58 protein-coding genes (2 of these 58 cut by a window edge) are annotated in these 57,671 nt (G+C 35.9%); 35 read left to right on the top strand and 23 right to left on the bottom strand.

All coding sequences use genetic code 11. The features are described from left to right. Positions 1–979 carry the 5' portion of a M42 family metallopeptidase gene (locus G6R40_RS14420; RefSeq protein ID WP_165137123.1) on the bottom strand. The gene continues 95 nt to the left of window position 1, outside the view, so the window shows 979 of its 1,074 coding nt (coding positions 1–979); it begins with the start codon at positions 977–979; the stop codon falls past the left edge of the window. A gap of 51 nt (positions 980–1,030) precedes the next feature. Here G6R40_RS14420 and G6R40_RS14425 point away from each other — a divergent pair, with 51 nt between their 5' ends. Further along, positions 1,031–1,744, top strand: coding sequence for a DUF4294 domain-containing protein (locus G6R40_RS14425; RefSeq protein WP_165137126.1), 714 nt, complete (start codon positions 1,031–1,033; stop codon positions 1,742–1,744). Positions 1,745–1,746: 2 nt separating this feature from the next. Here the strand turns inward: G6R40_RS14425 and G6R40_RS14430 are convergent, their stop codons facing one another. Beyond that, positions 1,747–2,160 carry an NUDIX domain-containing protein gene (locus G6R40_RS14430; protein WP_165137129.1) on the bottom strand — a complete coding sequence of 138 codons (414 nt, stop codon included), beginning with the start codon at positions 2,158–2,160 and terminating at the stop codon, positions 1,747–1,749. 49 nt (positions 2,161–2,209) lie between these two features. Then, on the bottom strand, positions 2,210–2,890 hold the full coding sequence (gene mnmD, locus G6R40_RS14435) for a tRNA (5-methylaminomethyl-2-thiouridine)(34)-methyltransferase MnmD (RefSeq protein WP_185670493.1): 681 nt from the start codon (positions 2,888–2,890) through the stop codon (positions 2,210–2,212). 81 nt (positions 2,891–2,971) lie between these two features. Between mnmD and G6R40_RS14440 the strand changes: the two genes are divergently transcribed. From G6R40_RS14440 to G6R40_RS14450, 3 genes are all read left to right on the top strand, one after another. Then, positions 2,972–4,033 carry a branched-chain amino acid aminotransferase gene (locus tag G6R40_RS14440; protein WP_165137132.1) on the top strand — a complete coding sequence of 354 codons (1,062 nt, stop codon included), beginning with the start codon at positions 2,972–2,974 and terminating at the stop codon, positions 4,031–4,033. 100 nt (positions 4,034–4,133) lie between these two features. Further along, on the top strand, positions 4,134–4,643 hold the full coding sequence (locus tag G6R40_RS14445) for an FKBP-type peptidyl-prolyl cis-trans isomerase (protein ID WP_165137135.1): 510 nt from the start codon (positions 4,134–4,136) through the stop codon (positions 4,641–4,643). 12 nt (positions 4,644–4,655) lie between these two features. Further along, positions 4,656–5,753, top strand: a complete 1,098-nt coding sequence (locus G6R40_RS14450) for a peptidylprolyl isomerase (protein WP_165137138.1) — start codon at positions 4,656–4,658, stop codon at positions 5,751–5,753. 298 nt (positions 5,754–6,051) lie between these two features. On the opposite strand, the gene G6R40_RS14455 is transcribed toward G6R40_RS14450, so the two are convergent. The 4 genes from G6R40_RS14455 to G6R40_RS14470 all read right to left on the bottom strand — a co-directional run bounded on the left by G6R40_RS14455 (position 6,052) and on the right by G6R40_RS14470 (position 9,879). After that, entirely contained in the window at positions 6,052–7,296 is a 1,245-nt protein-coding gene (locus G6R40_RS14455) for a DUF1015 domain-containing protein (RefSeq protein WP_165137141.1), read from the bottom strand. Continuing rightward, positions 7,296–8,255 carry a D-2-hydroxyacid dehydrogenase gene (locus tag G6R40_RS14460; RefSeq protein ID WP_165137144.1) on the bottom strand — a complete coding sequence of 320 codons (960 nt, stop codon included), beginning with the start codon at positions 8,253–8,255 and terminating at the stop codon, positions 7,296–7,298. Before G6R40_RS14460 ends, G6R40_RS14455 begins: the two co-directional genes overlap by 1 nt. Before the next feature lie 179 nt (positions 8,256–8,434). Then, on the bottom strand, positions 8,435–9,493 hold the full coding sequence (gene serC / locus G6R40_RS14465; protein WP_165137146.1) for a 3-phosphoserine/phosphohydroxythreonine transaminase: 1,059 nt from the start codon (positions 9,491–9,493) through the stop codon (positions 8,435–8,437). A gap of 35 nt (positions 9,494–9,528) precedes the next feature. Further along, entirely contained in the window at positions 9,529–9,879 is a 351-nt protein-coding gene (locus tag G6R40_RS14470) for a 4Fe-4S dicluster domain-containing protein (RefSeq protein ID WP_165137149.1), read from the bottom strand. 54 nt (positions 9,880–9,933) lie between these two features. On the opposite strand from G6R40_RS14470, the gene G6R40_RS14475 reads away from it, so the two are divergent. The 3 genes from G6R40_RS14475 to G6R40_RS14485 all read left to right on the top strand — a co-directional run bounded on the left by G6R40_RS14475 (position 9,934) and on the right by G6R40_RS14485 (position 12,563). After that, positions 9,934–10,965 (top strand): acyl-CoA reductase, encoded by a 1,032-nt coding sequence (locus G6R40_RS14475; protein WP_410497367.1) that lies wholly within the window; start codon positions 9,934–9,936, stop codon positions 10,963–10,965. Positions 10,966–11,109: 144 nt separating this feature from the next. After that, complete coding sequence (locus tag G6R40_RS15355; RefSeq protein ID WP_165137156.1) at positions 11,110–12,153, top strand: bifunctional transcriptional activator/DNA repair enzyme AdaA; 1,044 nt, start codon at positions 11,110–11,112, stop codon at positions 12,151–12,153. 47 nt (positions 12,154–12,200) lie between these two features. Next, complete coding sequence (locus G6R40_RS14485; protein ID WP_165137159.1) at positions 12,201–12,563, top strand: cupin domain-containing protein; 363 nt, start codon at positions 12,201–12,203, stop codon at positions 12,561–12,563. Positions 12,564–12,652: 89 nt separating this feature from the next. Here G6R40_RS14485 and G6R40_RS14490 read toward each other — a convergent pair whose 3' ends face one another. Next, entirely contained in the window at positions 12,653–13,036 is a 384-nt protein-coding gene (locus G6R40_RS14490) for a DUF3037 domain-containing protein (protein WP_165137162.1), read from the bottom strand. Next, positions 13,014–13,802 (bottom strand): HipA family kinase, encoded by a 789-nt coding sequence (locus G6R40_RS14495; RefSeq protein WP_165137165.1) that lies wholly within the window; start codon positions 13,800–13,802, stop codon positions 13,014–13,016. Before G6R40_RS14495 ends, G6R40_RS14490 begins: the two co-directional genes overlap by 23 nt. 252 nt (positions 13,803–14,054) lie before the next feature. Between G6R40_RS14495 and G6R40_RS14500 the strand changes: the two genes are divergently transcribed. The 3 genes from G6R40_RS14500 (at position 14,055) to G6R40_RS14510 (ending at position 15,802) form a co-directional block, all read left to right on the top strand. Beyond that, the gene (locus G6R40_RS14500) at positions 14,055–14,990 is read left to right on the top strand and encodes an NAD(P)H-dependent flavin oxidoreductase (RefSeq protein ID WP_165137766.1); all 936 of its coding nucleotides are present in this window, start codon (positions 14,055–14,057) and stop codon (positions 14,988–14,990) included. Positions 14,991–15,081: 91 nt separating this feature from the next. Beyond that, positions 15,082–15,510, top strand: coding sequence for a DUF4268 domain-containing protein (locus tag G6R40_RS14505; RefSeq protein ID WP_165137168.1), 429 nt, complete (start codon positions 15,082–15,084; stop codon positions 15,508–15,510). A 55-nt stretch (positions 15,511–15,565) separates the two neighbouring features. Continuing rightward, a complete protein-coding gene (locus G6R40_RS14510) occupies positions 15,566–15,802 on the top strand; it encodes a hypothetical protein (RefSeq protein ID WP_165137171.1) in 237 nt (78 codons plus the stop codon). A 134-nt stretch (positions 15,803–15,936) separates the two neighbouring features. Here the strand turns inward: G6R40_RS14510 and pnuC are convergent, their stop codons facing one another. Then, positions 15,937–16,611, bottom strand: a complete 675-nt coding sequence (pnuC, locus tag G6R40_RS14515; RefSeq protein WP_165137174.1) for a nicotinamide riboside transporter PnuC — start codon at positions 16,609–16,611, stop codon at positions 15,937–15,939. 175 nt (positions 16,612–16,786) lie between these two features. Here pnuC and G6R40_RS14520 point away from each other — a divergent pair, with 175 nt between their 5' ends. From G6R40_RS14520 to G6R40_RS14550, 7 genes are all read left to right on the top strand, one after another. Beyond that, positions 16,787–18,301, top strand: a complete 1,515-nt coding sequence (locus G6R40_RS14520; RefSeq protein WP_165137177.1) for an APC family permease — start codon at positions 16,787–16,789, stop codon at positions 18,299–18,301. 194 nt (positions 18,302–18,495) lie between these two features. Continuing rightward, positions 18,496–19,527: a WD40/YVTN/BNR-like repeat-containing protein gene (locus G6R40_RS14525; RefSeq protein ID WP_165137180.1), complete on the top strand. Its 1,032-nt coding sequence runs from the start codon at positions 18,496–18,498 to the stop codon at positions 19,525–19,527. A gap of 110 nt (positions 19,528–19,637) precedes the next feature. Beyond that, positions 19,638–20,996, top strand: a complete 1,359-nt coding sequence (gene hemN, locus G6R40_RS14530; RefSeq protein ID WP_165137769.1) for an oxygen-independent coproporphyrinogen III oxidase — start codon at positions 19,638–19,640, stop codon at positions 20,994–20,996. Positions 20,997–21,596: 600 nt separating this feature from the next. Beyond that, on the top strand, positions 21,597–24,506 hold the full coding sequence (gene secD, locus G6R40_RS14535) for a protein translocase subunit SecD (RefSeq protein ID WP_165137183.1): 2,910 nt from the start codon (positions 21,597–21,599) through the stop codon (positions 24,504–24,506). 437 nt (positions 24,507–24,943) lie between these two features. Further along, complete coding sequence (locus G6R40_RS14540; protein ID WP_165137186.1) at positions 24,944–26,188, top strand: TCR/Tet family MFS transporter; 1,245 nt, start codon at positions 24,944–24,946, stop codon at positions 26,186–26,188. Positions 26,189–26,274: 86 nt separating this feature from the next. Beyond that, positions 26,275–26,595 carry a twin-arginine translocase TatA/TatE family subunit gene (locus tag G6R40_RS14545; protein ID WP_165137189.1) on the top strand — a complete coding sequence of 107 codons (321 nt, stop codon included), beginning with the start codon at positions 26,275–26,277 and terminating at the stop codon, positions 26,593–26,595. A 1-nt stretch (position 26,596) separates the two neighbouring features. Continuing rightward, positions 26,597–27,160 (top strand): phosphatase PAP2 family protein, encoded by a 564-nt coding sequence (locus tag G6R40_RS14550; protein ID WP_165137192.1) that lies wholly within the window; start codon positions 26,597–26,599, stop codon positions 27,158–27,160. A 277-nt stretch (positions 27,161–27,437) separates the two neighbouring features. Here G6R40_RS14550 and G6R40_RS14555 read toward each other — a convergent pair whose 3' ends face one another. After that, on the bottom strand, positions 27,438–27,911 hold the full coding sequence (locus tag G6R40_RS14555; protein WP_165137195.1) for a 23S rRNA (pseudouridine(1915)-N(3))-methyltransferase RlmH: 474 nt from the start codon (positions 27,909–27,911) through the stop codon (positions 27,438–27,440). 30 nt (positions 27,912–27,941) lie between these two features. Between G6R40_RS14555 and G6R40_RS14560 the strand changes: the two genes are divergently transcribed. Together G6R40_RS14560 and G6R40_RS14565 are read left to right on the top strand one after the other, a co-directional pair. Beyond that, complete coding sequence (locus tag G6R40_RS14560) at positions 27,942–28,904, top strand: YihY/virulence factor BrkB family protein (protein ID WP_165137198.1); 963 nt, start codon at positions 27,942–27,944, stop codon at positions 28,902–28,904. Between the two features lie 114 nt (positions 28,905–29,018). Next, positions 29,019–29,303 (top strand): hypothetical protein, encoded by a 285-nt coding sequence (locus G6R40_RS14565; RefSeq protein ID WP_165137201.1) that lies wholly within the window; start codon positions 29,019–29,021, stop codon positions 29,301–29,303. Between the two features lie 47 nt (positions 29,304–29,350). Here G6R40_RS14565 and nhaA read toward each other — a convergent pair whose 3' ends face one another. The 6 genes from nhaA to G6R40_RS14595 form a co-directional block, all read right to left on the bottom strand. Next, positions 29,351–30,517: a Na+/H+ antiporter NhaA gene (gene nhaA / locus G6R40_RS14570; RefSeq protein ID WP_165137772.1), complete on the bottom strand. Its 1,167-nt coding sequence runs from the start codon at positions 30,515–30,517 to the stop codon at positions 29,351–29,353. Further along, positions 30,514–32,724 (bottom strand): RelA/SpoT family protein, encoded by a 2,211-nt coding sequence (locus G6R40_RS14575; RefSeq protein WP_165137204.1) that lies wholly within the window; start codon positions 32,722–32,724, stop codon positions 30,514–30,516. Before G6R40_RS14575 ends, nhaA begins: the two co-directional genes overlap by 4 nt. Before the next feature lie 169 nt (positions 32,725–32,893). Next, positions 32,894–33,424, bottom strand: a complete 531-nt coding sequence (locus G6R40_RS14580; protein ID WP_165137207.1) for a GNAT family N-acetyltransferase — start codon at positions 33,422–33,424, stop codon at positions 32,894–32,896. A gap of 58 nt (positions 33,425–33,482) precedes the next feature. Further along, the gene (gene gldG, locus G6R40_RS14585) at positions 33,483–35,138 is read right to left on the bottom strand and encodes a gliding motility-associated ABC transporter substrate-binding protein GldG (RefSeq protein WP_165137210.1); all 1,656 of its coding nucleotides are present in this window, start codon (positions 35,136–35,138) and stop codon (positions 33,483–33,485) included. Positions 35,139–35,160: 22 nt separating this feature from the next. After that, positions 35,161–35,889, bottom strand: coding sequence for an ABC transporter permease (locus tag G6R40_RS14590; RefSeq protein WP_165137213.1), 729 nt, complete (start codon positions 35,887–35,889; stop codon positions 35,161–35,163). A 55-nt stretch (positions 35,890–35,944) separates the two neighbouring features. Next, positions 35,945–36,490 (bottom strand): CopD family protein, encoded by a 546-nt coding sequence (locus G6R40_RS14595; RefSeq protein WP_165137216.1) that lies wholly within the window; start codon positions 36,488–36,490, stop codon positions 35,945–35,947. Between the two features lie 127 nt (positions 36,491–36,617). Here G6R40_RS14595 and G6R40_RS14600 point away from each other — a divergent pair, with 127 nt between their 5' ends. After that, positions 36,618–38,789: a M12 family metallo-peptidase gene (locus tag G6R40_RS14600; protein ID WP_165137219.1), complete on the top strand. Its 2,172-nt coding sequence runs from the start codon at positions 36,618–36,620 to the stop codon at positions 38,787–38,789. Positions 38,790–38,863: 74 nt separating this feature from the next. Here the strand turns inward: G6R40_RS14600 and G6R40_RS14605 are convergent, their stop codons facing one another. Beyond that, positions 38,864–39,694 carry an S-adenosyl-l-methionine hydroxide adenosyltransferase family protein gene (locus tag G6R40_RS14605; protein ID WP_165137222.1) on the bottom strand — a complete coding sequence of 277 codons (831 nt, stop codon included), beginning with the start codon at positions 39,692–39,694 and terminating at the stop codon, positions 38,864–38,866. Between the two features lie 99 nt (positions 39,695–39,793). Here G6R40_RS14605 and G6R40_RS14610 point away from each other — a divergent pair, with 99 nt between their 5' ends. The 5 genes from G6R40_RS14610 to G6R40_RS14630 all read left to right on the top strand — a co-directional run bounded on the left by G6R40_RS14610 (position 39,794) and on the right by G6R40_RS14630 (position 45,326). Then, positions 39,794–40,756, top strand: coding sequence for a PhoH family protein (locus G6R40_RS14610; protein ID WP_165137225.1), 963 nt, complete (start codon positions 39,794–39,796; stop codon positions 40,754–40,756). A 135-nt stretch (positions 40,757–40,891) separates the two neighbouring features. Then, on the top strand, positions 40,892–41,263 hold the full coding sequence (locus tag G6R40_RS14615; RefSeq protein WP_165137228.1) for a hypothetical protein: 372 nt from the start codon (positions 40,892–40,894) through the stop codon (positions 41,261–41,263). A 5-nt stretch (positions 41,264–41,268) separates the two neighbouring features. Further along, positions 41,269–43,506, top strand: a complete 2,238-nt coding sequence (locus tag G6R40_RS14620; RefSeq protein ID WP_165137231.1) for a reprolysin-like metallopeptidase — start codon at positions 41,269–41,271, stop codon at positions 43,504–43,506. 297 nt (positions 43,507–43,803) lie between these two features. After that, the gene (locus G6R40_RS14625) at positions 43,804–44,361 is read left to right on the top strand and encodes a porin family protein (protein WP_165137234.1); all 558 of its coding nucleotides are present in this window, start codon (positions 43,804–43,806) and stop codon (positions 44,359–44,361) included. Positions 44,362–44,729: 368 nt separating this feature from the next. Continuing rightward, complete coding sequence (locus G6R40_RS14630) at positions 44,730–45,326, top strand: outer membrane protein (RefSeq protein ID WP_165137237.1); 597 nt, start codon at positions 44,730–44,732, stop codon at positions 45,324–45,326. A 122-nt stretch (positions 45,327–45,448) separates the two neighbouring features. On the opposite strand, the gene ffh is transcribed toward G6R40_RS14630, so the two are convergent. Further along, positions 45,449–46,816, bottom strand: a complete 1,368-nt coding sequence (gene ffh / locus G6R40_RS14635; protein ID WP_165137240.1) for a signal recognition particle protein — start codon at positions 46,814–46,816, stop codon at positions 45,449–45,451. 82 nt (positions 46,817–46,898) lie between these two features. Between ffh and G6R40_RS14640 the strand changes: the two genes are divergently transcribed. From G6R40_RS14640 to G6R40_RS14680, 9 genes are all read left to right on the top strand, one after another. Next, complete coding sequence (locus G6R40_RS14640; protein WP_165137243.1) at positions 46,899–47,285, top strand: hypothetical protein; 387 nt, start codon at positions 46,899–46,901, stop codon at positions 47,283–47,285. Between the two features lie 69 nt (positions 47,286–47,354). Continuing rightward, positions 47,355–48,446 carry a F0F1 ATP synthase subunit A gene (gene atpB, locus G6R40_RS14645; RefSeq protein WP_165137246.1) on the top strand — a complete coding sequence of 364 codons (1,092 nt, stop codon included), beginning with the start codon at positions 47,355–47,357 and terminating at the stop codon, positions 48,444–48,446. 45 nt (positions 48,447–48,491) lie between these two features. Beyond that, entirely contained in the window at positions 48,492–48,701 is a 210-nt protein-coding gene (atpE, locus tag G6R40_RS14650; RefSeq protein WP_034675836.1) for an ATP synthase F0 subunit C, read from the top strand. An 87-nt stretch (positions 48,702–48,788) separates the two neighbouring features. Continuing rightward, positions 48,789–49,283 (top strand): F0F1 ATP synthase subunit B, encoded by a 495-nt coding sequence (locus G6R40_RS14655; RefSeq protein WP_165137249.1) that lies wholly within the window; start codon positions 48,789–48,791, stop codon positions 49,281–49,283. Positions 49,284–49,288: 5 nt separating this feature from the next. Then, positions 49,289–49,828: an ATP synthase F1 subunit delta gene (gene atpH, locus G6R40_RS14660; protein ID WP_165137252.1), complete on the top strand. Its 540-nt coding sequence runs from the start codon at positions 49,289–49,291 to the stop codon at positions 49,826–49,828. 17 nt (positions 49,829–49,845) lie between these two features. After that, a complete protein-coding gene (atpA, locus tag G6R40_RS14665; RefSeq protein WP_165137255.1) occupies positions 49,846–51,423 on the top strand; it encodes a F0F1 ATP synthase subunit alpha in 1,578 nt (525 codons plus the stop codon). Positions 51,424–51,509: 86 nt separating this feature from the next. After that, positions 51,510–52,370, top strand: a complete 861-nt coding sequence (gene atpG / locus G6R40_RS14670) for an ATP synthase F1 subunit gamma (protein ID WP_165137258.1) — start codon at positions 51,510–51,512, stop codon at positions 52,368–52,370. A gap of 238 nt (positions 52,371–52,608) precedes the next feature. Then, positions 52,609–53,955, top strand: coding sequence for a hemolysin family protein (locus G6R40_RS14675; protein ID WP_165137261.1), 1,347 nt, complete (start codon positions 52,609–52,611; stop codon positions 53,953–53,955). A gap of 34 nt (positions 53,956–53,989) precedes the next feature. Then, a complete protein-coding gene (locus tag G6R40_RS14680) occupies positions 53,990–54,292 on the top strand; it encodes an ATP-dependent Clp protease adaptor ClpS (RefSeq protein WP_165137264.1) in 303 nt (100 codons plus the stop codon). Positions 54,293–54,356: 64 nt separating this feature from the next. Here the strand turns inward: G6R40_RS14680 and G6R40_RS14685 are convergent, their stop codons facing one another. The 4 genes from G6R40_RS14685 to G6R40_RS14700 form a co-directional block, all read right to left on the bottom strand. Beyond that, positions 54,357–54,965 carry a DUF4230 domain-containing protein gene (locus G6R40_RS14685; RefSeq protein WP_165137267.1) on the bottom strand — a complete coding sequence of 203 codons (609 nt, stop codon included), beginning with the start codon at positions 54,963–54,965 and terminating at the stop codon, positions 54,357–54,359. Beyond that, the gene (locus G6R40_RS14690) at positions 54,952–55,524 is read right to left on the bottom strand and encodes a TlpA family protein disulfide reductase (protein ID WP_165137269.1); all 573 of its coding nucleotides are present in this window, start codon (positions 55,522–55,524) and stop codon (positions 54,952–54,954) included. The genes G6R40_RS14685 and G6R40_RS14690 overlap by 14 nt, the downstream gene beginning before the upstream one ends. Positions 55,525–55,536: 12 nt before the next feature. After that, entirely contained in the window at positions 55,537–56,001 is a 465-nt protein-coding gene (locus G6R40_RS14695) for a nucleoside triphosphate pyrophosphohydrolase family protein (protein ID WP_165137271.1), read from the bottom strand. A 114-nt stretch (positions 56,002–56,115) separates the two neighbouring features. After that, positions 56,116–57,240 carry an acyl-CoA dehydrogenase family protein gene (locus tag G6R40_RS14700; RefSeq protein WP_165137273.1) on the bottom strand — a complete coding sequence of 375 codons (1,125 nt, stop codon included), beginning with the start codon at positions 57,238–57,240 and terminating at the stop codon, positions 56,116–56,118. 187 nt (positions 57,241–57,427) lie between these two features. Here G6R40_RS14700 and G6R40_RS14705 point away from each other — a divergent pair, with 187 nt between their 5' ends. Then, positions 57,428–57,671, top strand: partial view of an endonuclease gene (locus G6R40_RS14705; protein WP_165137275.1) — the beginning only. It continues 1,583 nt past the right edge of the window; the window shows 244 of its 1,827 coding nt (coding positions 1–244); its start codon is at positions 57,428–57,430; its stop codon lies off the right edge, out of view.

Here is a 57,671-nt window from a genome sequence, read left to right on the forward strand (position 1 = left end):
CAACCGTCGTGTGCATATAGCGTAAAGGCAAGGATATTAAAGCACTTGGCACGCCGCCATTGGAATGTGCAAAAGCGTCCGTGTCGGTTCCTGTCGCACGACTTGCTGCGGCTCGTTGGAAAGGTATTTTTTTATTTTTTGCAGTATCGATAATTAGTTCACGAATGTTGTGATGAACGCTTGGTGCAAAGAAAACAACAGGGCCGTCACCGCATTTCTGCTCGCCTTCTTTTTTCTTTTCAATCATGGGTGTGGTGGTGTCGTGGGTAACATCGGTAACAATAGCGATATTTGGTTTGATGGTGTCTGCAATCATTTTTGCGCCATAAAGACCAACTTCTTCTTGCACAGAGTTTGTAATGTACAACCCGAAAGGAAGTGTTTTTTTATTCTCTTTTAAAAGTCGTGCAACTTCTGCAATCATAAAACCTCCAATGCGGTTATCCAACGCTCGACAAACAAAATAACGGTCGTTTAATTCAAAAAATTCGTCGGGATAAGTTATCATGCAGCCTACAAAAATGCCTAAGTCTTCAACTTCTTGTTTGGTTGTTGCACCGCAATCGATAAAGATGTTTTCAATTTTGGGAGTGGGTTCATTTTGATTGGTTCTTGTATGAATTGCTGGCCAACCGAAAACACCTTTAATAATACCTTTTTCTCCATGGATATTAACCACTTTTGAAGGAGCTATTGTTTGGTCTGATCCTCCATTTCTAATGACGTAGATTAACCCATCATCGGTAATGTAATTAACATACCAACTGATTTCATCCGCATGGGCTTCTATAACGACTTTGAATTCTGCTTCTGGATTAATAATACCATAGGCGGTACCATAATGATCGAATTCTATTTTGTCAACGTAATTCTTAATATAATTAGTCCAGAGCTTTTGTCCAGCATGTTCGTAACCTGTTGGTGAAGCAGTATTAAGGTATTCTTCTAAAAATTTCAAGGATTTTTTTTCAAACTTCATAATAGGAATGATTTTTGATAATAGTCAAGTTTCAAATGTGAGGTAAAAGTAATGAAATTTTATAAGTTATTTTTGGTTTTAAGCATCTTTGTAGGGTCTTATGTGGTAGCGCAAAATGAAACGGAAGTTATGCAAGTTCCTAAAGCGCTGAGCGAAATGCCAAGAGATAAACTAAAAAAAGATGAATTCGGAAATTGGTATTATTATGACGAAGTTCAAAAAGCGAAAATCTATGATATCAATGGAGAACAAGTGGTGGTAATGGATGAGCTTTTGATTCGAGCAAATCCCAAATTTAATAATCAACTGGATCGTAATTTTTATTTCTTTTTAAATAAGAAGTTAAATCGTGTATATCCGCTTTTTTTACATGCGCTAGAGCAATACAGAGGTCTGGACGATGAAACCAAATCTATGGATGACAGAGCGAAAACGAAATACATAAAAAAACGGCAAGAAGAATTAGCGAATGAATACGAAAAACAATTGCGCGATTTGACGACAACAGAAGGGCAAGTTTTTGCAAAATTGATGAACCGTGCCACTGGGAAAACCGTGTACGAAATAATTAAAGAACTGCGCGGTGGATGGAGTGCTTTTTGGTGGAATGTAAAAGGTAATATGGCAGATGTAAGTCTTAAAACGCCTTATAATCCGCACAAATCAAGAGAAGATTTTTTTGTAGAAAGCCTTCTTATTAGTAATTGGAATTATGGTTATCTGAAACCTTATCCAGGTTATCAAGATTTTAAAGTACAAAAATAAATTTATAGATACTCTTGTTTTAATTTTTCAAAAACAATATTGTCGATTGGTAGTGGGAATGGGTTTTCTTTCGTTAAGGGAATCCATTCTGCTGTTTCGATACAAGGGTCGATGATGAGCATATCTTCTTCGTTTTTGATTTCACAAAGATAATAAATGGTCAAAAGCTGCTCGTTCTCACGAAACCTCGATACTAAAAACTCTTCTTGGGTATAAAAATGTTTTACAACGTCTATCTCAACATTTAGTTCTTCGGAAAACTCACGCTTTAGACATGCGATAACGCTTTCTCCATATTCTAATCCTCCGCCGGGAAGTTTGGTTAAAAATTCGCCAGCGTATTCTTCATGGAGGCTTAGTACAGCCTGATTTTTTATACAGATCCCGTAAACTCTAATGTTTATTTTGTCAATCATAGTTTGCTTTTGGTTCAATAAATATAAGCTTTTAATTTGAAAAAAAAATCTAGGAAAGCTTTATCGCGTTGAGCATTTCTCGTTTTCCAGGAGGACCAGCTAATTTTTGAACCTCAAAATTAAGTTCTTGCAAACATCGTCTGACACTGCCTTTGGAAGAATATGTTGTGAGTAAGCCATTAATTCTCATTTTGTCAGCAACGATTTCGAATAAATCTTTTTCCCACAAGTCGGGTTGGACTTTAGCGCCGAAACAATCAAAATATACCAAATCTATTGGAGGTAATTCCAGGTTTTTAATATCAAAAAAATCAGCTTTTATTTTTGTTAAATAGAAATTTGGTGTGATTTCAATCATTTCATTCCAAGCGGCAGCATGTATTTTCTTTTCTAATAATGCTATTTCTGGATTTTTAAAATGCTTAGCATAACTTAGGACTTCAATTTCGGATTCATTAACAGGATATTTCTCAATTCCAAAATAGTGAATTATATGATTTTTGTCATTTTTCAATAATTCATTAATTGTTACTAAAAGATTAAGACCTGTCCCTAAACCTAGTTCTAAAATATTAATTTGATAATTATTTATTTTTATGAATCCATTATTAATAAATACATGTTCGGCTTCTTGTAAGGCACCGTATTGAGAATGGTAGCTTTCATTTAAGTTATTGATATATAGTGTTTTGCTTCCGTCTTTAGTCGTAATTATTTCTCTATTTATCATCTTTTTTTTCAAATATAAACTTATTTTTTGAGATTAAAAAAATTATTATATATTTGTAAGACTACATAAAAAAATTCAAAAATGATAATTCAAAAGACAGAAAATTCTAAGCTAGCTACTTTTGATCCTAATAACTTTTCGTTCGGAGATACTTTCATAGATCACATGATTATTTGTGAATACGAAGACGGAAAATGGGGTGATGTTAAATTGGTTCCTTACGGACCACTTCCTTTTACACCAGCCATGATGGGGGTTAATTATGGACAAGCTTGTTTCGAAGGAATGAAAGCCTACAAAGATGAAAATGATGACGTATTTTTATTCCGTCCCGAGAAAAATTTTGAAAGAATTAATAAATCAGCTAAACGTTTAGCAATTCCAGAAATTCCAAGAGAGGCTTTTATAGATGGGCTTAATGCGTTGGTTGATGTTGACAGAGCATGGATACCAAAAGGAGAAGGAACTTCTTTGTATCTTCGTCCAGTCGTTTTCGCTACAGAAGAAGTTTTGAAAGCGAGAGTATCTAACAAATATATGTTTGCGATTGTTGCAACACCTGCAAAAAGTTATTATTCTGCACCAGTTTCTGTAAAAATATCGGATTACTATTCTCGTTCTGCTAACGGAGGAGTAGGATTTGCAAAAGCAGCAGGTAATTATGCTGCATCATTCTATCCAACACAATTGGCTATCGATGAAGGTTATGACCAAGTTATTTGGACAGATGACGCAACCCACGAATATTTTGAAGAAAGTGGTACCATGAATGTTTTTGTACGCATTAATGATACCATCTATACACCTAGTACATCAGAAAAGATTCTGGACGGTGTGACCAGAGATAGCTTTATTCAATTGGCTAAAAATAAAGGAATTAATTTAGTTGTCGGCGATGTTAAAGTGGCAGATGTGGTTGCAGCGGCTAAAGATGGTAGCTTGAAAGAAGCTTGGGGCGTAGGTACTGCGGTAGTTACAACAAGATTTGAAGCTATCGGTTATGGTGATGAGAAATTTGTTTTGCCAACTTTGTCAGATGACGAAAGCTTTGCTTACATTTTGAAAAAAGCTTTGGTAGACATTCAAACGAATAATGCGGAGGATATCTTCGGATGGAGAGTTAAGGTTGATAAAAAATACTAGAACTTATCTTAAAATATCATAAAGTCGACTTTTGTCGGCTTTTTTTATATCTGGAAATGGAAAGAAATGACTAATAATTTCTTATTTTCGCAAGATATTTATGAAAAAAATAATTCTTTTAAGCATCGGCATGCTTAGCTCTTGTATCAAACAAAGTCCTATCTACGAAGCGACTTCCAACGAAGTATCGCACGAAGAGATGGAAGCTTCCAAAACCAGAAACAAGAATCTAAATATTTTGGAACGACAGCAGATCCAACAATGGATTGATGCGCAAGATAAAAAATTCTATTCCATGGGAATGAATTATTGGGTAGATATCGAAAATCTAGCTTCAAACCATAAAAAAAATGATGGCGAAAAACTAAGTTACGAATATGACATCTACGATTTTGATATGGTGAAATTGTATGATAATGCCAAACAAATCAAAGATCAAGAGTTAGGGAAATTTGATGATCTTCGCCCAGTAGAGGATGCGGTACGCTATATGAAAAAAGGACAGGAAGCTACCTTGTTGGTGCCTTCTGCCTTAGGATTTGGATCTTACGGTGACAATGATAAGATTGCTAGCGACATGCCAATTATCATTAAAATAAGGACACTATAATTAAAAATATATATGAAAAAACTACTATTTGTACCGATATTATTAACATTATTAAACTGTAAAACATTGGAAATAGACAAAGAAACTTACAACAGCCTTACAGATGGTTTATATGCTAAGATGCAAACTTCAAAAGGCGAAATGCTTGTTAAACTCGAAGACGAAAAAGCACCTGTAACAGTAGCTAACTTCGTAGGATTAGCAGAAGGCAAAATCCCTAACAAAGCGAAAGCAGACAAAGTACCTTTCTATGATGGGACAATATTCCACAGAGTCATCAAGGATTTTATGATCCAAGGTGGCGACCCGAAAGGAACAGGAATGGGCGATCCAGGATACAAATTTGCTGATGAAAAAAATGACCTACAACATACAGGAAAAGGAATACTTTCTATGGCGAACTCTGGTCCTAATACCAATGGCTCTCAGTTCTTCATTACAGAAGTGGCTACACCTTGGTTAGACGGCAGACACACGATTTTTGGAAAAGTGGTAAAAGGCAACGAGGTTATCGACGCTATTGCAACGGTAGAAAAAGCTGCGAATGACAAACCAAAAGAAGATGTAGTTCTTCAGAAAGTTACAATTTTTAGCAAAGGCGATCAGTACAAAAAATATGACGCGCTTAAAACTTTCGAAGAAGGTAAAGCGAAAATCGAAGAAAACAACAAAGCTTTCGAAGCCAAAGCAGAAGCAGAACGTCTTAAAAAACTTCAGGAATTTCAAGCTAACCAAGACAAATTGGTGAATGCTTTAAAGGCCGAAATGCAGTCAACAGCTTCTGGACTTTATTACAAAATCACAAAGAAAAACGAAGCTGGTAGCACACCAAAATCTGGAGATATCGTATCCGTACATTATGCTGGAAAGTTGGTGGACGGTGAGGAATTCGACAACTCTTTCAAAAGAGGCGAGCCTATCCAGATCCCGATTGGCGTAGGACAAGTTATCAAAGGTTGGGACGAAGGCATCCTACTTCTTAAAGAAGGCGAAACGGCAACACTGCTTATTCCGTCAAGCTTAGGATATGGCGAAAGAGGTGCTGGAGGCGTTATCCCGGCTAATGCCTGGTTGATTTTTGATGTAGAATTGGTAAAAGTAGGAAGCTAAAACTTCTCACAATCAATTAATATACAAAAGCTGTTTCTTCGGAGGCAGCTTTTTTATTTGGGCGCCATTTCCGGCTGTCACTAGTCGCTGCGCCGCGCCTTGGCTATTGCCCGCGCCTGCGGCGCGAGCTCCGACAGGCCGTTCCATCCGGGGCGCACCAGCTTTGCACATAATACTAACGATACAAAATCGTACTTAAAAAAGCAAGTTTGGCATTTAGAAAGAACAATGGAAATGCATTAAAAAAGGGACAATAACCGAAGTTATTGTCCCTTATTTATTTTGTATAAAGTAAAATTTATTTCATATCATACATCATTAAGGCAGTGATTAGTTTTGGCTCGATGTAAGTACACTTTGGAGGCATTTTTATTTTTTTATCAGATATTTTAATGAGATCTTGGAAGCTTACAGGATAAATGCCAAAGCCTACTTTATAAACCCCAGAATCTACCTTTTCTTTAATTTTTATAATACTTTCTTTACAAGAATTTCCTTTGATATAGTCTGTTTTTTCGGCACGTTTTTCTTCAGTATCTAGCTTCAAAATTTTATCAAAAACATATTTTTCCAATAGATAATGGTCCATATCGTTGTGTCCTTTTTCTTCCACGCGAATATCATGTTTCACATGGAGGCTGTAGAATTTGCCATCGAGATACATGCTAATATGGAATTTTTGCGAAGGATAGTAGATCTCGTCACCTTTTTCGTGTATTTGGAAATCTTTTGCTAAAGCTTCCAAGAGTTGCTCGGGGTTTAGCCCGTTTAAATCTTTTAAAAGACGGTTGTAATCGTGGATTTTTATGGATTGGTTAGAAACAATAAAGCTGTATACAAAGTTAAAATGTTCTAATCCAGAATATTTTTTATTCTTATCACGAAGGCGTTTGGCATGCTCGCCAACACTTCCGATTCTGTGGTGTCCATCTGCAATGTAGAAAGAATCAATAGGATCCAATACCTCTTTGAACTGTTGAAGCTTCAGTCGGTTGTCTATTTTCCAGATTTTGTGTCTTACACCTTGATTGTCCAAATAGTTGATAATCGGCACATTTTTCTGTTCGTGCGACATGAGCAATTCTACTTTAGCATTGGCATTGTAAGTTAGCAATACGGGTTCTGCCTGTAGATGGACTTTGTCAAGATAATGCGCCATTTTCATTTTGCGCTCGGTGATGGTGGATTCGTGCTTTTTAATTTTTCCATTGAAAAAATCATCAACACTTACCAATCCCAAAAGACCTCTGAAGCTTGATTTATTTGGTAATATTTGCTCGTAAAGATAATAGGAAGAATCGTCTTGTGTTAACTTTTTAGCTTCTAACATTTCCTCAAAATTGGTACGCACTTTTCTTAAGTTGCGATCAACATCTTTGGATTTGCTAACCACGGCAGGTTTTATCATTTGGATATAAGAATCCTCGATATTGGCCTTGTCGTTGATTTCTTCCTGAGAAAAATTGTCTAAAGAAGGCGTTGGGAAAACATCCATAAGTTCAGGATGAGGTCTTACACCTTTGAAAGCTTTGAAAGTCGGCATTATTCTAATTCCTTTTTGATGTTTATGATTTGCTCGGCAAGTTCTAGTCCTATTCTTTCTTGCGCATCTATTGTATTTCCTCCGATATGTGGGGATAATGACAATGCAGGATTCATTAATAGTGGTAACTCTGGCTGCGGTTCGTTTTCGAAAACATCCAAAGCAGCACCTGCTATTTTTCCATTTTCTATATAGTCTATAAGCGCTACTTCGTTGATAACACCACCACGAGCTGTATTGGCAATGAAAACACCATCTTTCATCATTTCCATTTCTGGCGCGTCGAGGATGTAAGCATTAAGTTTGCTCGTATTAATGCTTATAAAGTCGGCTTTTTGTAAGACATCTTCTAAAGTTACAGATTTTATTTGGAAAGTCAGACTTTGTCCATCGAAAAAGTGAAGTTCTATCTGTTCTGTTTTAGGTGTTCTGTTATAGGCGATAACCTTCATGCCTAGGCTGATTCCTATCTTGGCAACTTCAATTCCTATTTTTCCTAATCCTACTATGCCTAATGTTTTTCCTGATAGCTCAAAAGCTTTAGCAAATGATTTTTTGAGACTATCAAACTTGGTGTCACCTTCTAGTGGCATCAATCTATTAGACTCGTGCAGGTTGCGGGCTAAACCAAAGAAATGTGCAAAGACCAATTCTGCAACGGACTTGCAAGACGCCGTTGGTGTGTTGATGACGTAAAGACCCTTGTCTATTGCGTAGTCAACATCGATATTGTCCATCCCAATACCGCCACGTCCAAGGATTTTCAGGCTAGGGCATTCGTCGATAAGTTCTGCACGAATTTGTGTAGCACTTCTTACCAAAAGAACATCTACTTGGTTGTCATTGATGAATTTTGCAAGATGTTCACGCGCTACTCTGTTTTCGAGTACGGTGATGCCAGCTTCGGTAAGTTTGTCAATTGCGGATTGGGAAATCCCGTCGTTTGCAAGAACTTTCATTGTTTAGGGTTTTATTAACGCTATCATGTTGATGCTAGCTGTTATTTAATTTTAAAATTGAACAAAAATACAAAAGTTTAAAAAACTGTCAAAAATATTTTTGCAAATTCATTATTATCTACAAAAACACCTTCTAATATTGAAAATAGAAGGCGTTTAATTATTATTTCTTCAAAGTATTACGCGAAGTTTTTCATGACATCAACCAAAACTTGTACGCTTTCTATCGGCATCGCGTTATAGATGCTTGCGCGGTAACCTCCTAGACTTCTGTGTCCGTTTAGTCCACTGATTCCTGCTGCTTTCCAAGCTTCATCAAAAGCTTCTTTTTTACTTTCATCTGTTAATTTGAACGAAACATTCATTAACGAGCGATCTTCTTTTGCTGCATATCCTTCGAATAAAGGATTGCTGTCAATCTCGTCATACAGAAGTTTTGCTTTGGCTTCATTTTTTGTTTCAGCAGCAGCGATGCCTCCGTTTTCTTCCAAATGTTTCAGCGTTAAATAGGAAACATATACTGCAAAAACTGGCGGCGTATTTAACATGGACTCTTTAGCAATGTGCAATCCTAAATCCATATAAGAAGGGAGATTACGTCCAGTTTTTCCTAAGATATCTTTCTTAACAACGACCAAGACAGCACCAGCTGGCCCCATGTTTTTTTGAGCGCCTGCGTAAATCAAATCAAATTTTGAAAAGTCTAACTGACGGCTAAAAATGTCAGACGACATGTCGCAAACCATCAATGTATCTACTTTCGGGAATTCTTTCATTTGTGTTCCGTAGATGGTATTGTTGGATGTGCAATGGAAATAATCGTAATCTGCGCCTACTTTATAGTCTTTCGGGATATAGCTGTAGTTGTCCTCTTTTGAAGAGGCTACAACATCAATATTGCCAATTTTTTTAGCTTCTTTTATCGCTCCTGCAGCCCAAGTTCCGGTATCGGTATAAGCTGCTTTTCCGTTTTCTGTAAGAAGGTTAAGTGGTGTCATCAAAAATTGGAGACTTGCGCCACCTTGCAGATAAAGCACTTCGTAATCGTCACCTAGATTCATCAAGCGTTTTACGATGGCTCTGGCCTCGTCCATTACAGCAACAAATTCTTTACTTCGGTGAGAGATTTCTAGTATAGAAAGTCCCATGCCATTAAAGTCCAAAACCGCTTCCGAAGCTTTTTGAAAGACTTCTTGAGGAAGGATACTTGGTCCAGCACTGAAATTGTGTTTTTTCATTTTATTTTATTAGATTTTGGTGTTTTCTAACAATGTTATTCGTTGTGTAAAAAAGCTTTTTTAGCCAATAAAGATTCTTCTGATTCTACATGATCATCATCTGGTACACAACAATCTACAGGACATACTGCCGCACATTGTGGCTCTTCATGGAAGCCTTTACATTCTGTACACTTATCCGAAACGATGAAATATATATCATCACTCACCGGTTCTTGTGGTGCATCTGCATCTACTGTTAATCCAGAGGTTAAAGTAACTCTACCCTGGAGTGCTGTTCCTTCGGATGCTTTCCAGTCTACTGCGCCTTCATAGATTGCGTTGTTTGGACATTCTGGTTCACAAGCTCCGCAATTAATACATTCATCTGTTATTTTAATAGCCATTGCTATATTATTTTATAATTTTGTGCAAAATTACGAAAAATAAGATAAGTAATGATGAACAATGACAAAATTTATGGTCTGGCTAAAGTAGGCGAATTTTTATTTGATTTTTTAGCACAAGCACCTGATAATTATAATGCTACGCAACAAAGTTTCGCAAACGTTCTTAAACAATCTAAGGTCGAAAATCCTTGGTTCGATGAGCCTAATATGCGCTTTGCGCTTAATACTTGGGCACAGTTGCTGAATGTGGAAGCTATCAAAGCTTGGTTAGCAAAATACAGTTTTCAGAATTCTGGTAAAAAAGTCGGACTAATTTTGGCAGGAAATATCCCAATGGTTGGTTGGCATGATGTGATGTCGGTGATATTGTCAGACAATATTCCAATGATTAAATTGTCATCAAAAGATAGACTTGTCATTCCGTTTTTACTTAATTTATGGAAAGAATTTAGTAATGATTCTGTACAATACGAACTGGTAGAACGCCTAGAAAATTTTGATGCCGTTATTGCGACGGGAAGCAACAATACGGCACGTTACCTCGAATATTATTTTAAAGACAAATCTGCAATTATCCGAAAAAATAGAACAAGTCTTGCGGTTTTATCAGGTGATGAGACAGATGAAGAATTACAAAAATTAGCTGACGATATTTTTATTTATTATGGTTTGGGATGTCGCAATGTGACACGACTTTTAATTCCTGAAAATTTTAAATTGGATAGATTGTTTGAGAATTTTTTAAACTATCAAAACATCATCAATCATAACAAATACGCGAATAACTATGATTACAATCGCGCAGTTTATTTATTGAATCAAGATCAATTTTGGGATAACAATTTTGTAATGTTGAAGCAAGACGACAAACTATTTAGTCCACTTTCGGTTTTGCATTTTAGCCGTTACAAGACTTTGGAGGATATTAGCGATTTTATTAAAGAAAATGAAAACGAAATTCAGACGATTGTAACAAACATGGATTTGGAATTTGAAAGCATAAAACTAGGAATGGCACAACAACCAGCCCTTGATACCTACGCAGATAATGTCGATACAATGGCATTTTTGTGCGCATTATAAATTCTTGTTTTAATAAATTTTTAAATTTCAGAATTAAATAAAACCCCTAATAATCGCGTTTAAATTGTGAGAATTTAATAGAAAAATACTTGTCCATTTTTCGGTTGTCAGCCTTTTCGTTCTTTTTTAATTTTGAAATAAAAAATGAAACTTTCCAAAGATATAATGTATCAAGCTTCTTGCAACAAAAATCCAGATTTTGAAGGCGTTTTTTGGATGGCTGTGAAAACAACGGGTATTTTTTGTCGTCCAACTTGTACCGCAAGAAAGCCGAAAATAGAAAATGTTGAGTTTTTTGATAATACCAAAGATCCAATCCTGAAAGGTTATCGCCCATGTAAAATTTGTAAACCTTTGGAAAGTCCCGACCAAACACCCGAAGCAATCCAAAAATTGTTAGACGATTTATCACAAGATCCATCGATGAAATTTAAGGATTATGATTTGGTACAACGGGGCCTGGAGCCCGCCAATGTTAGACGTTGGTTTCTCAAACATCATGGTATGACATTTCATGCATTTCAAAGAATGTTTAAAATTAATTCCGCGTTTAAAAAACTTCAAGACGGCGAAAATATTATAGATGCCGCACTAGATATTGGTTATGAAAGTTTGAGTGGTTTTAATGAAAGTTTTAAAAATATATTTGGCGTTTCTCCAGCACAATCCAAAATGGAAAAAGTAATTGATCTAAAACGTATCGAAACTCCTATTGGGACAATGATCGCTTGTGCCGACAAACATGGAATTTGCCTTTTCGAATTTTCCGATAGAAAAGCTTTACCCACGGAATTGAAACAAATTTCCAAACATTTCGATGCTAATATTATTCAGGGAGAAAATCCACATTTCACAACTTTACAAAAAGAACTGAAAGAATATTTCGAAGGCAAAAGAAAAGAATTTACAGTGCCACTTTCGCCAGTAGGAACAGATTTTCAAAAACGAGTTTGGGAAATTCTTCGTACAATTCCTTACGGGACCACGCGAAGTTATCAAGAACAAGCCCATATTTTGGGAAATCCAAAAGCGGTGCGCGCGGTAGCCAATGCCAACGGTCTTAACAAAATATCGATTCTTATACCTTGTCATCGTGTGATTGGCAGCGACGGAAAACTCACGGGTTACGGCGGTGGCATCTGGCGAAAACAGAAACTTCTGGAACTCGAAAAAGCAATTTTGTTTTAAAAGTAAAAACCTATCATTTTAATTCTTAAATTCATACAAAAATTAAAATGAGAAAATATAAAATCCAAACCAAACCTTTTGTTGTCCCAACCACCGATGGGAAGCTCATCGAAGAACATTGGGGAAATACAACTTCTCATAAGAATATTTCTATCGCGTATATGTCTGCGCCACCAGGATGGAGCGAGCCTCACCAGACGCCAGATTTTGACGAGTTTACACTAATAATTTCTGGAAAAAAACAAATTGAGATAGATGGCGAAATTGTCATTGTAGAGAAAGGACAAAGTATTTTGATTGAAAAAGGTGCGCGCATTCGTTATTCGAATCCATTTTCGGAGGTTTGCGATTATGTGGCGATTTGTATGCCTGCATTTTCGATGGATCTTGTTAATCGCGAAGCCTATTAACATTTAAGATTTAAAAATTTTAAACGTAAAAAGAAAAACAGAATCAAAAAAATAATTGATTCTGTTTTTTATTAAATCGATTATATTTTTTATAAAATTAAATCTCTGAACAAGCGCTCAAAAGTTTTATCCAAATCGACAGCTTGTCCAGGATGAGGTCGCGAAGTCTGGATGATAGAACTCCGCACTGCGGTTAGCCAACGGAAACGTTCGGGGATTTCCAATTGCGCAATCGGACCAAAATCTTTACCTCCTTTTGCAACATTTTCGAAAGACATCAAATGTTTTTCAATAACTTCAAATTCTGTTTCGCAAAAAAAACATTGCATTTTGTCGGGACAAAGATGGGTTTTCACTTTGATGTATTTTTCACGTTTGCTAAAGATGACCAAACCAACGTTTATAAATTCTTCACGCTCAGGTTTTGGCACCAATCGGATTACCGCGTACTCATATAATTTTACTTCTTGCATCTTTCGCTTCGTTTACAAAGTTATCAGAATTCGCTAGTCGTCTGGTCAAAAACTGGAAATAGACTTTTTTTATTTCCTCTGGAGAAAGTTCTGTATCGCGCCATTGCAGCCAATCTTCGGGAATAAGTTCTACAATGTTACGCAGAATGTCATCGGTCAAAATTGTTTTAAATTTTAGATTCACTTCATCCAGTTGATCCGCTTGCGGTAGCAGAACATGATCTTTTATCATCGGGAAATTGCTGATTGCATTCTTCTCCCAATTGTCCCAAGAATGATGGAAGTACAAAGATGCACCATGATCGATGAGCCACAATTCTTTATGCCAATACAGCATATTGGTATTCCGGAAAGTACGGTCGATATTGGTTAGATAAGCATCTAGCCATACGATTTCAGACGAAAGCTGAGTGTCAATTTTTACCGCTGCAGGATCGTAGTTAATCGCACCAGAAAGATAATGCAAAGCCAAATTTCGTCCCACACTAGCTTTCAACAAATCCTGAATTTCCTCATCAGCTTCAGTTCTTCCAAAATCTTCATGCAGATATGCGAACACCAATTCAGGCGTTCGGAAGCCCAAAGCTTGCGCAATCTTTCCTCCGATAAGTTCAGAAATTAAGGCCTTTACACCGTGTCCCGCACCACGAAATTTTAATACATATTTAAAGTCGTCATCCGCCTCCGCCAAAGCAGGCAAAGAGCCGCCTTCGCGCAATGGCAAAATATAACGTAAGACCGTTACCGTTCGTAATGATAAATCCATTTTGTTAATTAAAGTGTAAAAATAGCATTTTTTTGGCGCCTATTTCCGTCCTCCGTTCCCGCTTTTTGTTTTTTCAAAAAACAAAAGAGCTCCACTCAGGCCGGGGCGCGCTGCGCACGTTGACAAAGAAGGATTTTTGTATTTAGTTTTTGATTCCATGAGACTTTTCTTATTTTTGAGAAAATTTAAAAACCTATGTCGTCTTTCATCGACTTTGGGATTGCCAAAAAATCCTATGAACATCAACAACAAATGAATAAAATAACCGAACTTTTTAATATTAAATATCCAATCATCCAAGGCGGGATGATTTGGCATAGTGGCTGGAGGCTTGCTTCGGCGGTTTCTAACAATGGCGGATTGGGACTTATTGGTTCTGCAAGCATGTATCCCGACATTCTTCGCGAAAATATCAAAAAATGCAAAGCGGCAACAGATAAGCCTTTCGGGGTTAATATCGCGCTGTTGTATCCCAATTTAGAAGAAATCATCAATATCATTTTGGAGGAAAAAGTAAAAATTGTTTTCACTTCAGCGGGAAATCCAAAAACTTATACTGATGTTTTAAAGAAAGAAGGCATCAAAGTGGCACACGTGGTATCATCTACCAAGTTTGCTATCAAATGTCAAGATGCTGGTGTGGATGCTATTGTTGCAGAAGGTTTTGAAGCAGGTGGTCACAATGGTCGCGATGAAACAACAACTTTAGCTCTAATCCCGAATGTTAAAAGACATATCACAACACCACTAATTGCTGCAGGCGGTATTGCAACAGGAGCGCAGATGAAAGCAGCGATGATTCTTGGTGCAGACGCTGTACAGGTAGGATCACGTTTTGCCGCGACAACTGAGGCGAGTTCTCATGAAAATTTTAAAAATAAAATTGTTGAAATCGGAGAAGGTGACACACAGTTAACTTTGAAAGAATTGGCGCCAGTACGTTTGATAAAAAATAAATTCTATCAAGATCTGGAGGCGCTTTACGAACAAGGCAGAAATGTTGAAGCGCTTAAAGAAACGCTGGGCCGTGCACGTGCAAAACGCGGCATGTTCGAAGGCGATTTGGTGGAAGGCGAGTTGGAGATTGGACAATCTTCGGCTTTGATCGATGAGGTGCTTCCTGTTGAAAAAGTTTTTGAAAAGCTGATTGCAGAGTTCAATGCAGCAAAAGTTGATTTGATTCTTTAAGAAATTGGGAACTAGGAACTAGGAACTAGGAACTAGGAACTGGGAACTGGGAACTGGGAACTAGAAATTAATCATTAATAATTTAAAAAACGTGTTTTCAAAACAAGAAGCGGCGCAGTTAAAGAAAGAATTTTGGACAGCTTTTGGGAAAGCTTTTCCGAGAAAATGGCTATTGTATGATACCAAAATAAAAGATTTTTCTTTTAAATTTTATGCGGATAACAAAAAAGTAGAAGTTTCGCTGGATATCGAAATGAAAGATGAGCTTTTCCGAAATGCATATTTCGAGAAGATTTGGTCCTTAGAATCTATTTTGGAAGAATACGTAGGCGACTTTACGAAAGATGAATTTTATGTTTTGGACAATGGGAAAGTTATCAGCCGAATTTGGGTTACAAAAACGAATGTTAGTATTTTTAATAAAAATTCGTGGCCCGATATTTTTGATTTTTTTGTTGAGAAAATGTCGGCTTTCGAAATGTTTTATTACGAATATGAAGATTTTATAAAAGATGTGTGATCCAATGTGCTGCTTAAAATTAATGATTAAAGGCTTTTAAAATAAAAGTATAAGAATGAAGAAAATAACAATAAAAGCTAAAGATTTTTTCGAATTGTTAAAATTGAAAGGCGAGTCGATGTGGGACGTTTTTGCATCGCTTATTGATGGGGAAGAAAAGGAACTGATTTTTGTGGACGAGGACAACAAGTTTTTGTTCGCGTATATTTTGCCCAAAAATCTTGAAAAACTGAAAGAAGATAAAGCGCTTTTTTCTAAAGAATATGCCGAAAAATTGAACGACCTCAATTAGTCCAGCAAAAGAAAAAATCTACATCTAGCCCCGATTGCAGCGAATAGCCTGAGCAGTCGGGGTTTTGTTTTGGCGCGAAGCCTAGCAGCGGAAAGCGGGCTGGGATTGTCGAAGAATGTACGCTTGTCCTGCTCCTAAGATTTAGGCTGTAGTTTTAAACTTTTCTGCCATTCGATATAACCAACAATGGCCATGAAACTGAATACGAAATATTGTAAAGATGTGATAGCGAGGCCTTTGTAAACCATCATCGGGATGCAGATGATATCGGCGACAATCCAAAAAATCCAGTTTTCGACGCAGCGTTTTGCCATGAGCAGCATGCCGACCAAGAATAAAGAGGTTGTTAAAATATCGAGATAATTGGCCCAATCCAAATGGTAAAGTCCGAGGTTGACATTTTCTAAACTGAATTTGTTGTCGATAAAAGGTTTGAAGTAATAAACCAGTCCGACAAAAATTATACTCAATACAAATAAAATACTGGCATTGAACCAATCTTTTTTTGAGGCTTTTTGTACTTGGACATGGATATGGTCATCCGAATGTTTTGCCCACAAAATCCAGCCGTAGATGCTCATCACCGTGTAATAAACGTTGATAAGCATGTCGCCTAAAAGCCCGAAAACAAACATAATGTATATGAACAAAATCGTGGAAACCAAGCCAGTGGGATACACCCAAATGTTTTTTTTGATGGAAAAATAAACACTGAGGATACCAAAAACGGTCGCAATGATTTCTAAAATAACCAAATATCTGGGATAGTCTTTGTATTGGGACGCAAGATCTACGAAAAATTCTAACATGTTGTAAAGATATATAATTATTAAAAAATAAGGAATATTATTATGATATCTTTAAAGCTGATTTGTCGCTAGAGTGTTAAAGAATTTTAATAAAATTTTAGAAATTAGTTTTGTAATCGCCTTTTTTTTATATTTTCGTAAGCTTAAAATAAAAACGAAGTAAAGAGTATTTTTTATGTCAAATATTTGGATTAAAAAGCCGCTAAGTGCCTACGAAGCGGATATGAAAAAAAGCCAGCTAAAGCGCGTTCTTGGTAAATGGAGCCTTACAGCTATTGGTGTTGGAGCTATTATTGGAGGAGGAATTTTTGTGTTGACGGGGACGGGTGCTTATTATCATGCAGGTCCAGCTTTGGCAATTTCGTTTATTGTGGCTGGAATTGCTTGCGTTTTTGCAGCCTTATGTTACGCGGAGTTTGCTTCTATTATCCCAGTAGAAGGTTCGGCTTATGCTTATGCATACGGCACAGTAGGTGAGATTTTCGCTTGGGCCATGGGCTGGTGTCTTATTTTGGAGTATGCCATGGCGAGTATGGCGGTCTCGGTGAGTTGGTCCGGGTATTTTAATAAATTTCTGAAGATATTTGGTATTGATTTACCCGCTTACTTAACGACAGATCCTGCAAGTTTTACAGGGGAAGGTTTCTCTATGAATTTGCCTGCTTTTATTATTGTGTTATTAATCACTGCTTTGTTGGTTAAAGGAACCAAAGAAGCTGCTGGTGCTAATAATCTTATAGTTATAATGAAAACTTCTGCAGTTATTTTTGTAGTCATTGCAGGTGCTTATATCGTTTTTACCAATACAGACCTTTATAATGCTGTAGATGGTGTTAAAAACTGGAAACCCTTTATTCCTGCCGAAACTTTAATAAAAAATCCAGATGGTGAAATGGTTTCCGCCTATGGTGTTAAAGGAATTATTTCTGGAGCAGCTGCAATTTTCTTCGCTTATATAGGTTTTGATGCCGTTTCGACGCAAGCAGGAGAAGCTATTAATCCGAAAAAAGATGTGCCTTTTGCGATTATCACGTCTTTATTAATTTGTACCGCTCTTTATATCTGTGTGTCTTTGGTATTAACAGGGATGATGCATTATACAGACTTTAATCCAGAAGGGAAATTCCCAGAGGCAATAAAAGCACCAGTAGCTTATGCATTTGAGATTGCAGGCTATCATTGGGCGAGTAATATTATAACTATTGCCGCGACAGTAGGGCTTATCTCTGTAATTATGGTGATGATGATGGGGCAATCCAGAATTTTTATCGGAATGTCAAAAGATGGTTTGATCCCAAAATTCTTAGGAGAGATTAATCCAAAAACCAAAACTCCTGCTAAAGGAATTATTCTTTTAGGGATTGTAGTTGCTTGCGTAGCAGCGTTCACGCCAATTTCGACATTAGCGGATATGACGAGTTTCGGGACATTGTTTGCCTTTACTTTAGTGTGTATCGCCGTTTGGATTATGCGTAAAAAAGAACCGAACTTAGAAAGAAACTTCAAAGTTCCTGCTTATAAAATCGTGGTAGCATTAGGCGTGTTTATCAATATTTATTTAATACTCAATCTTAGTGCGCACGCTCTAGAATTGTCAGCGGGCTGGCTTTTGTTGGGCGTTTTGGTCTATATTTTCTATGGACGTCGCAACAGCCATCTTAACAATCCACACAAAGACACCAACAACTAACTATACTATTTTAGCCCGCTTTTATGCGGGTTTTTTATTTGGGCGTCTTTGCGGTCTACGGGCAGTCGCTGCTATCCGCGATGGCTTCCGCTCCGCTCAGCCACCGCGGATAACGAGCTCCGACAATGCCCTTCGCCCGGACGCGAGATTTGTCATAAAAATTGTAATTTGTCCTTCGAATATTAATTGTACCTATGAAATCAATTTTCCTATTTATCAGCTTAGCTATTTTTGGCTTCTCAAAATCGCAAAACATCAAAATCGATACATTATTAACCGATAAAATTAGCATTAGAGCCATTCAGTTGCACGATGGGAAAGTGTGGTATGCCGGTTCGCAATCCAAATTTGGTTATGTTAACTTTCGAAATCCTAAAGATAAAAGCCAAATAAAATTAAATGCAAAAAATCAAGAATTCAGAGTGATTGCCAGGTTTCAGGAAAACTTTTTTGAAACCGTTAATGTGGGTTCTCCTGCTCAGTTTTATAGTATTTCCGCTGCTAACCTTAAAGTTTCGGAACTTAATAAAATGTCCGATTCCAGTGTTTTTTATGATTGCTTCAAAGTCAATTCGATTAATAACAATGGTATTGCCATTAGCGATCCATATCCCAACGGAAAACCTAATTTTTTTATCACCTCAAAAAATAGAAAATTGGTGGATGATCCGCTGCGAAAGCTCCCAACTTATGAGAAAGGTGAAGCGCATTTTGCAGCGAGCAATTCCAATGTTGCCATGCATCGTAACAAAGTATGGATTGCTACAGGTGGCACAAAAGCTAGAATTTTCAAATTCGATTGGAAGTCGCCTTACGTTTGGGAGGTTTATGAAACACCTTTTGTGCAAGGTTCATCCTCCCAAGGGATTTATGCGATAGATTTTGCAGATGAAAATTTCGGAATCGCTGTGGGAGGCGATTATACCAAACAATCCGAAAATATTAACAACATCGCCACCACAAAAGATGGTGGGAAAACATGGCAAATACAAGCTTCAGGACAAAATGCCGGTTACTCCACTTGTGTGAAAATAAAACCAAAATCCAAAGGGAAAGAGATTGTAGCATTGGGCGACCAACACATCAGCTACTCTAACGATTACGGGAAAACTTGGACAAAAATCTCCGATGAAAAGGGATTTTATACGTTTGAGTGGCTAGATTCTAAAAGCTTAATATTAGCAGGTAAAGATAGAATCGTTAAATTGACTTTTCTAGATTATTAAAATGTAATAGTCTTTTTCAATATTTGCCGATCGAAAATCATATTTTATAATTAAGGCATCAAGATTCTATTTCGTACCTTTGCTATTCATAATTAATGTCAAAGTACGAGATGATTTCTTTAGTTGATAAATACAATATTCCAGGACCACGTTACACTTCTTATCCAACCGTTCCATATTGGGACGAAAGCACTTTTTCCACAGAAAAATGGAAGCAAAGCGTGATAAGAACTTTTAAAGATACGAATGCCAAAGAAGGTATTTCCATTTATATCCATTTACCATTTTGTGAGGCTTTATGTACATTTTGTGCGTGTCACAAACGCATTACCAAACAACATTCTGTTGAAGTTCCGTATTTAGAATCTGTGATTAAAGAATGGAAACTTTATTTAGAATTATTTGATGAAAAACCGATTCTTAAAGAATTACATCTTGGTGGAGGTACACCGACTTTTTTCTCTCCAGAAAATCTGAAACGACTTTTAGAAAGTATTTTTGAAACGGTAGAAATTGCAGAACATCAAGAATTTTCTTTTGAAGGTCATCCTAATAATACTACAAAAGAACATTTGCAAACGCTGTATGATTTAGGTTTTAGACGTGTAAGTTTTGGCGTTCAGGATTACGATATCAAAGTTCAGAAAGCCATTCATCGTGTTCAACCTTTTGAAAATGTTGAAAATGTAACCCAATGGGCGCGTGAGATTGGTTATAAAAGTATTTCGCACGATTTGGTATTCGGATTGCCACATTCCAATTGGGAAACAACCGAATATACAATCCGCAAAACTTTAGAATTAAAACCTGACCGGTTGGCATTTTATTCTTATGCACATGTGCCTTGGATAAAAGGTGTTGGGCAGCGTGGTTTCGATGAGAAAGATTTGCCTTCTGGCGAAGAAAAACGTAAACAATACGAAAACGGAAAAAAATTATTAGAAGAACTTGGCTACATCGAAGTAGGAATGGACCATTTTTCTTTGGAAGCAGACGACTTGTACCAGTCCTTGGTTCAGAAGAAATTGCACCGTAATTTTATGGGTTACACTTCTAGCAAAACACAATTGATGGTTGGACTTGGTGCTTCTTCGATTTCGGATTCTTGGTATGCTTTTGGACAAAACGAAAAGTCGGTTGAAGCTTATCAAGATTTGGTGGAAAAAGGAGAAATACCAGTTGTTAAAGGTCATATTTTGGATCATGAAGATTTGGTGATTCGTCGTCATATTCTCAATTTGATGTGTCAGTTGGAAACAACTTGGGATGCCCAAACCCGTTTCCCTGAACTCGAAAATGCTTTGGAAATTTTGAAAGAAATGGAAAGTGATGGTTTGGTAGAGTTTGACGAAAATCAAATCAAGATTACTGAGAAGGGAAGGGCTTTCACGCGAAATGTTGCTATGGTTTTTGATCTTCGTATGATGCGCAACAAACCGGAAACCCGAATTTTTTCGATGACGATATAAATAAAACTCCGACTTAATTTTAAGTCGGGGTTTTATTTTTGGAATTTAATTATTCAATACTAATTTTCTGGGAATATATTTTGTTGTTGTTATTCTTTAAAGTCCCAAAATAAATAGCTTTTGGTAAAGTAGAAATATCAATTGCATCATTTTCTTTGACATTGTTTCTGGTCAATACGAGTTTTTTTGCCTCATTATAAGGATCAAAACTTACGATATTGGTGCGTTTTGGCTTTTGTTGGATTTGGATAGCGTTTTGTCGAGTCTTAACAGAATGATTTGTTCTTAAATTTGTTGTTTTTAAGTTGTGGATTTTTTCAATTGAATGTTTGAGGATTGATAAGAATGAAAGATATAAGCCTTGAAATGAAAAATTAGGTTTTGTAATACTTTGATATTTAATATTTTGTGGATTTGGTGAAATCTGAAAAATGTATTATTCCTAAGTTTTTAATAAAAATATTTAATAATTCTCATTAATAAATTACAAGTAAATCTTCCGATGTAATTGGAAATAAATAGATTCGGGTGTTAAAAATTCATAAAATATCAAAAAATCATTATATTTGCCGACTAAATTAATTAATATATATTAAGAAAATGCAAGGAAAAGGACTCGTTACATTGGTTGCTATCGTGCTGGGACTTATTTGTCTTAATGAGCTTTTGCCATCTTTCTATGCTAACAAAATAGAAAAAGAGGCATTGGCTGTTGCTGGCGATAACCAACAAAAATACCAGGAGGAAATTGCAAGATTATCTAAAGATACGTTGAATTTAGGCTTTACTAAACTTAACTATACAGATGCTAAAGCTAAAGAAATGAAGCTTGGTCTTGACCTTAAAGGTGGTATTAACGTGCTTTTGGAAATTAACCAAAGAGACTTGGTGAATGACTTAACAAACTATTCAACAAATCCTGTGTTAATCGAAGCACTTAACAGAACTGAAAAAGTACAAAGAAGCTCAACCAAGAACTTTATTGATGACTTCTTTACTCAGTTTGATTTAGTGAACAAAGAAAAAGCTACAAACTTAAAACTTGCAGATCCTGAAATCTTTGGGAATACCAATCTTACAGAGATTAAGTATAATACGCCAGACGATCAGGTAAAAGATATTGTAAGAAAGAAAATTGACCAATCTGTAGGATTCGCGTACGAAGTTATCCGTACACGTATTGACAAGATGGGCGTTACACAACCCAACGTACAACGTGTCGCTGGTACAGGTCGTATCCTAGTAGAGATGCCAGGTATCAAAGACATCGATAGAGTTAAAAAGATGTTGGCGACTTCGGCTAAACTACAATTCTGGGAAGTACAACAAGTTCCGGAAGTGTATCCATATTTTGAACAATTGGGACAATTGGTTCGTGCAAAAGGTGATTCTATGGGTGTTAAAAATAACACGGACTTAGTGAAACTTATGCAGATTAATACACTAAGATCGAATGGTGTTGCTAATGTTAAATTGTCGGATACTGCGATTGTTAATAAAATTATTAACAGCGAAGTCGCTATTGCTGCAAGACCAACCAATATTAAGTACACCCAATTCATGTGGGGTTACAAACCAGAAAAAGAAGATCCTAACAATCTTGTACTCTATGCCATAAGAGGTAATATCAACCAAAAAGCGCCGGTAGATGGTGCGGTAGAAAGCTCTAATGTAAACTATGACCAGATCGGACGTATCGTTGTAGATATGCAAATGGATTCTAAAGGTGCTAAAGAGTGGAAAACCATGACTGGGAAAAACATCAACAAGCCTGTTGCTGTTACTCTAGATGGTAGAGTATATACTGCTCCTAACGTACAAAGTGTAATCCCGGATGGTAGAACACAAATTTCTGGTAATTTCTCTCAACAAGAAGCTAAAGATCTCACAGACGTTCTAGGTGCAGGTAAATTACCAGCAGGTGCTAAAATCGTTCAGGCTGATGTTGTAGGACCTTCGTTGGGTGCTGAGTCTATTCAGGCGGGTGTTATATCATTCCTTATCGCATTTGCGGTTATCATTATTTATATCATTTTCTATTATGGAGGTGCAGGTATTTATGCCGTTATCGCGATGGTGATTAACCTGTTCTATATCTTCGGAATTATGGACTCTCTAGATGCGACACTTACGCTTCCTGGTATTGCAGGTATCGTATTGTCTATGGCAATGGCAGTAGATGCTAACGTCATTATTTATGAAAGAACCAAAGAAGAACTTTTCCGTGGCAAGTCTATTTTAGAAGCTTATAAAGATGGTTTCAAACATGCATTATCGGCGATTATTGATGGTCACCTTACGACTTTGATTACGGCAATTATCCTTTACATCTTTGGTACAGGACCTATCCAAGGTTTTGCGGTAACGCTTATCATTGGTTTGATTATGACTTTGTTCACATCAGTTCTTTTGTCAAGATTGATGATTTTCAACAGATTAAGCAAAGGTAAATCGCTTTCTGTATGGACACCAATGACGAAAAATGCATTCCGTAACGTATGGATTGACTTTATTGGAAAAAGAAAATATGCTTATATCTTCTCAGCAGTTTTAATGATAATCAGTATTGCATCTATTGCTGTTAATGGGTTCAAATTCGGTATCGACTTTACAGGTGGACGTAACTATGTGGTACGTTTCGAAAAACCAGTCGATGCAGAAAAAATTGAATCTAGCATTGCCAAACTAATGCAAACAGAAGATGGTAAAAACTCTGCTGTAGAAGCTAAAACATTCGGTAGTGGTAGCCAACTTAAGATCTCAACAGATTACCTTATTGATGACGAATCTTTAGCAGCTGACCAAAGTGTAGAACAAAAAATCTACGAAGGCGTAAAAGCACAACTTCCAGCTAATATGACTTTAGCAGATTTCAAAGCAGCAGACAAAGACCATGCAGGTATTGTATCCTCAACAAAAGTAGGACCTACGGTAGCAGATGATATCAAAACAGGAGGTATGTTAGCCGTACTGGCATCATTAGTCGGTATCTTTATCTACATCTTGGTGAGATTCGACAAATGGCAATTTTCTCTAGGTGCAGTTGTAGGTTTATTCCATGATACAGTTGTTATTCTGGGTGTATACTCATTATTCTATAAGATTGCACCATTTAATATGGAGATCAATCAAGACTTTATTGCTGCAATTCTTACCGTGATAGGTTACTCGATTAACGATACCGTAATTATCTTTGACCGTATCCGTGAGTATATCCGTGAGAAAAAATCAATTACATTGGCAGGATTGTTCGACGACTCTATCTCAAGTACAATCGGTAGAACATTCAATACCTCATTCACAACGATTTTGGTTATCCTAGCGATTTTCATCTTCGGTGGCGAAAACCTTAGAGGCTTTATGTTCTGTCTATTGGTAGGTATTGGTTTCGGGACATATTCATCTATTTTCATTGCGTCAGCAACCGCTTACGATTTCTTAAAAGGAAAGAAAAAAGAAGATACGCCACATGGCAAAACAACAGTAGATAATCCTTTGGTTAATCAATAATCAAACAACTTGATACAAAAAACCTTCAGCACAGTTCTGAAGGTTTTTTTTGTTTGGGCGCCATTTCCGGCTGTCACTAGTCGCTGCGCCGCGCCTTGGCTAATGCCCGCGCCTGCGGCGCGAGCTCCAACAGGCCGTTCCATCCGGGGCGCACCAGCTTTGCGTATATTTTTAATACCCATTTTAATAGACTATTTATACCTTATAAATTTAGCAAGCTTGGTAATGCTCGATAGCAAGCTTGGTAATATCCAATAGCAAGCTTGGTAATGCTCGATAGCAAGCTTGGTAATGTTCAATAGCAAGCTTGATAATGTTCAATAGCAAGCTTGATAATACTCAATAGCAAGCTTGCTATTAATTTAAAACAAGTTTTCAGTTAGAATTATAATTTACAATTGATAATTTGTAATTCACAATTCGTAACTTCGCAACGCATGAAAAAGAAGCAAAAATCAGCCGCTATCGGCTTTATATTCATTACGTTATTAATAGATATAACAGGCTGGGGAATTATTATTCCAGTAGTTCCGAAGCTTATCCAAGAGCTTATCCATGCAGATGTTAGCGAAGCTGCACGCTATGGCGGATGGCTGAGTACGCTTTACGCGGTGATGCAGTTTTTGTTTGCTGCAGTATTAGGAGGGCTAAGTGACAAATTCGGGCGTCGCCCCATTATTTTAGCATCATTATTAGGATTTGCAATTAACTTTTACATTCAAGCCATCGCGCCGACAATATTTTGGTTGTTTGTAGGACGTGTATTTTCGGGCATTACAGGCGCAAGCATTACAACAGCCAGTGCTTATATTGCAGATGTATCGACAGACGAAGACCGTGCGAAGAATTTTGGATTAGTAGGGGCAGCATTTGGTTTAGGATTTATTATAGGACCTGTCATTGGAGGTGTTTTAGGACAATATGGTTCGCGTGTTCCATTTTATGCAGCATCAGGATTGTGTCTGGTCAATTTCCTTTACGGCTTGTTTGTTCTTCCTGAAAGTTTACCGAAAGAAAATCGCAGAAACTTCGATTGGAAACGTGCCAATCCTATCGGTGCACTTATGGGATTAAAACGCCATCCCGAACTTTTAGGTCTTATTGCAGCTTTAGTTTTGGTGTATATCGCGGGACATGCTATGCAAACCAACTGGACATTTTTCACAATGTACAAATTCAATTGGAGCGAACGACTGATAGGGATTTCATTGGGTGTTTCTGGTCTTATGGCGGCTTTGGTACAAGGTGTTCTGATACGTTATTTGCAGCCTAAATTGGGTAACGAAAGAAGCATTTATTATGGATTAATATTATATTCTATCGGGATGTTGTTGTTTGCATTTGCTAGCGAAAGTTGGATGATGTTTGCATTTTTGGTGCCTTATGGTTTAGGTGGAATTTGTGGTCCTGCTTTACAATCGGTGATTTCGTCTCAGGTCCCGAATAGTGAACAGGGAGAATTGCAAGGGGCTTTAGCGAGTTTGGTAAGTTTGACCTCTATTGTTGGACCACCTTTGATGACTAATATTTTCTTTTATTTTACACACGACAGTGCGCCTTTCAAGTTTGCAGGTGCGCCATTCTTTTTAGGTTTTATTTTAATGGGAATAAGTGCTGCTGTGGCTTATTATAGTTTTGTCCATAATAGAAAGCTTAAAGAAAAGAAAAATAAAATGTCTTAGTTATAACTCGTAATTCGTTAGTTTCTTAAGAAATATTTAAGCCAAATATTTAGAATCGATTTAATAATGTTTTGTAAGTTTGCACAATGGAATTAAGTTTTGGTGAAATGCTTATGATAGCTTTGGCTATCATTGTTTTATTTGGACCGGACAAACTGCCGGAAATTGCCCGTGGTTTGGGACAAGGTGTTCGTAAAATGCGTGGTGCAGTGGATGATATCAAAACCGAAATTATGAAAGAAGCGGATAATCCTGTTGCCGAAATCAAAAAGGAAATTGACAAGGTGAAGCAATCTGTACAAGATTATAATCCAGTTAATGATCTTAAAAAAACGGTGTCCCTAGAGGAAGATAAACCTAAAGTTGATCCGCTGAATGATGAACACGAAGGTCCTGTAAGTCGATAATATGCACGAATTAATAGAGAAAGATAGAGCGCTTTTAGTGTTTCTGAATAATCTTGGCAATGTAGGAAGTGATCCTTTTTGGTTGTTGATTACTGGCAAATGGATTTGGATTCCGTTGTATATTATTTTTCTTTATTTACTTTTCAAAACCTATAAGCCAAAATCCCTGATATTCATTGTTGTTTTTATTGCTTTAGGAATAACTTTTACAGACCAAATTGCTGGTGTTTTCAAATATGGAATTGCGCGACTGCGACCTTGTCACGATGAAGAGTTAATTCCACAATTAAGAATGATAACTTGTGGCGGAAAGTATGGTTTTTTCTCATCACATGCTGCCAATAGCTTTTTTATCGCAACTTTTCTAAGCATACTTTTAGCCAAAAAATACCGATGGCTTCCGATGGGCGTTTTTATTTGGGCAAGTTTTATTTCATACAGCCGCGTTTATCTCGGGGTACATTTCCCATTAGATATTATTTTCGGTGCTTTGGTAGGTTTTTTATCAGGCGGATTGTTTGCTGAGTTTACCAAAATTGTTCTTAGAAAACAACAAGTAATCTAACCTGTTGTGCATTTTGAAGTAAAGTAAAAAGTGATTGATAACCAGCAGTGTTTCATTACTTTAGTATAGCTTATATAAAATGAAAGCAGTTGTTTAATTTTAAAAGGACTTTTTTTTGAACAAAACTTTGTTTATCATTGCGATAATTTAAGTGCAAAGCAAGACAAGACAAGAATTATTCAATACCATATTGAAAATAGGTATAAACAACGACGTTACACTTATTTACTAAATACAAAAAGGAAAAATGCACAATGATTAGGTAACCTAGTCTTAATTAATCGTTGTGATAAGGTTTTCCTTGCAGAATTGTTGCGGCACGATAGATTTGTTCCACAAAAAATAAGCGTATCATTTGATGTGTGAAGGTCATTTTGGAAAGTGATATTTTTTCGTTCGCTATTTGATAGATGTCATCAGAAAAACCATAAGCACCGCCCACCAAAAAATGAATTTTCTTGATAGAGCTACCCATCCAAAAATCAATTTTTTGTGAAAACTCTCTACTCGTGAATTGTTTACCTTTTTCGTCGAGCAGAATGACCAATTCGCCAGCTTCGATATGATGTTTAAAAAGTTTGGCTTCTTCTTTTTTAAGCGCTTCTGGACTTAGTTTTTTTACATTTTTAACATCAGGAATTTCTACAAGACAAAAATTCCAATGCTTGGGAAGTCTTGGGATGTAATAGTTGATGAGATTACTGATTTCTTTGTCATCGGTTTTGCCGATGCAGAGGAAATTAATTCGCATTTAGTATATTTGTTTGTGCAATAAAAAGCTATGGCTAAAAAATTACCCAAATTTATTATAAAAATTCGAGATTTTCTGGATGGTATCCATATTCCAGGTTTGGGTATATCATTACTGCAAATGATGAAGGTCTATTTTGCGGGGATTTTTAATAATCCTTTGGGCAAGCAGGCGGCAAGTATATCATGGAGTTTCTTTTTGAGTCTTTTCCCGATGATACTATTCATGTTTTCTATTTTGCCATACATGCCACATTATGATAAGTTACAGTTCTATATTTTTGAAGTGCTGATGGACAATGTCTTTCCGTCTCACATGCAGCAAGACGTCAGCGATTATATCCAAAATAATATTGTCCCAAATATGAAGGGCATTAGCAATCTCACGATTTTGTTGGTGTTTGTTTTCGGGACCAATGGTGCTTTTAGTTTAATCAATGGTTTTAATCATAACACCGAACTGCAACGTGGTTTTATCAAAGAATATGCTTTGGCAATGCTCATTACTTTAGCATTTATGAGCTTAGCATTGCTTTCCGTTTTTGGGATTTATTACAGCGAGGTGGTACTCAAACTTTTTACGCCAGAATATAACATCAGTTGGTTGGTCGATAACTTGTCCAAAATTATTGGATTTATCTCATTTCCGTTATTTTACTTTATCCTATTGGCTTTGTTTTATTGGGTAGGCTGTCTTAAAATTACTAAGTTTTCTGAAGCCATTCCTGGTGCGATTTTAACGACTATTTTATTTGTTATCTTAACCTATGGTTTTGCGATTTATGTGGCTAAATTTGCGCGTTACAATGTACTTTATGGATCCATTGGGTCTATTATATTGGTGATGGTTTGGGTAAATATCAATGTAATGCTTATCCTTCTTGGTAACGAATTGAATCTCGCTATTAAAAAAGTAAAACTCGAAAATATCATTCAGCAAGAGATGATTGTTCATGAAGAGCATGCAGAATCTCTATCAGAAAATCTGGATTAAAATTACCTAGAACTCGGTATGTTTTTTTAAAAAACATAATATATTTTTGAAATCAAATAATATACTATGAAAAAAATTACATTAGTTCTCACATTAATCTTTTCAATTTCAATTTTGAATGTAAGTTGTTTTGAAGATCTTTTTGGAGAAAGAGATGATGAGACGACTTCTACATCTTCGAGCAATACAAATGAAAGACCAGGTTATGACTACAGCTTTACATGTCCTGGTGGTACAAAAAGCAGCGTTCCCATTCCAAAAGGATCAGAGAAATGTCAAAAAGCACAAGAGTATTTTGCAAGAACTTACGGATGTAATGATGCTGATAATTTTAATACCGCTAATTGTCGAGTATGCAAGGATTGTAATTGGCAAAACTACTGCTCTGTCTGTAATTAAAATTTTTCTAATACAAAAACGACTGAAGATATTCAGTCGTTTTTGTATTAATTGTTTTTTGCTTTATCAAGATTTACTTTTAATAGAAAAAATCCAGCAACGCCCGAAATTAAGGATGCAAGAAGAATTGCAACTTTAGCTTCATTTTGATAATCGACATGTCCAGGGAAAGATAAAATCGCTAAGAAAATTGACATTGTAAATCCGATTCCCGCCAACAGGGCAACACCAAAGATAGAGTTCCAGTTGCTTCTCTCCGGAAGACTGCTTAGTTGAAGTTTAATAGCGATGTAGGAAAACAAACTGATTCCGATAAATTTTCCGAATATTAGGCCGCCCATAATTCCGTAAGATAAAGGATTGAAAAAGTTATTAAAAACTTGTGGGTCAATCATAATATTGGTATTTGCAAATGCAAAAACAGGCATAATAAAATAAGAAACAGGCTTGTGAAGACTGTGTTCAATACGTTTTAATAAAGAGCCACGATTGGTTTTGTTTGGAATACAAAATGCCAGAATAACGCCGGCAATTGTCGCGTGTATCCCAGAATGATGCATAAAATACCACAACAATAATCCTGGAATAATATAGAAAATAGGCTGAGAAACTTTTTTAAGGTTAAGAATAATTAGCAATACGACAATCGCTAAACAATATCCCAAATACAGCCAATGTAAAGAAGTCGTATAGAAAATTGCAATTACCAATATCGCGCCCAAGTCATCCACAATAGCCAAAGCCGCTAGAAAAACCTTCAACGATATAGGAACGCGTTTTCCCAATAATGAAAGAATTGCTAAAGAAAAAGCAATATCGGTAGCCATCGGGATTCCCCAACCAGCATGATATTCGGTGTCGTGATTGATAGCAAAATAGATTAAAGCAGGAACAAGCATTCCTCCGATTGCAGCAAAAATCGGGAGAGAAGCTTTTTTGATGTCCGATAATTCGCCTTCGAGGATTTCTCTTTTTATTTCAAGTCCTACCAAAAGGAAAAATACCGCCATAAGGCCATCATTAATCCATGTAGCGAGAGAGTATTGCAAATGCAGACTTTCGAAACCGAAAGGATGTGCTAGTAGTTCCGCAAAAAGTTCTCCCGCGGAGGAATTTGCAATTAACAATGAGAAAATTACACAAATGATAAGGATAACGCCAGAAGACTGCTCTGACCCAAAAATGCTCTTTAATTTTAATTTCAAAACTTTTATTTTACGAGGCGTTTTACTTTATTAACGCCATTAATATTCTTTAGTTGTCGGAAGGTTTCATCCAACTGATTTCTATTACGGACTTCAAGATTTATTGTGCCAGTGAAAATTCCGTCGTTAGACGCAATAGACATCGACTTCATGTCCATCTCCATAGAGTTGCTGATCACGGCTGTAATATCGTTAATCATACCCATTCTGTCCAGACCTTCAATCTCGATTTGGATTCTGTTTTTGAAGCTTTCGGCATTTACCCATTTAGCCACCAAAACACGATAATCATAGTTGGCACGTAGGTTAATCGCATTGGGACAATTGTCGTTGTGGACTTTAATGCCTTCCGAAATGGTAATAAATCCAAAAATCTTGTCACCAGGAATTACCGTACAACATTTTGCAAAACTATAATTCAGTTTTTCTTCATCTTTTCCAAATACAATCAGGTCAAGATCTTGCGCTTGGGTGTCGTTTTCGATATTGACTTTGGAGGTTGGTGATTTTCTGAAACGTTGCAAAATATTGCTAAAGAGACTTCTCCCTTCCAGATATCGTCGAAGGTCCCCTATGTCATAAGTGCCATCTTGGAATCCTAAAAAGACATCTTGCGAGGTTTTTAAATTTAGGAATTTCTGAAGTTTATTAATTTCTTCATCATTGAAATTAAGTTTTGCATGGCGCATTTTACGTTGCAAAATTTCTTTGCCTTCTGTTGTGCGCGTGTTTTTTTCTGAATTAAGAATGGTCTTAATCTTCGATTTTGCTTTTGATGTTACTACAAAATCCAACCAATCGGATTTTGGTTTTTGGTTTTGCGAAGACAAAATATCCACTTGGTCGCCGTTTTGCAAAACGTAACTTATCGGCACCAATTTGCCATTAACTTTTGCACCAAGACATTTCATTCCCAAATCTGAGTGTACCGCAAAAGCGAAATCCAGAGCTGTTGCACCAGTTGGCAAAATTTTAATTTCTCCTTTTGGTGTAAATACAAAAACTTCCTTAGAATAAAGATTAAGTTTGATATTATCCAAAAGCTCCGAGGTTGATAGATCTTGTTGTTGCTCGAGAACTTCACGGATTTCGGTCACCCAACGGTCAAAATTTTGGTCGTCAGAATTTTTGTAACCTTCTTTGTAACGGTAATGCGCAGCGACACCTTTTTCGGCAATTTCGTCCATACGCTCGCTGCGGATTTGCACTTCTATCCATTTTTTATCAGGCCCCATCACGGTAAGATGCAAACTTTCATAGCCAGTTGACCTTGGCTGTGAAATCCAGTCGCGCATTCGCGAAGGATTGCTACGGTAAAGATCGGTTACAATGGAGTAAATTTTCCAAGCAAGGAACTTTTCATTTTTAGCGTCAGATTTATAAATAATTCGGATGGCGTAGTTGTCAAAAACCTCTTCGAACGTTACGTTCTGCTTCATCATTTTACGATAAATAGAACTTATAGCTTTCGCGCGACCTTTTATTTTGAAGTTGAGTCCTTCTTCTTTCAGCTGTTCAGAAACTTCTTTTTTAAATTCTTGAATATATTTGTCGCGACTTTCTTTTGCAAGCTCGAGTTTGCTGACAATTTCGTTATATACTTCGGGGTTATTATATTTTAGAGAAAGGTCTTCCAGCTCGGATTTGATGTTGTAAAGCCCAAGACGATGCGCCATAGGGGCGTAGATATAGACGGTTTCCGAGGCTATTTTCTGTTGCTTGTCGGGACGCATACTTTCCAGCGTTCTCATATTATGAAGACGGTCGGCAATTTTTATTAAAATTACACGGAAGTCTTCTGATAAAGTCAAAAGCAACTTACGATAATTCTCAGATTGTATGGAAATGTTTTGGTTATTCATGACCGATATTTTGGTCAAACCATTCACAATATCCGCAATCTTTTTTCCGAAGATTTTTTTGATATCTTCATAGGTATATTCCGAATCTTCGATAACGTCGTGTAGCAGGGCACAAGCAATACTTGTCGCACCAAGACCAATTTCGTTGGCAACAATTTTTGCCACTTCTATTGGATGATAGATGTAAGGTTCTCCCGTTTTTCGTCGTTGATCTTTGTGCGCGTCCAATGCAATATCAAAGGCTTTGCGGATCAACTTGTTTTGATCTTCGTCTAAAGTTCGATATGTATTGGCTATCAGGTCTTTATAGCGGGCAAGGATCTCCTTGTTTTCTTTTTCTAAATCGTAAGCCATGATTTGTGTAATGAAGCTACTAATTTAAGAAAAAAATCAAGTTTTGTTCAAGTTTTTGAGATAGAATCTTTGGTTTTTTCAGCGATTAACAATAAGTTTTCGAAGTTTTGGAAAATAAGTAGATATTAAGCACTGTGTTTGATTTTCAAGATTTTTTTTGATTTTAAAATTAATCCTTGACAATCGCGTACAAAACATGATTTTGATACTTATCGCCTTTTTTAGAATTGGCTTTCAAAATACCTTCCATCGTCATTCCTGCTTTTTGCATAACTTTTCCTGAAGCGGGGTTGAAATCAAAATGTGTTGCAAAAATTCTTTTGAGATGTAAAGTTTCAAAACCGAAATCTATAATGGCTTTTACAGCTTCGGTTGTGTAGGCGTTGTTCCAAAAGTTGATGTCCATCCAATAGCCTAGTTCGGCTTTGTTAAAAGCTTTGTCAATGTTTAAGTCGATGCCGCCAATGATTTGATTATCTTCTTTTAGTCGAATAGCGAATATATAATGATTTTGATTTTTAAAACCGTTTTCGGAGAGATTTATCCAAAATTTTGCACTTTCTGTTGTGTATGGGAAAGGCATGTTTAGTGTGTTTTCCGAATAGATTTTGTTATTAAGGATTTTTACAATGGATTCTATATCGCTGTCGTGTGGTTGGTTCAGAATAAGGCGTTCGGTTTCTATTTTTGGAAAATCCATGCTTTGTTTTTTATTTAATTTAAAAATAATAAAACCTGCCGAATAGACAGGTTTTAATTTATGAAAATTGTTTTTTTCTTAACCAAAAGAATAGGCCTCCTAATAAACCTAAAATCCCAAGTGGTAGCAGAAGGTTGATCCATTGCCAATTTTGGCGTTCTCCATCAATACGTTGTTTGTCTAATAGTCGCATTTCGAGATTTCGGTTGCGCAATGCCATAAGGTTGGAGTCGTCCAAAAGGTAATCTAGTGCGTTTCTCAAAAACTGCTCGTTACCATAACGTTGTTGGGTTAAGTAATCGAATCCTAGTGGCATGGCTTGGCCTTTCACCGTTTGGTTTTTGGCACCGTCACCGTCGGCGATGACAATCATTTTGTTATTTTGACTTTGGGTTTTAAAATCGGGATAAGCATTTTTCTCACTTCTTGTTGCATAAGCAGATTGGAATTTTCCTTCCAAAGAAACCGCAAATATCTTGGGTGTAGAAGCTTGTTCCATAATGCCAAGGCTATCCATTTTTATCATTTCGGATAAGGCAACATAATTCGGGACAGTCTTGGTTATAGTTCTGTCGCTGGATTCAAACAACACATTGAATTTTACATTCTTTCGGGATAAGGTGTCGATAGAAGTTGGGAATTCGAATTTTACGGGATTAATGTTCTTAGTAATGGCATTTTGATTTTGTGAAATCCCGAGTGGAAAATAGGGCCACATCAAATTGGTGAATTGTGGGTTGCCTGCGATCTCTCCAGTTTTGAGACGGATGATAGCGGATTGTTTCATGTCTTTTACCAAACCTGGATTGACACGAACACCATAACTGAACATCATGTCTGTAAGATTTATATCAACAGGGAAAGCCATAATGTTTTTGGAACGGAAAAGCGTATCCATTTCAGCATTAACAGCATCGAGCATCCAGAGGCTTTTTCCACCATTCATGATGTATTGGTCGAGGATTATTTTTTCGTTTGTCGTAAAGGCTTTTCGTGGTTTTGCAACGACGATGGCATCCATTTGTTTAAGCTTCGGAACATCGGCAAGACTTAGTTCTGTTTTGTTTTCTGGGATAATAGGTCCAATATTATAATTTTCCAAAGCCATGTCGATAAAACTGGTGAACTCTTGTCGTCCCAATTCGTCTTGATTAACCAAAAAACCAATATTTTTTTTAGTTTCTTCGGTTATTGCTTTGATGTTAGAAGCGAAGTTGTATTCGAGGTTTTCGATGGATTTGTTAAGCTGCTCGTTGGAGTCGATGCCGGCTTGTTGGATAATCAACGGGATGGAAAATCCGTAATTATCATAGGTGATCGCGGCATAAGGATAAAGTACAATATTGGTGATTTTTCCGTCTTTGATGTCTGGTAACATCGATGGTTGCATGCCCATAGCTTGTAGGGTATCCATTGGGATTTTTTCAGCAATTGGATCACGGAATTTATAATCGATTTTTGGATTTATTTTTCGAAATTCTTCCAAAATAAATTTGGTTTCGTTTTGTAATTGTTTGAAAGAAGCGGGGAAATCACCATCAAGATAAACTTCGATTGTGATGGGTTTTTTAACCGATTCCAAAGTTTTTACGGTGGCATCAGAAAGCGTATAGCGTTTTTCTTGAGTCAAGTCGAATCTTTTATAAAATACGCCAAAAACGCCTAATATTAAAAGAAGTCCTACAAGGATGTATATGATTTTGTTTTTGTTCATTTCTAAAAAAATATTGAGAGTCTTACTTCTTTTTTAATACCGAAAATTCAGCGGTTTTAAGACAAATTAATATCACCAAAACGAAATAAAATAAGTCCCGCGTGTCAATTAATCCTCTTGTGAATGATGTGAAATGTTGATAAAATCCTAAGTTTTGTAAAATAAAATCTGCGGATCCGAGAAGTTTGTAACTCGCCAATTGTTCTATCCCAAAATACATTACAAAACATAGCAAAACTCCGATAAGGTAAGCCATGATTTGGTTAGACGAGAAAGAAGAAGCCAGAATTCCTAAAGCAGAAAAACCGCCTATCAAAACAATAAGTCCAAAATAGCTTCCCATAGTCATTCCCATATCAATATTTCCAGCAGGAACGCCCAATGTGTAAACGGTGTAGAAATAAATAAGCGACGGAATTAAACACAAAATCCCAATCGTCCATACCGAGAAAAATTTGCCATTAACGATATCAGCAATTTTTAAAGGTTGCGAAAATAACCAAAGCAAAGTTCCGGATTGTTGTTCTTCTGCCAAGCTTCGCATGCTTAAAGCGGGAATGATGAACATTAACAACCACGGCGCTAACACAAAAAAACTTTGTAAAGAAGCACTGCCGATATCTAGAATGTTGAAGCTGTTTTCGAAGAAAAATAAAAATAAAGCCGAGATAAAACTAAAAGCGGCGATGATCATCCATGCGCTCCAGTTTCCAAAATAGCTCCAAAGTTCTTTTTTAAATAATGCAAACATGCGTTTTGTATAATTTATAGTTTTGGTATTTCTAAGATATTCAATTTTTCACCAATTATTTTTTTCCTTTGTTTACCAATTTTACTGTTGCCATAATAAGCATTATTATAACGATAAAGCCTACTAATAATTGCCACCAATAATCGATGATATATGATTTTAGAATAACTGTGAAAACAACACCGAACAAAATGAAAGTCGCAATCTCATTGAATTGTCGTAGTTTGATATTAGCTGTGTCCAGGCTTTGTCCATCTAAGAGTTGAAGACTTTTGGTCTTTTTCCAACTCCAGATATGATAGGCGAGAAGTCCAAGGAGAAAGGTTAATTTTAAATGAAACCAAGGCATTTTCATAAGGCTGGGGTTGAGTCCAATCATCGTAATGCCACTTATTAACATGATAATTCCGGCTGGGATGATGATGATATTCCATAATCTTTTTGTCATAAAAGCATATTGGTGACGAAGGATATTTTGTTTTGGGTTTTCAAAAGTATCTGTGTCTTTGTAGTACACAAAAATTCTTACCAAATAAAAAATTCCCGCAAAATAGCTCACCATGAAAATAATGTGGATCGCTTTGATAATCAAATAAAGCACGTGATAAATTTTTGCAAATATACTTATTTAAAGAATTTCAGATTCTATGAATTGCTAAATATGCTCAATTTCTTTAAATGTAAATAATTTATCTTAAGTTTGTGAAAATTAAAATAAAATAATTAATATGAAGAGAGTTTTACAAGTGGTTTTCTTGTTTTTTGTGTTTTCGTTATCGTTGGGTCAGTCGGCTCAGTTGGTGGGTAAGAAAATTGCGGATTACAAATCGAGCAAACAAAGTTTTACCACTTACAATTTGTTTCAGCAAAGTAATGCTTTGGCAAAACAAGCGAAATTTCAATTGGCGGCAAGAGATGCGATTGCATTGGATCTTAACAAAGTACAGCTGAAAGAACTGGTGGCAAAAAGACCAACAGCTGTAGAAATTTCTGTTCCGTTTCGAGATAAAGAGATTACTTTAGAATTAATTCAAAATGATATTTTCGGAGGTCAGAATAATTTAACAATTCAAACGGATCAAGGTGAGTTTAAATCTTACAAACCGGGTGTTTATTATCAAGGTATTATTAAAGGCGATCCGACGTCGGTGGTAGCATTTAGCTTTTTTGAAGACGATGTTGTAGGTCTTGCCTCAGATCTTAAAGTGGGAAATATTGTGGTTGGAAAAGCAATAGATTCTGAAGATTTTTTAATTTATTCGGATTCAACCTTGACGGGTGCTAGCCCTTTTGTTTGTAAAGCTGATGAGTTGATGGAAAATCAAAGTCAGAATTTTTCTTTTGATCCATCTACTGTTAATAAAAAAGCGGAAACTACAGAAAATTGTGTACGTGTTTACTACGAAATTTGTAATAAACCTTACAAGCAAAACTCTAGTAATATTACAACAACGACCAATTGGATTACGGCGATTCATAATAATATAGGAACTTTGTATAATAATGACGGCGTGAAAATGTCGCTACACGAAATTTTTATCTGGACAACTGCAGATCCTTACACAGGCGATTATGGCGAAAATTTAGCACAATTCCGTGCAACGCGTACGACTTTTAATGGTGATTTAGCGCATTTGGTTAACTATCCATCAACTACGAGTGTGGCTTATCTTAACTCGCTTTGTTCAAATTCTAAATATGCCTACTCTGGAATTTCTATGAGTTATGCTTCTGTACCGACCTATTCTTGGACTATTATGGCAATGACGCATGAGATGGGACATTCTCTAGGTTCGCCTCATACGCATGCATGCGTTTGGAATGGTAATAATACGCCTATTGATGGTTGTGGTGCTGTAGGTGGTTTTTCTGAAGGTTGCGATGGTCCACTTCCTGCTAAAGGAACCATTATGAGCTATTGTCATCTTGTTGGAAGTGTTGGGATTAACTTGGCTTTAGGTTTTGGACCGCAGCCAGGCGCATTGATTCGTCAAACAGTAGATTCGAAATCTTGTCTTAATACAGATTGTATAACAGGTTGTAACCCTACCGTTTCGGCACTTCAGATGTCGAATATAACGAGCAATTCTGCAACAGCAACCATTGTTGATACAAAAGGTGGGACAGAATGGAAATATAGAATAACCAAGCCCGATGGCACTATTGTGAAATCCGGAATTGTTACTAATAAAGTTATTAATTTGACCAATCTGGATTCTAATACCTATTACTATGTTTTGGTGGGTGTTAATTGTGGCGGTGAGAATTCTTATGCGGCAAAACAACTTATTTTGACCGATGCGCAATGGTGTAATTCTAATCTTAAATTCACCGATACAGGAGGAGAAGCGGATAACTACGGTAATAGCGAAACTGTTATTAAAACCTTTACACCAGCTGATCCTAATGATAAAATTAAATTAACGTTCTCAGAATTTGTGACAGAGCAAGGCAGCGATTTTATGAGAATTCATAATGGTCCAAGTATTGGTTCTCAAGCATTTTTGGTGAATGGAAATGTTAATATATCAGGGAATTTGGATCTTGGAAGTTTCGAATCTACACACGAGACAGGCGCCATTACAATTAGATTTATTTCAAATGCATCTGTTGTTGAAAAAGGTTGGGTAGCACAGGTTGAATGCAAAAAATTGTCAAGTATAGATGTTAAAACAACAAGCTTTTCATTAGCACTTAATGCATCAAAAACCAGCCTGAATTTAAAATCTAATAAAACAATTGATAAACTTGAACTTTTTGATATGAATGGGAAACTTATTCACACATCGTTGGCATTGGATAAAAATTCCGAAATCGCGATTTCTCATTTGCCAGCAGGCGTTTATGTAGCATACGCTCATATTGATGGTCAAGTGATTTCGAAGAAATTTGTGAAATAAATTAAAATATATTCTTCTAAAAAAAACAAAAGCGCTTGTGAATAACGAGCGCTTTTTTTATTTATTTTTAAATCTTAAGAATCGAATTCGATATAGATCTTTTCGCCCATATTCATTCCGAATAAAGAGGCAGCGCCATTGTGAAGACTTCCTTTGTAGACAGTAAGTTCCAGAAGGTTGTTGTCGTTAAAGATGACTGCCGATTTGCCGTGATATTCGGCTTCGTCATCCCAGTCTGCCACAAGGTCTGTGTATTGATTGTAAATTTTGGTCAAAACGATATTCCTAAATTTTATAATAAAACTTGTTGCATTACTCATATGAAGCTCAAACAAGCTGCGATGTATATTGGAAACAACATTTCCAAAATTGTCCACATACATTACTTCGCCAATAATCATTTTTTCGGAAGCTTTGTAACTCGCATTTACAAAATAGGTTTCTTTGGTTTCGGTAATAAGTTTTCCGATAACTTCTGGCACGCCACCGTTATACAGATGTATGGCTGCTGGCACAAAAATATCTGTTGCGGTGAAGTTAATTGTATCATCAAACCTTTTATTTAAAGTAATTTCAAAAATATAATCAGGTTTAATATCAAAAAAAATAAGATTGAGAATACCATTGTCTGCTGCTAAAAAATAATGACCATCAATTTTGACTAAAATATTTTTTCGGTCTTTATGGAAAAAGCTGTCAACGCAAATAATATGGATGCTACCTTCAGGAAAATTTTTATAAGAACTTCTAATAACGTAAGCTGCCTGTTGAATGTTGTATGGCAAAATATCATGCGTGATGTCAACAAGTTTGATATCTTCATTCATGCTCAAAAGACTTCCTTTAATGCAAGCGACGCGGTGGTCGACAGTTCCGTAATCGGAAGTTAAACTTATTATAGGCATGCAATTTCTTTTGCGCAAAATTAATGATAAATATCTTCTCGGGTCAAGCATTTCGTCAAATCAATTCTTATATTTGTTAGGAATAACACAGTATTTTTTATGTACGAACTCAATTACGAAATTAATGACATAGACACCAAGATGTTTTATGGTGTACAAAATCAGTATTTTAATCTTATAAAATCCAGCTTTCCAACGCTCAAAATTACAGGTCGCGACAATTATATTTTTGCCATGGGAAATCAAGATACTTTGGATATTTTGAAAGGGCGACTAGATGATATGGTGTCCTTTATTTCCAAACATAATTCGATAGATCTTAAAAACGTTGAATCCATTCTTAAAATTAAAAATGAAGAAGAAAAACAATTGCTTTTTGATCAGAATATTATTGTAAAAGGCGTTAACGGAAAAGTTATAAAAGCTAAAACATCGAATCTTAAAAAACTGGTAAAAACGAGTGATAAAAAAGATATGGTGTTTGCTATTGGGCCTGCCGGGACAGGGAAAACCTACACGAGTGTTGCTTTGGCGGTGAAAGCGCTTCGCGATAAAGAGGTGAAACGTATTATTCTAACACGACCCGCTGTGGAAGCAGGAGAAAGTTTAGGATTTTTGCCTGGCGATCTTAAAGAGAAGTTGGATCCCTATTTGCAACCTTTATATGACGCTTTGCGCGATATGATTCCGCACGAGAAATTGGAAGCCTTTATAGAAAAAAAAGTCATCGAAGTGGCGCCTCTGGCTTTTATGCGCGGCCGTACCTTGGATGATGCTTTTGTGATTTTGGATGAAGCGCAAAATACGACACATTCTCAAATGAAAATGTTCCTCACCAGAATGGGAATGAATGCCAAATTCATTATTACAGGTGATCCCAGTCAGGTGGATCTCCCCAAAAATCAACAATCTGGACTTCGGGAGTCGATGCGAATTCTGAAAGATGTGGAAGAGATAGGCTTTGTGCATTTAACAGAAGAAGATGTGGTGCGCCATCCTGTTGTGAAGAAAATAATTTTAGCATATAATAAGGAAGAGCAATATAATCATCAGAATAAATGATTTTTTTGTAAAAAAAATAATGATATATTTGCAAAGTTTCATTGATATGGAAGATAAGGTATGAAATGTATTTTTGCTTTTTTGAGTTTTGTTGTAATGCTGAATTGTTCCTCGCAGCATCAACAAGAGAACCAAATGCCGTTAGAATTTGAGATTGTTCACCAATCCAAGTTCGATGTCCTAGAGGATTATGCATTTGTGTTATTGAAAAACCAAGAAGAAATAGACAATATTTATAAATATTTGTCAGCTTCACCAAAAGGATTACGACAAATCCCGATTCCGAGTTATGATGAAAATGAAACTTTAATCGCAGTAAGTGCGACGCCAAAATCTAAAAATGATATCGATATTAAATCTGTAAATTTAATTGGAGATAAAATAAATATCGAAATTATAGATGTGGATAATCCACAATTAGGAACCAGTGGACGACTGAAAAGTCTTGTAATAATCAAACTTTTGAATAATTATAAAAACAAATCAATAAACTTAATTATAAAATAATTACTATGGTTAAAAATTTCTTTACGTTTGCTGCGGTAATAGTTTCAGCTTCTGTATTTGGGCAAGCCAATTATTGGAGTAAAACTTCAAATGTTGCAGGAAAACAAGTTACAGAAAGACAATCTCAACCTATGCAATACAAATTGTATAATTTGAATTTGGATAAATTGAATGGTGCTCTACAAACGGCGCCTCAGAGATTTTCTAACGATGAAAGTTTAATCTTAAAGTTTCCTGATGCTAATGGAAATTTTGTTGATTATATAATTCAAGAAGCTTCGGTACTTTCTCCAGAACTACAAGAAAAATATTCTGATATTCGATCTTATGTTGGTTATCAAAAATCGAATAAATCTAATACTATTAGATTTAGCGTGACGCCAACAGATGGTGTTAATATTATGTATTTCGATGCAGGAGAAGTTAGCTATATGGATACTTATACCAAAGACAAAGGGACTTATGTCGTGTATAAGAGAAAAGATCTTAAAGCCAACCCAGAACAATTTAATTGTGGTTTCGTTGAAGAAAATAACGATGTTATCCCAGGAGTTGGAGAGGTTGATAGCAAATTCCCTTTAGTACAAGATGGAAAATGGAGAACCTACCGTTTAGCTTTAGCTTGTACAACGCAATATTCAACCTTCCATGTGAATAGAGCGGGGATGAGTCAAGGTACTGTTGAGCAAAAGAAAACTGCTGTCTTAGCAGCAATGGCGGCATCTATGACACGTGTTAATGGTGTTTATGAAAAGACGATGTCTTTAACTATGGTTTTGGTACCTAATAATGACCAGGTTATTTTCTTGACTAGTGCAGATTATCCAGCTTCAGGAGGTTACACCAATAATGATGGTGCGGCTATGTTGGATCAAAACTTAAGAATCTGTAATGAAATAATAGGTTCTGCAAATTATGACATAGGACATGTTTTCAGTACTGGAGGTGGTGGTATTGCTCAGCTTAATTCTCCATGTGGAACAGGCAAGGCAAGAGGTGTAACGGGATCTTCTGTACCAACTAATGATGCGTTTAATATTGATTATGTAGCACATGAAATGGGGCATCAATTTGGTGCAACGCATACCTTTAATAACAATACTGCTGGTAGCTGTGCAGGTAATAGATCCTTAGCTACAGCTTATGAGCCAGGAAGTGGTAGTACAATTATGGCTTATGCAGGTATTTGTACGGCAACACAAAATGTACAAAGTAGAAGTGATGCGTATTTTCATACCGCATCTGTTAACCAGATGTATAATTTTATATCAAGATCAGCAGATTGTTCTGTAAAAACTGATAATAACAATCAACCACCAGTGGTAGCTGATTTGTCAGATTATACTATTCCAAAAGGGACGCCATTTGCGCTATCAGCAACAGCAACAGACCCAGATGGAGATGAGGTTACTTATCTTTGGGAACAGTTGGACTCACAAAATAGTACACAGCCGCCCGTGTCGACTGCCACTTCTGGGCCAGTTTTTAGATCGTATTTTCCAGTGGTTGGAGGAACAAGATATTTCCCTAGAATGCTAGACCTTCTTAATAATGTTGATAATAAATGGGAAGTCTTGCCAACGGTAGCTAGAAATCTTAATTTTACGTTATTGGTTAATGATAACAAAGCTACAGGAGCACAATCGGCTAGAGCTAATATGCAGGTTGTAGTGTCTAATGTTGGGCCTTTCAAGGTGACTTCGCATGCTACTAATGCACAGTATATGGGAGGTTCTGCTACAACTGTAACATGGGATGTTGCGGGGACAAACGCTGCACCAGTTAATACTCAGAATGTTCAGATTTTATTATCAAAAGATTCTGGTGAAAACTTTGATATAGTTTTGGCGGAAAATGTGCCGAATACAGGTAGTGTCGAAGTGACTTTGCCAAATGACGATATTGCGACTGCAAGAATAATGATTAAAGCAAAAGAAAACATTTATTTTGCTATTAACTCTACTTATTTCTCCATCAAAAAAGATTTGGCGGTTAATGATATTACTAAAAAGTCATTCACGATTTATCCGAATCCTGCAAAAGGAGAAGTTAGCATTGCATTGTCTAACAAATCTTCAGAGGCTAACTATATGATTTATGATCAATCAGGTAGATTGTTGAAACAAGCTAAAGTGCCAACAACTGAGAAAATTAATGTTTCCGACTTAGCTACAGGTACTTATCGTATTGTTGTTAACGCTAATGGTACTGTGAATAGTCAAAATTTAGTTATTCAGAAGTAATTTTTATAAATTTATAATATTCGAAAAGGCTTGTGTTTGCAAGCCTTTTCTGTTTTTATTTAATAAAAATATCATAAAATTTGTTAAATTAAGAAATAGTATTATATTTGCTGTGTGAAAATAACAATTGTAATTATTTATTTATTTAATCTATTGTTTGATTTTATTCACTTAAATAATGCCAAAATGTGAAGATAATTTCAATGTAATATAGTATATTTTGATTGTAATTGTTTTTAATAAGGGATTTGATAATTAGTAAACTCTTAAATATATATTAATAAAAATTTTAAAATCATGAAAAAATTATTCTTAGTAGGTGCGTTAGCACTTTTTGCGTCGATGAATGCACAGCAATTTGGAATCAAGGCAGGTATGAATATTTCTAGTCTTAATGGAGATGTAGAGAATGTGAAATCTAAAGTTGGTTTTAGTGCTGGTGTATTTGCGCAATTTCCAATCTCGAGCCAATTTACATTCCAGCCAGAAGTTTTATACTCTGGACAAGGAGCTAAAGAAAAAGAAGATGGTTTTGAAGCAACTTGGTCTATAGATTATATTGCGGTGCCTTTGATGTTTAAATATAACTTAGCAGAGAAATTTAGTTTAGAAGCTGGTCCTCAAATAGGTTTTTTAATGAGTTCAAAATTAAAAGGTGATGGTGAATCAGTAGATATTAAAAATGAAATGAAATCTACAGATTTTGCAATTAATTTAGGTGCAAATTATGACATTATGCCAAATTTATTTATTGGCGCTAGATATAGTGCTGGTCTAACAAATATTATAAAAGATTCTGATGATTTTAAAGTTAGAAACAATGTGTTTTCTGTATCATTAGGTTATAAATTTTAATTAAGCCAATCTATATTTTATATTAAGAGCACTTTATAGTGCTCTTTTTTTTAACATTAAATGCACTTTTTGATGAGTTAAATAGTACAAAATAATAATCTTTTGTATTTTCTAATATCTCGCTAAATTTTTTATAATGGGTTTGGTTTCGGAATTTTCTGTTGTAAGTGTTGAGGTATTTTTTTAAATAAGGTATTTTGTTTATTAAAATAATAATTTTTCATATTGATGTTTACGTGTTGTATGTAGTTATATAATTGGTTTTTGTATGTATAATCATGTTTTTAATTAATATGATTTTTTTCATAAATAGTGTTAAAAATTTTAAGATTAATTATTGTAATTTTGCGCCATTAATTTTTAATAAAATGAAAAAAGTAATTCTAGTTGGTGCTTTGGCACTTTTCGGAGCAGTTAATGCTCAAATTGCAAAAGGAACTGCATTTATTTCTGGTACTGTAGGATATCAAGGTCAAAAAAATAATAATAATGATGTAACTAATGATTCGTTTACAGTTGTTCCAACTGTTGGATATTTTGTTGCTCCTAATGTTGCAGTAGGATTAGGTGTTGGTTATGCATCTGCATCAGAAAAAGGAAAATTTAACGGGGTTGATTATAAAGACACTACTTCAGCATTCGTTATTGAACCATTGGTAAGAAAATACTGGAATGTTTCAGATAACTTCTTATTGTTTGGTCAATTGTCTGTGCCAATGGCATTTGGTAATGACAAAGCTGAGGTTGCTGGTAAAGAAGTTGGTAAAGATAAATTCTCTTCTTTTGGAGTGGTTGTAAGACCAGGTATCGATTATGTAGTTGCTCCTAACTGGACTATCGAAGCTACTATCGGTGAATTCGGTTACAGATCTGCTAAATATAAAGATGCTAAAAGTGTAGATAACTACAACTTCGGTCTTGATTTAGGATCAGTTACTTTTGGTGTTAAATACCTTTTCAAATAAGATTTAACTCTTATAAAAATACAAAAGAGCTGTCAATTAATTTTGATAGCTCTTTTTGTGTGCACAAAAAAACTCATCTCTAAAATTTTAGAAATGAGTTTTTATATTTATTAGGTTTAAAACTATTTACCTCCAAAAAGCCCACCGCCCATGCCTGGCATATTTGGCATTTTGCTCATCATCTGCATCATTTGTTTACCCTGAGGACCTTGCATCATTTTCATCATTTTTCCCATTTGGTCAAACTGTTTCATAAGTTGGTTTACTTCTTCCAGGGTTCTTCCGGCGCCTTTTGCGATACGTTGCTTTCTAGGCATGTTAATGATAGATGGTTTTCTTCTCTCGTCAGGAGTCATACTATGGATAATTGCTTCGATATGTTTGAAGGCATCGTCGCTAATATCAACATCTTTGATGGCTTTTCCTACGCCAGGAATCATCCCCATCAAATCTTTCATATTACCCATTTTTTTGATTTGATTAATCTGCTTTAAGAAATCATCGAAACCAAATTCGTTTTTAGCAATTTTTTTGTGAAGTTTTTTTGCTTCTTCCTCGTCAAATTGTTCCTGAGCTCTTTCTACTAAGGAAACAACGTCACCCATACCAAGGATTCTGTCTGCCATCCTTTCTGGATAGAAAAGATCCAAAGCTTCCATCTTCTCACCAGTAGAGATGAATTTGATAGGTTTCTCAACAACAGAACGAATCGTCAAGGCTGCACCACCTCGCGTGTCACCGTCCAATTTGGTAAGGACAACACCATTGTAGTTAAGGACGTCGTTGAAGGCTTTTGCTGTGTTAACGGCGTCTTGCCCTGTCATGGAGTCAACAACGAATAATGTTTCTGTAGGTTTTACAGCTTGATGAACATTGCGGATTTCGTTCATCATTTCTTGATCAATTGCCAAACGTCCCGCGGTATCGATGATGATAACGTCGTGGTTGTTTTGTTTAGCAAAATTAATGGCGTTTTCAGAAATGCTAACAGGCTTAAGATTTCCATCTTCTGTATATACCGGAACTCCTATTTGATTACCCAAAACTTTTAGCTGATCAATAGCAGCAGGACGATAGACGTCACATGCTACCAATAGAGGTTTTTTGCTTCTTTTTTGTTTAAGATAATTGGCTAACTTTCCCGAAAAAGTCGTTTTACCAGAACCTTGCAAACCAGCAATCAAAATAATTGTCGGCTTTTCAGAAAGGTTGATGCCTTCTTGTGATCCTCCCATAAGATCTACCAATTCGTCATGGACGATTTTGGTCATCAACTGGCCAGGTGTTAAAGAGGTCAATACATTTTGACCAATAGCTTTGTCTTGAACTCTTTTGGTGAGGTCTTTTGCTACTTTGTAGTTAACATCGGCATCTACCAAGGCACGACGAATTTCTTTAACCGTTTCGGCTACGTTAATCTCGGTAATTTTGCCTCGTCCTGATATATTGTGTAAGGCTTTATCAAGTTTGTCTTGTAAACTATTGAACATTGTTTAGAAAATTAGATTTGCAAAAATAACGAATTTATAATAAATAAAGTAGTTCTGAATAATTTTTGGTAGTTTTGCCAAAATGAAGAATCTGAAGCTTATCCCAACGTACGCGTTATTATTTCTTTTGTTCTCTGCTTTGATGTTCTTGGTTCAATGGATATTGGAGACTCAGGGCATTCTGAATTTAAGTTATAAAATCCATTTCTTGTTATTTTTCGTTACCTTAGTTGGGGTTGTAACAATGCTTTTGGTTTTTGGTTTAAAAAAGAAAAATATTATAGGCTTTATATTTTTGGGATTTGTAGTTTTTAAGCTTTTTGCGATAGGATATATTGCTTTGTTTGAATCAGATTTTAAAAACAATCTTTTAGTTTATTTTGGAATGTATTGGTTGTATCTTGCGGCGGAAGTTGTTCTTGTTGTGGCTTTGGTAAGAAAACAAGACGAATGTCATAAAAATATTTGAGTTAAAGATTTCCCAAAATCGGATATTATTTTATATTTTTGCAAAAAAATTTTAGAAATCGATCTAGTCATGAATTTTAAAAAACTGTTAATTTTCCTTCATGTTTTTGTTTTTAGCTTTTCTTTTGTGAAAGCTAGCGAAACAGCTACAGTAGCAGGAACTGAGGAAAAGTACAATCCTGTACCGTTCATTATGCATCACATTGCTGATGGCCATTACTGGCATTTGTGGGGAGAGGGCGAAAACTCTGTTGGTTTTGCACTTCCAGTTATTTTGGTTGATAATGGATTGAAAGTTTTCAGTTCTTCAAAATTTGGTCACGAAGGTGAAGAAGTGGCTCATATTGATGGAAAGAATTACAAATTGTTCCACGGTAAAATCTACGAAACGGACGAACTAGGAACACTTACTATGCATAAAGATGAGAAAGGGGTAGAGCATCCTACGAATGCTAAGCCACTGGACTTGTCTATTACTAAGGTTGTTGCACAAATGATTTTTGCAGCATTTATTCTTATTCTTTTAGCTTTTGCAACGAAAGCAAGTTATAAAAAATCTGCTGTACCAACTGGTATTGCGAAGTTTATGGAGCCTCTTATTTTATTTGTTAGAGATGATATTGCTTTGCAAAATATTGGTTCGGTAAAATATAGAAGATATGTTCCTTATTTAGTGACTTTGTTCTTATTTATTTGGATTCTTAATATTTTAGGACTTGTTCCTGGCGCGGCTAACACAACAGGTAATATCGCTTTTACGATGATGATGGCGGTGTTTACATTACTAGTTGTTAATCTAAGTGGTAAAAAAACTTACTGGATGCACATGTTAGATCCATTAGGAAATAATATGCCTTTGGGTGGTAAAATATTGGTGTATATTATTTTGGTTCCAGTAGAATTATTAGGGATTATTACTAAACCTTTTGCCTTGATGATTCGTCTTTTTGCAAACATGACAGCAGGACACATTATCATCATGAGTTTGATCGCTTTGATCTTCATCATGAAAACATATATGATCGCTCCTGTGTCTTTAGGTTTAACATTATTTATTTATGTGTTGGAGGTATTGGTAGCAGCATTACAGGCTTATATCTTTACCATGTTAACAGCATTATTTATTGGATCAGCGGTTGAAGAACCTCACCACGATCACTAGTATTTATTTTAAAACAATAAAAGCAACTTTTTAAATTATAACATTATGACAGGTAGTATCGCAGCAATCGGAGCTGGATTAGCAGTTCTAGGCGTTGGATTAGGAATTGGTAAAATTGGTGGAAGCGCTATGGAAGGTATCGCTAGACAACCAGAGCAATCAGGAAAAATCCAAACTGCAATGATTATCGCAGCAGCTCTTATCGAGGGTGCTGGTCTATTCGGTATCGTAGTAGCATTACTAGGTAACGGATAAGAAACAATTAAGGATTCTGCAAACGGTTGGTTTGTAGAATCCTTTTATTAAACTAAAACAATTATAACTTTAATATACATTTAGATAATGGACTTATTAACGCCTTCAATTGGTAACTTATTTTGGACAGCAGTTGTATTTCTTTTACTTTTGGCTTTATTAGCTAAGTTTGCATGGGCTCCAATTTTAAGTGCTGTGAGAGAAAGAGAAAACAACATTCAAGATGCTCTTAACCAAGCTAAATTAGCTCGTCAAGAAATGTCTCAACTGAAAGAAGATAACGAAAGAATTCTTCGTGAAGCAAAAGTTGAGCGTGATGCTATCCTAAAAGAAGCCAGAGACATGAAGGATAAGATCGTTAGCGATGCTAAAGAAGTTGCAAAAGTAGAAGGAGACAAAATGATCGAATCTGCTAGACAATCTATCCAAACGGAAAAGAATGCTGCTATGGCAGATATCAAAAACCAAATCGGTACTTTATCTGTAACTATTGCAGAAAACATCCTAAAACAAAAGTTAGATAACAACGAAGCGCAAACAGCCCTAGTTGAAAACTTAATCAATAAGTCTAACCTTAATTAAAAACAATGCTAACATCTAAAGTTGCAAAAAGATACGCGCAAGGTCTGCTAGATTTCTCCAGAGAAGCTGGTAGCACAGACGCTATTTTCCAAGAAATGCAAGATGTGGTAAAAATCATGTCTGAGTCAAAGGAGTTGAACCAATTTTTCAACACCCCTTTTATCGATGCTAAAAAGAAAATAGAAGTTGCTGGAGAAGTTTTTAAAGCTTTTTCACCTGTTGCGCAAAATCTTGTAAAATTGACTATTAATCAAGGACGCGAGTCCCATCTTAAGCAAATCGCACAAGAATTTATTAACAAAGTTGAAGACATTAGAGGTACAAAACGTGTATCGGTAACATCTGCAACAGCTTTGTCAAAAGAAACTGTAACGGATATTTTGAAAGCCTCAAAGCTTATCCCAACCAATACAGATTTTGAAGTGGAAAGTATTATCAAACCAGAAATTCTTGGAGGTTACATTCTAAGAGTTGGTGATAAACAAATCGACGCTTCTGTGAAAACAAAACTTAATAACATTAAGAAAGAATTTCAACTTAATTAAGAAAAAACAACCATAAAATGGCAGAAATAAATCCAGCAGAAGTATCCGCGATACTGAAGCAACAATTAGCAAATTTCGATACGCAATCTAACGTAGAGGAAGTAGGTACTGTACTCTCTATCGGGGATGGTATTGCACGTGTTTACGGTTTAGAAAACGTACAATACGGAGAATTGGTAAAATTCGAAAGTGGTGTTGAAGGTTTAGTACTTAACCTAGAAGATGACAATGTAGGTGTTGCTCTTCTTGGCGAATCAAAACTTGTAAGAGAAGGAGATACTGTTAAAAGAACCAACACAATCTCTTCTATAAAAGTAGGAGAAGGAATGTTAGGTAGAGTTGTTGATACATTGGGTAACCCTATTGATGGTAAAGGTCCTATCACAGGAGATCTTTACGAAATGCCACTAGAAAGAAAGGCACCAGGGGTAATCTTCAGACAACCTGTAACGGAGCCTTTACAATCAGGTATCGTTGCAATTGACTCGATGATTCCTGTAGGTAGAGGGCAAAGAGAGCTTATCATTGGTGACAGACAGACTGGTAAAACAACTGTTGCGATTGATACGATTATCAACCAAAAAGAATTCTATGATGCTGGACAACCAGTATTTTGTATATATGTTGCTATCGGACAAAAAGCGTCTACTGTAGCACAAATCGTTCAGACTTTAACGGACAAAGGCGCTTTAGCTTACACAGTTGTTGTAGCGGCTAACGCATCAGACCCAGTTCCTATGCAGGTGTATTCTGCAATGGCTGGAGCTGCTATCGGAGAATACTTCCGTGACACTGGTCGCCCAGCGTTAATCGTTTATGATGATTTATCGAAACAAGCTGTTGCTTACCGTGAGTTGTCTTTGTTATTAAGAAGACCACCAGGACGTGAAGCTTATCCAGGTGACGTTTTCTACCTTCACTCAAGATTGTTAGAAAGAGCAGCTAAAGTTATTGCTGATGATAATATAGCTAAGCAAATGAATGACTTGCCAGAATCTCTTAAACCTATCGTAAAAGGTGGTGGATCTTTAACAGCACTTCCAATTATTGAGACTCAGGCCGGAGACGTATCTGCATACATCCCAACTAACGTAATTTCGATTACAGATGGACAGATTTTCTTGGAGTCTGACTTGTTCAACTCTGGTGTTCGTCCAGCGATCAACGTAGGTATCTCTGTATCTCGTGTTGGTGGTAACGCACAGATCAAAGCAATGAAAAAAGTATCTGGTACATTGAAGCTTGACCAGGCGCAGTACAAAGAGCTAGAAGCATTTGCTAAATTCGGATCTGACTTAGATGCAGCTACATTGGCTGTTATCGGAAAGGGTGAAAGAAACGTAGAACTTCTTAAGCAACCAGTTAACTCGCCATTACCAGTAGAAAATCAAATTGCGATGATCTACGCAGGTACTGAAAACTTGCTAAAAAATATTCCTGTTAAAAAAGTTAAAGAATTCACTGTAGAATATATAGAATTCCTTAAAAATAAACACCCAGAAGTTATGGCTTCTTTGAAAGCTGGTAAAATCGATGATTCTATCACTGGTGTGTTAAAACAAGTTGCACAAGACTTAGCTGCAAAATATAACTAAAATTAGTTGATGGTTATTGGTTGATAGTTGATGGAGATTTCTATAACTAACAACCAACAACCGACAACCAACAACTAAAATCTATTATGGCAAACTTAAAAGAAATTAGAGGTAGGATTTCATCTATATCATCTACGATGCAGATTACAAGTGCTATGAAAATGGTTTCCGCGGCGAAACTAAAGAAAGCACAAGACGCTATCGTTATGCTAAGACCTTACTCTGAAAAGCTTCAAGAAATTATTGAAAACGTTAGCTCTAGTTCTGACTCCGAAAACGTGTCAGAATACGCAATACAACGTGAGGTAAAGAATGTTCTTTACATTGTTGTAACTTCTAACAGAGGTCTTGCAGGCGCTTTCAACTCTTCAGTTATCAAAGAGCTGAATCATCAACTTGCTGCTAATTCTTCTCAAAATATCGAGATTGTTACGGTTGGTAAAAAAGTATATGATGCGGTAAGAAGAAACAAAACTGTGTTCGAAAATCACAGTAACTTATTTGATAATCTTTCTTTTGAGAATGTTGCTAAAATGACTCAAAAAATTATGGATGAGTATAAGTTGGAGAAATTTGACAAAGTCTATTTAATCTATAACAAATTCATAAATGCAGCAACTCAAGAGGTTGTAACAGAACAAGTCCTTCCGATTGCGATGCCAGAAAAAACTGAAGAAATCAATGCTGATTATGTTTTTGAACCTGGTAGAGATGCGATTTTAAAAACTCTTATTCCAAAATCAATCAAAACACAAGTTTACAAAGGTATTTTGGATTCTGTAGCTTCTGAGCATGGTGCGCGTATGACGGCGATGCACAAAGCAACAGATAACGCACAAGAGCTTAAAAATGACTTGGTTATTTTCTACAATAAAGCCCGTCAGGCTGCCATTACAAACGAAATTCTTGAGATCGTTTCTGGAGCAGAGGCGCTTAAAAATAGTTAATTAAAGTTAATAGTTAGTTTGGTAAAACGCATCGAAGATGATTCTTCGATGCGTTTTTGTTGTTATCATAAGGTATGATATCTCGCGTCTCACATGATTTTTTTAAATTCAAAACAATTTTATAATTTTTAATAATAGAAACATAGAGTATCAAATGTCTGTTGAGTTTTAAATAACAAATTTTAAGTTGTTTTTATTTCATATATTTGTAGCAATTATATTTATTTTTAATAATTAAATGGACCCCGATAGTTTAGTCAAACTTCTTATAGCACTTCTGTTAGTGCTTCTCAATGGTTTCTTCGTAGCCGCAGAATTCTCAATCGTTAAAGTACGTTACTCACAAATCCAGCTAAAAGCTGCTGAAGGTAACAAAATGGCAAAGCAAGCCGAACACATCATCAAACATCTTGATGAATATCTTTCTGCAACACAGTTAGGAATTACGCTAGCTTCCCTAGCTCTAGGTTGGGTAGGAGAGAGCGCGTTGCATCATATTATCGAAGATCTGTTTCATTATTTTAATTTTGCAATTTCTCAGACGACGATTACCACAATTTCGGTGGTTTGTAGTTTTATGTTAATTACGATAATGCACATAGTTTTTGGAGAATTGGTTCCAAAGTCGATTGCGATTCGTAAGTCAGAGCCGACAACATTTTTTATCGCAACGCCGCTTCGTTTGTTTTATAATATTTTCAAACCATTTATTTGGTTAATGAATTCATTGTCAAATAATTTCTTACGATTGATAAACATTAATCCTGTTTCTGATCAAGATATTCACTCTACCGAGGAATTACAATTGTTGGTAAAGCAAAGTGCTGATAATGGAGAAATTCAGGAAGAGAATTATGAAATCATAAAAAATGCTTTTGATTTTACCGATCACAATGCAAAACAAATTATGATTCCGAGGCAGAACATCGTTTCTGTTGACATAGAAGATGATCGCGAAGAAATTATCAATCAATTGATGGATAGTGGCTATTCGCGTATTCCGGTTTATGAAGGATCTATCGATAATATTATTGGTATTTTCTATACCAAAGAAATTATTAGAGAATATATCAGAAGTAAAGGCGAGTTGTCACATGATGATCTTAAACGCTTGATGCGTGAAGCTTATTTTGTAGTTGGCAGTAAAAAGATTTCTGATCTTTTGAAAATTTTCCAACAGAAAAAACAACATTTAGCCGTTGTTATTGATGAGTTTGGCGGTACGGAAGGTATTATCACATTAGAAGATATTCTGGAAGAATTGGTGGGCGAAATCCAAGACGAAGAGGACGAAGAAGAAAAAATTGTTGACGAAGTGGCTCAAAATGTCTATTGGGTACAGGCAACGCAACCTTTGGAAGAGATTAATGAGTTTTTACCAAAAGATTTCCAATTGTCCGACGAGTCAGAGTATAATACGTTGGCAGGTTTTATCCTTAAAGAATTAGAAGATATTCCAGAAGAAAACCAAGAATTTGATTGTAATGATTATCACATCAAAATTCTGAAAATGCAAAACAAAAGTGTGGAAGTCGTGGAATTGGTGTACACACCGCACGAACCCGATTTTGATGTGGAAGCTTAATCCAAAATTTCAAAAATTTTAATTTTTAAAATCCATGAAAATTTTTAATCACGATTCTTTTGACAAACCGCAACGTCAGCACGAAGAAGATGTTTTGGTCCTAGAAAAAGAAGACGAAGTTTACAAACTCGTTTTGTACAACGACGATGTTAACACGTTCGATTTTGTCATCGAATGTCTAATAGAGATTTGTAAACATAGCTTCGAACAAGCAGAACAATGCACCGTACTTGTTCATTATAAAGGCAAATGTACGGTGAAAACAGGCGATTTGGATTTGTTAAAACCAATGAACCAAATGCTATCCGAACGTGGCCTAACTTGCGAAATCGTTTAAAATAACAGATACAAAATGCGCCTCAAAATAAAATTTTGAGGCGCGTTTATTTTTAATATTTTCGTTATAAATTCTGAAGATTAATCGTATTGGTTCGGTCTTCAATTTTATAATTCAGAGCTTTTGCAAGGACAAAAATTTCATTAAGATTATCGATAAGCTGCTTTTTTCCTTCGTTTTGTAATTTAGCATAATCGATATTTTTTTCCATATTTTTCTTTGCCGATTCCATAATGCCGTTGATATCAGCTTGACTGAATCTGTTGATCGCGTAGTCGTCCATAAAATGGATTTTAACATCAGGAAAAACTTTGATCTCAGCTTGAGGAAGCTCATCGATAACCAGTTTTTTATTAATGGTATCAATATCCACTTTCATCTTTTTCAGATCATAAGTAACTTGTGCTTTTGCCGTGGTGTAAAGCACCATTTCCTTTGGTAGGACATCGTAGCCAGCAAAGGAGAAAGCTTTGCTTTTGTGCGTTTGAAAGCTTGAAAAATCTTGCTCCATAACGATCATTTTGTTCATTTTGGTGATTTGGTTGGTCAGTAGATAATAATCTTTGTTGATGACGGCAGCTTCTTCTTTGTGGCAACCTTTCCACGCTAATAGACAAAAAATGGTCAGAAGAATTCCAACCACAAAAGATAATATTGCATTAATATTTTTCATTAACCTCAGGCTGTATTTTAGTTTGATCTTTGTTTTTAAGAACATTAATTAGATCTTTTTCTAAGAATCCAGATTCTGGATATTCAATAATTCTGCCAACCTCTTGTCCATATTTTTTTACAATAAAAGTCGGAACTCTTTGGATGTTAAAAAGTCCTTCTTCACCGTTGGGTGCTTCTTTTTTTCTGTTAACAGCGATAATTTGAATTTTGTTTTGGTTAACGCCCGCTTCATTCATTATTTTCATAAAACGAGGAAATTCACGATGGCTATCTTCGCACCAAGTTCCTAAAAAAACAACGAAAGAATAACCTGAAATCTTTTCTTTTTTTAGTTGTTTCAAACTTTCTTCGTGGATTTTGTAGTTGTTATATTCTTTGGTGTACCAATCCGAAAATGGTTCTTTTTTAAATTGATCCAAAGTCTGTTCTCCCAACAACATTTTGCCATCGGTCTGTGTATCTACTTCGCGGTTCACCACCACTTTTTGTGCAAAACAACTTTGTAAACTCATAGTCAGTATTCCGATTGTTAAAATTCGCGTTAATTTTTGTTTCATTATGTTGTGTTTTTAAGAAAGAATAGATTTAAGGTCTGCTGGAGAATAGTTGATACTTTTGAGAACTTTGTTATCCTCTTTTCTGTAAACATTATATTTTTCACCAGATTTTTCATAAAAAACATCAACGTTTTTATCTTGGTAATTTTTTACAGTTTCTTGTGCTTCTTCTTCATTCGCGCAAGCTTTGGACATATTAGAACGTTGTACTTCGTTGAAAAGTTCCACAAATTTCTCACCCATACCAAACTCTAAAACCGCACCAGAAAGAACGTATTGTAAATCGCAAAGAGCATCGGCAATTTCCACCAAATCATTATCAGCAATGGCTTGTTTTAATTCGTTAAGCTCTTCTTGTAAAAGACTAACTCTTAGGTCGCAACGTTCTTTGGAAGGGATTTGTGGGGTGTCAAGAATTGGGGCTTTGAAGGTTTTATGAAATTCGCCAACTTGGTTAAGGCTGTCTATTTTGTCCATTTAGATTTTTATTTTAAAGCAAATATAATGATTAATGACTAAAACTTTTATAAAGAAAAAGACCGAAACAGAGTTCCGATCTTAATTTTATTAAATTCTAAAATTGTTTAAAATTTATTTTGTGATAGCTCTTCCGATGACCAATCTCTGGATTTCTGAAGTTCCTTCGCCGATTGTACAAAGTTTTGAATCTCTATAGAATTTTTCCGCTGGGAAATCTTTGGTATAACCATAACCACCAAAGATTTGTACCGCGTTGTTAGAAATTCTTACACAAGCTTCGGAAGCATAAAGTTTTGCCATCGCACCTTCTTTGGTCATTGGCTGTTTTGCCATTTTAAGAGTTGATGCTCTTTGAATTAATAATTCTGCAGCATCGATTTCTGTTGCCATGTCCGCTAGCATGAAGTTAATCGCCTGGAAACTTGAAATCGGATTCCCGAACTGATGTCTTTCTTTAGCATATTTCAAAGCCGCTTTGTAAGCGCCTCTTGCAGTGCCTAAACTAAGTGCAGCAATAGAAATTCTACCGCCATCCAAAATTTTCATAGCTTGTTTGAAACCTTCTCCAACTTCGCCTAATCTGTGAGAATCAGGAACTCTTACGTTATCGAAAATGAGTTCCGCCGTTTCTGAAGCTCTCATTCCTAATTTATTTTCTTTTTTACCAGACGTAAAACCAGGCATTCCTTTTTCTAAAACAAAAGCTGTTGAATTATTTTTGGCACCTTTTTCTCCTGTTCTTGTCATTACCACTGCGATATCGCCAGAAATAGCGTGTGTAATAAAGTTTTTTGCCCCGCTAATGATCCACTCGTCACCATCTTTAACAGCTGTTGTTGACATGCCTCCAGAGTCTGATCCTGTGTTGTGTTCAGTAAGTCCCCAAGCTCCGATTACTTTACCAGAAGCTAGTTGTGGAAGCCATTTCATACGTTGTTCTTCGTTCCCGAATTCGTAGATGTGGTTGGTACAAAGTGAATTGTGTGCAGCAACAGATAGTCCAATAGATGGGTCAACTTGAGAAATCTCATCCAATATCGCGACATATTCGTGGTAGCCAAGGCCAGAACCTCCATATTGCTCAGGAATTACAATGCCCATAAAACCCATTTCTCCCAATTGGTGGAAAAGTTCTACAGGAAATGTTTGACTTTCGTCCCATTCCATAATATTCGGGCGGATATTTTTTTCTGCGAAATCTCTTGCGGTCTCAGCGACCATTTTTAAGTTGTCCATATTAAATTATTGTTTTCCAAATATAATCCAATTTAGAATCGAGTCAAAATTTTTCTTTTAATTCATTGAATGTTGTTTTGTTTAGTCTTTTGATTATTAGGTTATTAATTTTTAATGTGATGTTTATATATTGTTTCGAACAGATAGCAGATAATTAATTATCTTTATACCCCTTATAATTTTAAGTATGAAAAAACTCTATTTTGGATTATTGATTCTACCAAGTTTAATTTTTGGTCAAACGGAAACTTATTATTTTGGTACAGAAAATCTTTCAGGATATCAATTAAAATCAAAATTACACGATATAATTTCTAACAAACCAATTAGCTGGAACTACGGTGATCTTCCCAATTTTTACGCGATAACCGATGTCGATCGTTATTATGAAAATAATGGAAGCCTTTTGGATATTTATTCTGAAATTCCAG

The sequence above is a fragment of the Chryseobacterium sp. POL2 genome, from assembly GCF_011058315.1.
Taxonomy (GTDB): Bacteria; Bacteroidota; Bacteroidia; order Flavobacteriales; family Weeksellaceae; genus Soonwooa.

Bases quoted from the DNA above. Each gene is read 5' to 3' on its own strand.
- atpG (WP_165137258.1), top strand. From the start codon at position 51,510: ATGGCAAACTTAAAAGAAATTAGAGGTAGGATTTCATCTATATCATCT.
- G6R40_RS14545 (WP_165137189.1), top strand. From the start codon at position 26,275: ATGGAATTAAGTTTTGGTGAAATGCTTATGATAGCTTTGGCTATCATT.
- G6R40_RS14495 (WP_165137165.1), bottom strand. From the start codon at position 13,802: ATGGATTTATCATTACGAACGGTAACGGTCTTACGTTATATTTTGCCA.
- G6R40_RS14525 (WP_165137180.1), top strand. From the start codon at position 18,496: ATGAAATCAATTTTCCTATTTATCAGCTTAGCTATTTTTGGCTTCTCA.
- G6R40_RS14550 (WP_165137192.1), top strand. From the start codon at position 26,597: ATGCACGAATTAATAGAGAAAGATAGAGCGCTTTTAGTGTTTCTGAAT.
- secD (WP_165137183.1), top strand. From the start codon at position 21,597: ATGCAAGGAAAAGGACTCGTTACATTGGTTGCTATCGTGCTGGGACTT.
- G6R40_RS14675 (WP_165137261.1), top strand. From the start codon at position 52,609: ATGGACCCCGATAGTTTAGTCAAACTTCTTATAGCACTTCTGTTAGTG.
- G6R40_RS14685 (WP_165137267.1), bottom strand. From the start codon at position 54,965: ATGAAAAATATTAATGCAATATTATCTTTTGTGGTTGGAATTCTTCTG.
- G6R40_RS14475 (WP_410497367.1), top strand. From the start codon at position 9,934: ATGAACAATGACAAAATTTATGGTCTGGCTAAAGTAGGCGAATTTTTA.
- G6R40_RS14695 (WP_165137271.1), bottom strand. From the start codon at position 56,001: ATGGACAAAATAGACAGCCTTAACCAAGTTGGCGAATTTCATAAAACC.
- G6R40_RS14455 (WP_165137141.1), bottom strand. From the start codon at position 7,296: ATGCCGACTTTCAAAGCTTTCAAAGGTGTAAGACCTCATCCTGAACTT.
- atpB (WP_165137246.1), top strand. From the start codon at position 47,355: ATGAATTTTAAAAAACTGTTAATTTTCCTTCATGTTTTTGTTTTTAGC.
- G6R40_RS14630 (WP_165137237.1), top strand. From the start codon at position 44,730: ATGAAAAAAGTAATTCTAGTTGGTGCTTTGGCACTTTTCGGAGCAGTT.
- G6R40_RS14540 (WP_165137186.1), top strand. From the start codon at position 24,944: ATGAAAAAGAAGCAAAAATCAGCCGCTATCGGCTTTATATTCATTACG.
- G6R40_RS14470 (WP_165137149.1), bottom strand. From the start codon at position 9,879: ATGGCTATTAAAATAACAGATGAATGTATTAATTGCGGAGCTTGTGAA.
- pnuC (WP_165137174.1), bottom strand. From the start codon at position 16,611: ATGTTAGAATTTTTCGTAGATCTTGCGTCCCAATACAAAGACTATCCC.
- G6R40_RS14625 (WP_165137234.1), top strand. From the start codon at position 43,804: ATGAAAAAATTATTCTTAGTAGGTGCGTTAGCACTTTTTGCGTCGATG.
- G6R40_RS14690 (WP_165137269.1), bottom strand. From the start codon at position 55,524: ATGAAACAAAAATTAACGCGAATTTTAACAATCGGAATACTGACTATG.
- G6R40_RS14580 (WP_165137207.1), bottom strand. From the start codon at position 33,424: ATGGATTTTCCAAAAATAGAAACCGAACGCCTTATTCTGAACCAACCA.
- ffh (WP_165137240.1), bottom strand. From the start codon at position 46,816: ATGTTCAATAGTTTACAAGACAAACTTGATAAAGCCTTACACAATATA.
- G6R40_RS14680 (WP_165137264.1), top strand. From the start codon at position 53,990: ATGAAAATTTTTAATCACGATTCTTTTGACAAACCGCAACGTCAGCAC.
- G6R40_RS14560 (WP_165137198.1), top strand. From the start codon at position 27,942: ATGGCTAAAAAATTACCCAAATTTATTATAAAAATTCGAGATTTTCTG.
- G6R40_RS14615 (WP_165137228.1), top strand. From the start codon at position 40,892: ATGCCGTTAGAATTTGAGATTGTTCACCAATCCAAGTTCGATGTCCTA.
- G6R40_RS14575 (WP_165137204.1), bottom strand. From the start codon at position 32,724: ATGGCTTACGATTTAGAAAAAGAAAACAAGGAGATCCTTGCCCGCTAT.
- G6R40_RS14445 (WP_165137135.1), top strand. From the start codon at position 4,134: ATGAAAAAAATAATTCTTTTAAGCATCGGCATGCTTAGCTCTTGTATC.
- G6R40_RS14605 (WP_165137222.1), bottom strand. From the start codon at position 39,694: ATGCCTATAATAAGTTTAACTTCCGATTACGGAACTGTCGACCACCGC.
- G6R40_RS15355 (WP_165137156.1), top strand. From the start codon at position 11,110: ATGAAACTTTCCAAAGATATAATGTATCAAGCTTCTTGCAACAAAAAT.
- G6R40_RS14425 (WP_165137126.1), top strand. From the start codon at position 1,031: ATGAAATTTTATAAGTTATTTTTGGTTTTAAGCATCTTTGTAGGGTCT.
- G6R40_RS14450 (WP_165137138.1), top strand. From the start codon at position 4,656: ATGAAAAAACTACTATTTGTACCGATATTATTAACATTATTAAACTGT.
- G6R40_RS14500 (WP_165137766.1), top strand. From the start codon at position 14,055: ATGAATAAAATAACCGAACTTTTTAATATTAAATATCCAATCATCCAA.
- G6R40_RS14510 (WP_165137171.1), top strand. From the start codon at position 15,566: ATGAAGAAAATAACAATAAAAGCTAAAGATTTTTTCGAATTGTTAAAA.
- serC (WP_165137146.1), bottom strand. From the start codon at position 9,493: ATGAAAAAACACAATTTCAGTGCTGGACCAAGTATCCTTCCTCAAGAA.
- G6R40_RS14640 (WP_165137243.1), top strand. From the start codon at position 46,899: ATGAAGAATCTGAAGCTTATCCCAACGTACGCGTTATTATTTCTTTTG.
- G6R40_RS14485 (WP_165137159.1), top strand. From the start codon at position 12,201: ATGAGAAAATATAAAATCCAAACCAAACCTTTTGTTGTCCCAACCACC.
- G6R40_RS14460 (WP_165137144.1), bottom strand. From the start codon at position 8,255: ATGAAAGTTCTTGCAAACGACGGGATTTCCCAATCCGCAATTGACAAA.
- G6R40_RS14590 (WP_165137213.1), bottom strand. From the start codon at position 35,889: ATGTTTGCATTATTTAAAAAAGAACTTTGGAGCTATTTTGGAAACTGG.
- G6R40_RS14430 (WP_165137129.1), bottom strand. From the start codon at position 2,160: ATGATTGACAAAATAAACATTAGAGTTTACGGGATCTGTATAAAAAAT.
- hemN (WP_165137769.1), top strand. From the start codon at position 19,638: ATGATTTCTTTAGTTGATAAATACAATATTCCAGGACCACGTTACACT.
- atpA (WP_165137255.1), top strand. From the start codon at position 49,846: ATGGCAGAAATAAATCCAGCAGAAGTATCCGCGATACTGAAGCAACAA.
- G6R40_RS14655 (WP_165137249.1), top strand. From the start codon at position 48,789: ATGGACTTATTAACGCCTTCAATTGGTAACTTATTTTGGACAGCAGTT.
- G6R40_RS14610 (WP_165137225.1), top strand. From the start codon at position 39,794: ATGTACGAACTCAATTACGAAATTAATGACATAGACACCAAGATGTTT.
- G6R40_RS14600 (WP_165137219.1), top strand. From the start codon at position 36,618: ATGAAGAGAGTTTTACAAGTGGTTTTCTTGTTTTTTGTGTTTTCGTTA.
- G6R40_RS14555 (WP_165137195.1), bottom strand. From the start codon at position 27,911: ATGCGAATTAATTTCCTCTGCATCGGCAAAACCGATGACAAAGAAATC.
- G6R40_RS14520 (WP_165137177.1), top strand. From the start codon at position 16,787: ATGTCAAATATTTGGATTAAAAAGCCGCTAAGTGCCTACGAAGCGGAT.
- G6R40_RS14700 (WP_165137273.1), bottom strand. From the start codon at position 57,240: ATGGACAACTTAAAAATGGTCGCTGAGACCGCAAGAGATTTCGCAGAA.
- atpH (WP_165137252.1), top strand. From the start codon at position 49,289: ATGCTAACATCTAAAGTTGCAAAAAGATACGCGCAAGGTCTGCTAGAT.
- G6R40_RS14620 (WP_165137231.1), top strand. From the start codon at position 41,269: ATGGTTAAAAATTTCTTTACGTTTGCTGCGGTAATAGTTTCAGCTTCT.
- mnmD (WP_185670493.1), bottom strand. From the start codon at position 2,890: ATGATAAATAGAGAAATAATTACGACTAAAGACGGAAGCAAAACACTA.
- atpE (WP_034675836.1), top strand. From the start codon at position 48,492: ATGACAGGTAGTATCGCAGCAATCGGAGCTGGATTAGCAGTTCTAGGC.
- G6R40_RS14440 (WP_165137132.1), top strand. From the start codon at position 2,972: ATGATAATTCAAAAGACAGAAAATTCTAAGCTAGCTACTTTTGATCCT.
- gldG (WP_165137210.1), bottom strand. From the start codon at position 35,138: ATGAACAAAAACAAAATCATATACATCCTTGTAGGACTTCTTTTAATA.
- G6R40_RS14490 (WP_165137162.1), bottom strand. From the start codon at position 13,036: ATGCAAGAAGTAAAATTATATGAGTACGCGGTAATCCGATTGGTGCCA.